This is a genomic window from Paenibacillus sp. Y301, from assembly GCF_059445505.1.
The window spans coordinates 634,386-682,608 of record NZ_JCAIUL010000001.1 but is presented as its reverse complement, the minus strand read 5'-3'; the positions used below and the strand labels follow the sequence as shown (position 1 = coordinate 682,608).

At 38.5% G+C, this 48,223-nt stretch carries 48 protein-coding genes and 1 pseudogene (1 of these 49 running past the window's edge); 13 read left to right on the top strand and 36 right to left on the bottom strand.

The genetic code is table 11. The features are described from left to right. From AC1D69_RS03330 to AC1D69_RS03315, 4 genes are all read right to left on the bottom strand, one after another. A partial coding sequence (locus AC1D69_RS03330) for a stalk domain-containing protein (RefSeq protein ID WP_495454710.1) occupies positions 1-196 on the bottom strand: 196 nt, incomplete at its 3' end. Positions 197-566: 370 nt separating this feature from the next. Next, positions 567-722, bottom strand: a complete 156-nt coding sequence (locus AC1D69_RS03325; RefSeq protein WP_495454709.1) for a hypothetical protein — start codon at positions 720-722, stop codon at positions 567-569. Further along, the gene (locus AC1D69_RS03320; protein WP_495454708.1) at positions 691-1,014 is read right to left on the bottom strand and encodes a DUF3139 domain-containing protein; all 324 of its coding nucleotides are present in this window, start codon (positions 1,012-1,014) and stop codon (positions 691-693) included. Before AC1D69_RS03320 ends, AC1D69_RS03325 begins: the two co-directional genes overlap by 32 nt. Positions 1,015-1,433: 419 nt before the next feature. After that, on the bottom strand, positions 1,434-1,715 hold the full coding sequence (locus AC1D69_RS03315; RefSeq protein ID WP_495454707.1) for a hypothetical protein: 282 nt from the start codon (positions 1,713-1,715) through the stop codon (positions 1,434-1,436). Between the two features lie 382 nt (positions 1,716-2,097). Between AC1D69_RS03315 and AC1D69_RS03310 the strand changes: the two genes are divergently transcribed. Continuing rightward, a complete protein-coding gene (locus AC1D69_RS03310) occupies positions 2,098-3,306 on the top strand; it encodes an IS110 family RNA-guided transposase (protein ID WP_495454706.1) in 1,209 nt (402 codons plus the stop codon). A 252-nt stretch (positions 3,307-3,558) separates the two neighbouring features. Here AC1D69_RS03310 and AC1D69_RS03305 read toward each other — a convergent pair whose 3' ends face one another. From AC1D69_RS03305 to AC1D69_RS03265, 9 genes and pseudogenes are all read right to left on the bottom strand, one after another. Continuing rightward, the gene (locus AC1D69_RS03305; RefSeq protein ID WP_495454705.1) at positions 3,559-4,416 is read right to left on the bottom strand and encodes a copper amine oxidase N-terminal domain-containing protein; all 858 of its coding nucleotides are present in this window, start codon (positions 4,414-4,416) and stop codon (positions 3,559-3,561) included. Positions 4,417-4,823: 407 nt separating this feature from the next. Beyond that, positions 4,824-5,639 (bottom strand): copper amine oxidase N-terminal domain-containing protein, encoded by an 816-nt coding sequence (locus AC1D69_RS03300; RefSeq protein ID WP_495454704.1) that lies wholly within the window; start codon positions 5,637-5,639, stop codon positions 4,824-4,826. 272 nt (positions 5,640-5,911) lie between these two features. Then, the gene (locus AC1D69_RS03295; RefSeq protein WP_495454703.1) at positions 5,912-6,754 is read right to left on the bottom strand and encodes a tyrosine-type recombinase/integrase; all 843 of its coding nucleotides are present in this window, start codon (positions 6,752-6,754) and stop codon (positions 5,912-5,914) included. A 104-nt stretch (positions 6,755-6,858) separates the two neighbouring features. Further along, positions 6,859-7,257: a DUF3888 domain-containing protein gene (locus tag AC1D69_RS03290; protein ID WP_495454702.1), complete on the bottom strand. Its 399-nt coding sequence runs from the start codon at positions 7,255-7,257 to the stop codon at positions 6,859-6,861. 288 nt (positions 7,258-7,545) lie between these two features. Next, positions 7,546-8,106: a DUF4367 domain-containing protein gene (locus tag AC1D69_RS03285; protein ID WP_495454701.1), complete on the bottom strand. Its 561-nt coding sequence runs from the start codon at positions 8,104-8,106 to the stop codon at positions 7,546-7,548. A 254-nt stretch (positions 8,107-8,360) separates the two neighbouring features. Next, on the bottom strand, positions 8,361-8,972 hold the full coding sequence (locus AC1D69_RS03280; protein WP_495454700.1) for a zf-HC2 domain-containing protein: 612 nt from the start codon (positions 8,970-8,972) through the stop codon (positions 8,361-8,363). Further along, positions 8,962-9,471, bottom strand: coding sequence for an RNA polymerase sigma factor (locus AC1D69_RS03275; protein WP_495454699.1), 510 nt, complete (start codon positions 9,469-9,471; stop codon positions 8,962-8,964). The genes AC1D69_RS03280 and AC1D69_RS03275 overlap by 11 nt, the downstream gene beginning before the upstream one ends. A gap of 306 nt (positions 9,472-9,777) precedes the next feature. Beyond that, positions 9,778-10,143: pseudogene (locus AC1D69_RS03270) on the bottom strand (hypothetical protein). Positions 10,144-10,162: 19 nt separating this feature from the next. After that, complete coding sequence (locus AC1D69_RS03265; RefSeq protein WP_495454698.1) at positions 10,163-11,371, bottom strand: aminopeptidase; 1,209 nt, start codon at positions 11,369-11,371, stop codon at positions 10,163-10,165. Between the two features lie 336 nt (positions 11,372-11,707). On the opposite strand from AC1D69_RS03265, the gene AC1D69_RS03260 reads away from it, so the two are divergent. Continuing rightward, positions 11,708-12,925 carry an IS110 family RNA-guided transposase gene (locus AC1D69_RS03260; RefSeq protein ID WP_495454697.1) on the top strand — a complete coding sequence of 406 codons (1,218 nt, stop codon included), beginning with the start codon at positions 11,708-11,710 and terminating at the stop codon, positions 12,923-12,925. Between the two features lie 135 nt (positions 12,926-13,060). Here the strand turns inward: AC1D69_RS03260 and AC1D69_RS03255 are convergent, their stop codons facing one another. The 10 genes from AC1D69_RS03255 to AC1D69_RS03210 form a co-directional block, all read right to left on the bottom strand. Continuing rightward, positions 13,061-13,447, bottom strand: coding sequence for a hypothetical protein (locus tag AC1D69_RS03255; RefSeq protein ID WP_495454696.1), 387 nt, complete (start codon positions 13,445-13,447; stop codon positions 13,061-13,063). Between the two features lie 205 nt (positions 13,448-13,652). Beyond that, the gene (locus AC1D69_RS03250) at positions 13,653-14,204 is read right to left on the bottom strand and encodes a hypothetical protein (protein ID WP_495454695.1); all 552 of its coding nucleotides are present in this window, start codon (positions 14,202-14,204) and stop codon (positions 13,653-13,655) included. Positions 14,205-14,689: 485 nt separating this feature from the next. Beyond that, complete coding sequence (locus tag AC1D69_RS03245) at positions 14,690-15,976, bottom strand: IS110 family RNA-guided transposase (RefSeq protein ID WP_495454694.1); 1,287 nt, start codon at positions 15,974-15,976, stop codon at positions 14,690-14,692. 229 nt (positions 15,977-16,205) lie between these two features. After that, on the bottom strand, positions 16,206-16,499 hold the full coding sequence (locus AC1D69_RS03240) for a hypothetical protein (RefSeq protein WP_495454693.1): 294 nt from the start codon (positions 16,497-16,499) through the stop codon (positions 16,206-16,208). A gap of 122 nt (positions 16,500-16,621) precedes the next feature. Beyond that, complete coding sequence (locus AC1D69_RS03235; protein ID WP_495454692.1) at positions 16,622-17,146, bottom strand: P-loop nucleotide/nucleoside kinase family protein; 525 nt, start codon at positions 17,144-17,146, stop codon at positions 16,622-16,624. A 282-nt stretch (positions 17,147-17,428) separates the two neighbouring features. Beyond that, positions 17,429-18,190, bottom strand: a complete 762-nt coding sequence (locus AC1D69_RS03230) for a hypothetical protein (RefSeq protein WP_495454691.1) — start codon at positions 18,188-18,190, stop codon at positions 17,429-17,431. Positions 18,191-18,407: 217 nt separating this feature from the next. After that, entirely contained in the window at positions 18,408-18,704 is a 297-nt protein-coding gene (locus AC1D69_RS03225; RefSeq protein WP_495454690.1) for a hypothetical protein, read from the bottom strand. 33 nt (positions 18,705-18,737) lie between these two features. After that, a complete protein-coding gene (locus AC1D69_RS03220) occupies positions 18,738-19,028 on the bottom strand; it encodes a hypothetical protein (RefSeq protein WP_495454689.1) in 291 nt (96 codons plus the stop codon). A 441-nt stretch (positions 19,029-19,469) separates the two neighbouring features. After that, positions 19,470-20,756: an IS110 family RNA-guided transposase gene (locus tag AC1D69_RS03215; protein WP_495454688.1), complete on the bottom strand. Its 1,287-nt coding sequence runs from the start codon at positions 20,754-20,756 to the stop codon at positions 19,470-19,472. 226 nt (positions 20,757-20,982) lie between these two features. Further along, positions 20,983-21,507 (bottom strand): hypothetical protein, encoded by a 525-nt coding sequence (locus AC1D69_RS03210; RefSeq protein ID WP_495454687.1) that lies wholly within the window; start codon positions 21,505-21,507, stop codon positions 20,983-20,985. A gap of 204 nt (positions 21,508-21,711) precedes the next feature. On the opposite strand from AC1D69_RS03210, the gene AC1D69_RS03205 reads away from it, so the two are divergent. Then, positions 21,712-21,999, top strand: a complete 288-nt coding sequence (locus tag AC1D69_RS03205) for a hypothetical protein (RefSeq protein ID WP_495454686.1) — start codon at positions 21,712-21,714, stop codon at positions 21,997-21,999. A gap of 156 nt (positions 22,000-22,155) precedes the next feature. Here the strand turns inward: AC1D69_RS03205 and AC1D69_RS03200 are convergent, their stop codons facing one another. Together AC1D69_RS03200 and AC1D69_RS03195 are read right to left on the bottom strand one after the other, a co-directional pair. Then, the gene (locus AC1D69_RS03200; protein WP_495454685.1) at positions 22,156-23,316 is read right to left on the bottom strand and encodes an FtsW/RodA/SpoVE family cell cycle protein; all 1,161 of its coding nucleotides are present in this window, start codon (positions 23,314-23,316) and stop codon (positions 22,156-22,158) included. A 336-nt stretch (positions 23,317-23,652) separates the two neighbouring features. Then, a protein-coding gene (locus AC1D69_RS03195) for an IS3 family transposase (protein WP_495454684.1) occupies positions 23,653-25,000 on the bottom strand; the annotation gives its coding sequence in 2 pieces (ribosomal slippage) (positions 23,653-24,595 and positions 24,594-25,000; 1,350 coding nt in all). Between the two features lie 533 nt (positions 25,001-25,533). Between AC1D69_RS03195 and AC1D69_RS03190 the strand changes: the two genes are divergently transcribed. From AC1D69_RS03190 to AC1D69_RS03175, 4 genes are all read left to right on the top strand, one after another. Continuing rightward, complete coding sequence (locus tag AC1D69_RS03190) at positions 25,534-26,046, top strand: hypothetical protein (protein ID WP_495454683.1); 513 nt, start codon at positions 25,534-25,536, stop codon at positions 26,044-26,046. A gap of 192 nt (positions 26,047-26,238) precedes the next feature. Then, positions 26,239-26,421 carry a hypothetical protein gene (locus tag AC1D69_RS03185; protein WP_495454682.1) on the top strand — a complete coding sequence of 61 codons (183 nt, stop codon included), beginning with the start codon at positions 26,239-26,241 and terminating at the stop codon, positions 26,419-26,421. Between the two features lie 729 nt (positions 26,422-27,150). Further along, positions 27,151-27,579 (top strand): VOC family protein, encoded by a 429-nt coding sequence (locus AC1D69_RS03180; protein WP_495454681.1) that lies wholly within the window; start codon positions 27,151-27,153, stop codon positions 27,577-27,579. Positions 27,580-27,835: 256 nt separating this feature from the next. Next, positions 27,836-29,701 (top strand): LTA synthase family protein, encoded by a 1,866-nt coding sequence (locus AC1D69_RS03175; protein ID WP_495454680.1) that lies wholly within the window; start codon positions 27,836-27,838, stop codon positions 29,699-29,701. A 127-nt stretch (positions 29,702-29,828) separates the two neighbouring features. On the opposite strand, the gene fabF is transcribed toward AC1D69_RS03175, so the two are convergent. The 6 genes from fabF to AC1D69_RS03145 all read right to left on the bottom strand — a co-directional run bounded on the left by fabF (position 29,829) and on the right by AC1D69_RS03145 (position 36,190). Next, entirely contained in the window at positions 29,829-31,064 is a 1,236-nt protein-coding gene (gene fabF, locus AC1D69_RS03170) for a beta-ketoacyl-ACP synthase II (protein ID WP_495454679.1), read from the bottom strand. Between the two features lie 26 nt (positions 31,065-31,090). Next, entirely contained in the window at positions 31,091-32,110 is a 1,020-nt protein-coding gene (locus tag AC1D69_RS03165) for a ketoacyl-ACP synthase III (protein ID WP_495454678.1), read from the bottom strand. Between the two features lie 215 nt (positions 32,111-32,325). Continuing rightward, complete coding sequence (locus AC1D69_RS03160; protein WP_495454677.1) at positions 32,326-33,312, bottom strand: phosphotransferase enzyme family protein; 987 nt, start codon at positions 33,310-33,312, stop codon at positions 32,326-32,328. A 211-nt stretch (positions 33,313-33,523) separates the two neighbouring features. Then, complete coding sequence (locus AC1D69_RS03155; RefSeq protein ID WP_495454676.1) at positions 33,524-34,273, bottom strand: formylglycine-generating enzyme family protein; 750 nt, start codon at positions 34,271-34,273, stop codon at positions 33,524-33,526. A gap of 112 nt (positions 34,274-34,385) precedes the next feature. Beyond that, positions 34,386-35,276, bottom strand: coding sequence for a TauD/TfdA dioxygenase family protein (locus tag AC1D69_RS03150; RefSeq protein ID WP_495454675.1), 891 nt, complete (start codon positions 35,274-35,276; stop codon positions 34,386-34,388). Between the two features lie 29 nt (positions 35,277-35,305). Continuing rightward, positions 35,306-36,190, bottom strand: coding sequence for a TauD/TfdA dioxygenase family protein (locus tag AC1D69_RS03145; RefSeq protein ID WP_495454674.1), 885 nt, complete (start codon positions 36,188-36,190; stop codon positions 35,306-35,308). A gap of 424 nt (positions 36,191-36,614) precedes the next feature. Here AC1D69_RS03145 and AC1D69_RS03140 point away from each other — a divergent pair, with 424 nt between their 5' ends. Then, on the top strand, positions 36,615-37,328 hold the full coding sequence (locus AC1D69_RS03140) for an ABC transporter ATP-binding protein (protein WP_495454673.1): 714 nt from the start codon (positions 36,615-36,617) through the stop codon (positions 37,326-37,328). Between the two features lie 92 nt (positions 37,329-37,420). Beyond that, positions 37,421-38,245, top strand: a complete 825-nt coding sequence (locus AC1D69_RS03135) for an ABC transporter permease (protein ID WP_495454672.1) — start codon at positions 37,421-37,423, stop codon at positions 38,243-38,245. Between the two features lie 322 nt (positions 38,246-38,567). Here AC1D69_RS03135 and AC1D69_RS03130 read toward each other — a convergent pair whose 3' ends face one another. The 4 genes from AC1D69_RS03130 to AC1D69_RS03115 form a co-directional block, all read right to left on the bottom strand. After that, positions 38,568-40,229: a M56 family metallopeptidase gene (locus tag AC1D69_RS03130; protein ID WP_495454671.1), complete on the bottom strand. Its 1,662-nt coding sequence runs from the start codon at positions 40,227-40,229 to the stop codon at positions 38,568-38,570. Then, a complete protein-coding gene (locus AC1D69_RS03125; protein WP_495454670.1) occupies positions 40,226-40,585 on the bottom strand; it encodes a BlaI/MecI/CopY family transcriptional regulator in 360 nt (119 codons plus the stop codon). The genes AC1D69_RS03130 and AC1D69_RS03125 overlap by 4 nt, the downstream gene beginning before the upstream one ends. A 1,865-nt stretch (positions 40,586-42,450) precedes the next feature. Next, entirely contained in the window at positions 42,451-43,185 is a 735-nt protein-coding gene (locus AC1D69_RS03120) for an AAA family ATPase (RefSeq protein ID WP_495454669.1), read from the bottom strand. Positions 43,186-43,460: 275 nt separating this feature from the next. Then, the gene (locus AC1D69_RS03115) at positions 43,461-44,177 is read right to left on the bottom strand and encodes a stalk domain-containing protein (protein WP_495454668.1); all 717 of its coding nucleotides are present in this window, start codon (positions 44,175-44,177) and stop codon (positions 43,461-43,463) included. A 152-nt stretch (positions 44,178-44,329) separates the two neighbouring features. Between AC1D69_RS03115 and AC1D69_RS03110 the strand changes: the two genes are divergently transcribed. Continuing rightward, entirely contained in the window at positions 44,330-44,824 is a 495-nt protein-coding gene (locus AC1D69_RS03110) for a hypothetical protein (protein WP_495454667.1), read from the top strand. 454 nt (positions 44,825-45,278) lie between these two features. Here AC1D69_RS03110 and AC1D69_RS03105 read toward each other — a convergent pair whose 3' ends face one another. After that, on the bottom strand, positions 45,279-46,769 hold the full coding sequence (locus AC1D69_RS03105; RefSeq protein ID WP_495454666.1) for a transposase: 1,491 nt from the start codon (positions 46,767-46,769) through the stop codon (positions 45,279-45,281). Positions 46,770-47,083: 314 nt separating this feature from the next. Between AC1D69_RS03105 and AC1D69_RS03100 the strand changes: the two genes are divergently transcribed. The 3 genes from AC1D69_RS03100 to AC1D69_RS03090 all read left to right on the top strand — a co-directional run. Beyond that, positions 47,084-47,476 carry a hypothetical protein gene (locus AC1D69_RS03100; RefSeq protein WP_495454665.1) on the top strand — a complete coding sequence of 131 codons (393 nt, stop codon included), beginning with the start codon at positions 47,084-47,086 and terminating at the stop codon, positions 47,474-47,476. An 80-nt stretch (positions 47,477-47,556) separates the two neighbouring features. Beyond that, entirely contained in the window at positions 47,557-47,715 is a 159-nt protein-coding gene (locus tag AC1D69_RS03095) for a hypothetical protein (RefSeq protein WP_495454664.1), read from the top strand. A gap of 2 nt (positions 47,716-47,717) precedes the next feature. Beyond that, a protein-coding gene (locus tag AC1D69_RS03090) for a hypothetical protein (RefSeq protein WP_495454663.1) crosses the window boundary here: on the top strand, positions 47,718-48,223 show its 5' portion. Its footprint extends 142 nt past the window's final position; only the first 506 of its 648 coding nucleotides appear in the window; its start codon is at positions 47,718-47,720; the stop codon falls past the right edge of the window.

The following is a 48,223-nucleotide window of genomic DNA, read 5'->3' as shown; positions in this document are numbered from 1 at the left end:
CGACATTGGCTCCTAAGTTTTCACTGATAACACGTAAAGGCACCATTATACGACTGTTCCTAATTACGGGTTCCACCTCGGATGGAATAACAACACCGTCAATCTTGATTTGAATGTTAGATGCAACTGCATAAGTAGGTAAAGAAGTAACTACTAGTAGAAATATAAGGAAAATCCCTGAAAATATTCGTTTCATTTTTTAACTGCTCCTTAATTTTATTATTAAATTGTCCTTTCACCTGGTCCACAACATTGGACTATTTAACATCGTACCGTCAAGGTCCAATGAAACTAATTTGTATCGAATATGCCTCCTTTAATTTGTTAATTATGACCATATATAGAATAACATAATTATAACTGTCCTGCCCGTTAACTTAATAAATAAAAGGAGCAGCTGCCGTAGCAAACTACTCCTTTGTTGTTCCACTATCGTGTCCCGTTAGCGTAACAACAAATTAATGAATAAAACTAAGGAAGTAAATATATAGAATTTAACAGCTAAAGACTTCTTGTAAAATTACCAAACGTTTTAATTATCCCAACTGTTTAAAAAAGTTCTTTGTCTATTTCTCAATTGTTTCTTGAGTGCCATCTTTTTTCACTATCTTTACTTCTACATCTTTAACATGACTGATAGCATACCAAATCCTTTTATCTCCATCAACCTCAATAATTTTTGCTAATTCTTCATTTATGTTTGTAGTGATACCGTCCATCATCTACACCATGCAATGGAGCTGCACTATATTGGAGTATACCTCCATTTTCTTCCCGATAAAAATATCTGGAATCTCTTTCGTCATTAAAAATAACGGTAGTGCTAACCAAAGGCGCCTTGCCGATATGTGTAGAAATTTTATAAATCTCATTCTCTTCATATCCTATGTCGTTGATAAGATAAGACATTATTTCATCATTAATTGTATTCTTATAATTCTGAACTAAAAACAGACCTGTTACTACAGTTAGAATAATAATAGAGAACATGGTGAATGCCTTCTTATTTTTCAATAAAAAATCCTCCTAAAAATTTATAGAGGTGTAGACCACACGGCAGCCCCTTTCGTTATTGTACTATAGTGTCCCGTTAGTTTAACCTTTTAGTCCTTCTTATAGATAACGTTAGGAAGGTAATTATAAAAATAATAATTATCGAGGTTATTAAGACTCCTAATCCCATCCAAAATCCTTTTTCAAAAATACTTATAACAAATTTAGGTGAAGTAATAAATTTAACTATGATTAATACAAAAAAGATAACTAAAGAGTAGATAGATGCCAACTTCAAGGTTTTCATCATGTAAGACCCCATTCTTTTATCATAGATACTTGTTCATGTTAATACTTGTAAATACTGCCCGTTAGCTTAACCCAAAAAAGAACAGCAACGTTGCAAACTCCTTAGCTATCTTACTTCGTTAGCAAAATCATTACTTTATAAAATTATCCATTTGTGATTGCGTTCTATGATAGCCATCTTTATCATGTGTAATAACTGTTATGTAGTTACTGTTGTTTGCATCAATCATCCATACAGTATCTTTATCAATTTGTATCGTGGAAATTTGCTGAGGTTCTGATTGAACAGGTATACCTTGAACATTAACTGAACGTTGATTGTTAAGTGAAGTTGTTAAATTGTTTACTGCCCAAACTGTTAGGATTGTAACCCAAATCATTATAACCAGAACAAAAGTATTATTTCGTGACATAAAAGTCGTCCCTTCTAGTGACTATTTTTATCGGTTTTAATCTAATCCTCCGTTCCAGCAAATTTGGTATTATCTTATTAAACGTATTTCTGATAAAAAAGTTACAGGGCATTGGTTCCACTAACCTGCCCGTTCGTATTATGAGATCAACCAGTTCTTTCTGGTTGATCCTTTTTTCATTTGCATAGAGGATTAAGGTAGCCTGGTCGAACGTACCTGCCCGTGGGACTTGATCCCGAGCGCTATAATGTTCACCCCTACTTGTCATGACCATGATTGAGGCTGGTTGGGACGTAAGATCCCGTATAACAAGCGATGCTATGGAGCGACAAGAGGAAAACGTAGGGGCTGCCAGTAAATCTAACATACAGGGAGAGATGAAATGAATCCAGTTATCGGTCTAGATATTTCTAAAGAAGAAAGCCATGGACAAGCCTTTTTAGAGCGCGGAAACCCATTCAGAGGGACGTTCCATTTCCAACACACTCGTGATGGTCTAGTGAATCTCCATCAAGTTTTAAAGGACGTTGAGTCTGTATCCAAACAACGTCCTTTACTTATTCTAGAAGCAACCGGACATTACCAAAGCCCCGTTGTTCAGTTCCTAGAGGAGCATCAATATATTTACATTGTCATTAATCCACTCATCTCAAATCGGCTTAGGAAGTCTCAGCTTCGTAAAGTAAAGACGGATGCTGCTAACGCTTATCTCTTGGGAGAGTTGTACTACAAAGAAGAGTTTGAACCATTTAAGAAAAGGGGTGTGCAACTGCTCAATCTACGCTATCTTACAAGGCAATATGAATCTCTTTCAAAGATGTGTGTACAGACTAAACTGCAATTCCAAGCTGTTCTAGATCAGGTTTTCCCTGCTTACAAAGGTGTCTTTGGATCTATGTATTCAGGTATATCACTACGGTTTTTAAGTGAATTCCCAACCTCATATTCGGTATTACAGACGGATGAAGATTCACTCAAAGCTAAAATGAAAGAACTTCTCACTTCGAAACGAGGACGTTCAGAGGACTGGATTAACCAACGCGTTCAACGGCTGCTAGATGCGGCAAAACAAAACCCATTTCAGCAAACCATGTACGCAAGCCACTTAATTAATTTGAAAGTCCTTATTACCCTTATTCTTCAGTACCAAGAGCATCTTACAGGATTGGAACAGAATATAGATGATCTGGCTGAAGAAATTGAAGAATTTGAATTAATTCAGTCGATTCCCGGTATTGGACATAAAATTGCGGCAACAATTTTATCTGAAATTGGAGAAGTCGACCGATTTGATCATCCCAAAAAGCTAGTCGCTTTTGCAGGCATTGACCCAAGTGTCTTTGCTTCGGGCAAGTTCACGGCAACTCGAAATCGGATCACAAAACGTGGTTCCAGACAGCTTCGATATGCACTGGTTTTGGCTGTCCAATGTGGCTTAATCCGGGCTCGCAATACACGAATCAAGGAGTTCTACGATCGTAAGAGAGCCGAAGGAAAACCACATAAAGTGGCTCTAGTCGCATGTGCCAATAAATTGGTTCATTGGCTATATGCCATCATGAAACACAAAAAGACATTTCGGTCTGCTTAATATGAAAGCAGTGGTATAACCTTCCAAATAAAATAAAATTGGAGGGTTATTTGGCTTGCTTACTTTTAAATATACCACATGAATAAGCTTCACTTTACTGGTAATCTTGACAAGCTATTAGCTGGTATAGCCTAATAATAAAGAGCAGGCTACGTAGCACCTGCTATCATTGTGTGTTATTCAATTCAACTATCGTGTCCCGGGAGTTCAATGACCGGAGCGATAACTGTACGCTTCCCCAGTCCGTATCATTTACATTTCAGTACTCTTCATCAAACCGTTTTGTTCAGCTGTTTTCATCAATTTAGCAATGGAATCCAGCGCAGTCTCGCTGAACTTATACCATTGCCCCTCCAAAGCGTCAAAAATCAGCGCTTTCGGATAATCTGCCAATTGTTCTTCCGTGAATCCGTTGAGCCCAGATGGATCACTCAGAATATAGGAATCAAAGCGTTGGACACTATTTCCTGCCGCGTCCAGAAAATCATATTGCCCGGTTTTCGTATACCACCCTAAAGTATCCAAATTGTAATACCACCCATAATTCGTCGGAGCATCCACCTTAGCACCTTTATTCGACTCAAATAGCGCATAAATCTCTTCGTTATAACGCTTGCCACTGAACTGCTGCCTGTAGCCGCCTATTATCATGTGGTATTCATATTGCAAAGTTGTCACTTTCACTCCATTGATCATCAAGGGCGCGGTAACGACCGTAACCGTACCGTTGCTGTAATTGACCGTACAGCCGAACGTTTCCGCTAGAAAGCGAAGCGGAACGAGGGTGCGATTATTTTGGATGTACGGCTGCACATCCAACTCCAGTGTCTTTCCATCTTTCACTGCGGTGCTGCTGTTTAGTTGCAAGGTTATTTTCATGTCATCTCTCGTAATCGTCACTTCCGAGCCCGACCAATCGACCACAGCTTCCAGATTTTCGCTGATCACTCGCAAAGGCACCATTGTACGACCGTTCTTCATCTCAGGCTGTACATCGGATGTGATCGCAACGCCATCCATGATAATCGGATGACTCTCTGCCGCATGAACAGGCACCGATGCAGCAATGAGGCTTAGAGCAAGTGCAGTGCTAAGAATAATTTTTTTCATTGTGTGAATTCTCCTCGTATATAGATTTTGCAACGTGCGATTAAAATCGCATGCTGATACTTTCTTACCGTTAATTACGAGACCACTCATCACGACAACTGCCATAATGAATAAAATGATAAGCTTCCTAACTGCTCCATTTTTCTATACTCCGCGCATAAAATCCCAAAAAATTCTCACACCCATATTTTTCCACAAAGACTAATACGCAAATATTGATGATTTTGTTGCGCAAACTGCCCGTTAGCCATACATGAAGCACAAGCGCCGCACCACAGATTATGGAAGTAAATGCGTTCTTCATGGAAGCTCAATGAAGGCTGCCTTTTCTACTTGTCGGCAGCCTGTGCGTTGTTACTGAACTATTCTATTGAAACTCGTTAGTCACAACAATAAAATTTATTGCCTTACGGAGCTGTATTGCTGATAACCGTCAGAAAACCATTCTTTGTTGCAGTATCAATGAACTGATACATAGATTTACTAGCTGCATCGTTAAACAAATACCATTGATTTTCTGTCGCATCATAAATGTGAAACTCAGGGGCGGCTTCTGGTGAACTTCGAGATAAAGAGTAGATATCAAATCGTTTGATGCTATTCCCTTCTTGATCCAAAAAATCATATTGTCCCGTCCCATACTGAACCGACCAAGTAGGATCAGAAGGAGCTTCGACTTTGCTTCCTTTGTTATCAACAAAATTATTATAAACGGCTTCGATATTGGCATTTCCTTTGATTTGATTGACTATGCTGCCCAGCGTCAATTTGTATTCTTGCTGCAATGCTGTCACTTTTACACCATCAATAACGAGCGGCTTGGTATCGACCGTTAAGGTATAGTTGCTGTAATCAACCTTACATCCAAACGTTTCTGCAATAAAGCGAAGTGGAACGATGATGCGATTATTTTTGATGTATGGTTTAACATCGAGCTGCACCGTTTTACCGTTTTTCACCGCTGTACTGCTATTCAGCTTTAAGAGTACTTTCATATTGCTTTTCGAGAGCGTAACTTCCGAACCCGACCAATGGACTTTAGCACCCAAATTTTCACTGATTACACGGAGTGGCAACATAGTTCGATGATTCTTCATTTCGGGTTTCACATCGGAGGCAATCGTAACGCCATCAACTTTGAGTTGCATATCTGCTGCATATGTAGGTGAAGCGGCCATGATTACAATCATTGCAAAGAAAATGACTGAGAAAACCTTTTTCATTATTTTCTTACTCCTTTATTTGAACATATTTTCGCCCTGTGTTATTCCCTGAAATTTCTTATAACGTTGCGCATTCCAGACGTCCGGACGCTTAAGGATTAGAGCTGTTTTTTATTTTTCAAAGCATTCTATATTCTTAACGCTTCGTTGATGATAAAGTTACATTTTATTCTGAGATATCATGCGCGCAATAAATGAACTGTGGTATTAAACTATTCTGCCCTTAGTTGAATAGCGGCAGATTTCTAAAAGGGATCTGCCGCTATTATATGCTAAAAAAATCGTCGATACATTTCTCTCCTGCGTTCGCCACGAAGTTGTGCGTATATTTGCGTGGTTGAGGCTTTCTCATGACCCAGCATCCCTTGGATGAAATCCAAGGGAGCACCGTTATCAAGGAGTTGACAAGCATAGGTATGTCGAAAGCGATGCGGATAAACATTCGTTTCAATCTCTCCTCGATCTGCAAGCCGTTTTAATGCCCACCTAATCGTAGGAATAGCCATGCGTTTAGTTGGGTTGGTATCCGTTACGAATAAGGCTTTACAGGTATCTCCACGACTGGTCAGGTACTTCCTTAACCATACTTTGCACTCTGTCGTAAAGTACACTTCTCTCTGCTTGGAGCCCTTACCGTTTACGACTATAGAGCAGTTTTCCCAGTTGAGATCCTCGATGTTTATCCTCTCTACTTCCCCAACTCGACAGCCAGTACAATAGAGAAGCTCAAGCAGCGCTCTTTCTCTTAATGATTGGCACGAGATCTTTAGATGAATAACATCTTCCTCCACTAAAAACTTAGGAATTCGCTTGTCCAATTTGGGTTCTCTTAGTTTTAAAGAAGGATTTGAAGTCAGGTAAGTCTCTTCATACGCATAGCGAAATAGGGATCGGACGAAACGAATTCGATGCCCTAGGCTGCTTGGCTTCAAACGTTCTGCTTGTTTCGCCAAATATTGTTTCAGCATTGGCAATGTAATCTCCGCTATCTCGGGATCACCTAGTTCCGTCATTAGCATTTTGTTCTGGAGGACGTAGGCGTTCAATGTTCTCGGACTATATCCTTGAATTCGTTTATCAACCTCATATAAATGCCACAACTGACTTAACTTCATAATAAAACCTCCCCTTAGAAGCTATTACATCTAGGTTTGCTTCTAAAGAGAGGTTTTAATCTTCTAACCTGCTTGGGCTATCGTGTCCCGTTAGCGTAATGTCATTACCTCTTTATTTGTATCCAATTAGGAGGAAGTTTGTAATCCGAGATATGTTCGTAACTTTCAACGATAATCTGCCCCGTATTATTTATTCGAAATTTTATTTTATCCTTACCTACAGCAATATGAGGACCCACATACGGGATTACTGTAACCACCACATCAATATGAGAATCAAAGTATTTGAACTTCAGAGTATTACCACCAAGGTATGGAGCAAATGTTGGTGGATAGATTAGCTTGTCTCTGTAATAGTCTTCTATTTGTACATTTATGTTTGGTGTTAGAACGGAAAGTATAAGTCTTTGACATGAATTACCTGTAGATGAGGCATTAGTCGGAGAATTAAACAGAATAGTACAGAGGAATAGAATCCCTAATAGTGTTTTTATTTTTATCATATTTTCACCTCAGTGATTACTTTCTACAGAACCACGAAGTAATATGCGTTGCTGTTACTCTAAACTGCCCGTTAGCCATGCATGCAGCGCAAGCACGGCACCACAGATGATGGAAGTGATTTCGTTCTTCCATGGGAGCTTAATAAAATGAGCAGGATACCGAAGCACCTGCTCATCAATGTGTGTATTATTTAACTATCGTGTCCCGTTAGCCATACATGCAGCGCAAGCGCCGCACCACAGATTACGGAAGTAATTTCGTTCTTCCATGGGAGTTCAACCACTGAATCATTTCATTGATTTTGCTAACGCGAACATTTCCTCTTTAGTCAAATCTCCGCTGTCGAATTGAATGAAAGTACCATCTTGTACCCAGCGTAGGTATCCTCCTGATATATGATTAGCCCATGGTTCAAATCGCCCTTCGATTCCATTTATGTTTATTTTCTCTCCACGTTCATTAAATTTAAAATCCTCGACTATAGTTCTTGTGGTACTTGTTTGATTACGAACATCGATGTTAGTGACAACCCGGTTTATTTTATAACCAACCGCCTTATGTTCTTCAATTCCAAACAAATATGTCTGTCCTGATTCATCAAAAAAATGAAGTCTAACTTTTGAAACTGATTGACTAAGAACAAGCGGATATGGTTCCTTAATTTCTAATTTATAGCTTTGAACCGAGTGAGACGGTACTAATAGTTTGAAATCCGCAACATTTTTTAGCTTGTCCAACTCTACATTTGAAAAAGCTAGTGTAGGTTTAGCTGATGCGATGAGTAGTTCATTGTTGATTACAACAGACAGCGTAAAGATAAAAATCAATGAAATAATCCATTTAAACAAGGGCACTTCCTCCATACTTTTAGGTAATATTATGTCCTTGATTAATTCAACTATCCTGTCCTTTAGCTTAAACAAACAAGGAGCAGATGCTTTTGCAAACTGCTCCTTGTTTGTTTAACTATAGTTTCCCGTTAGCCATACATGCAGCGAAAACGCCGCACCACAGATGATGGAAGTAATTCCGTTCTTCCATGGGAGTGCAATAAAAATAGCAACTCTTATACTCCAGACATCTATTTAAGTCTCTGTTTTTCTCATATTGCATTAATAAAAAATCTTCCTTGTGTTGCTTTAATTTCAAAGAAATATTTTTCATCATTCTTTAAGCCTTCTAATTTTACGCTTTTTCCAGGTGATACTTGAAATTCATCTACTACTACATTACCATTTACATCTTTTACCCTTAGAAGTATATCACTTTCATTATTTGCGTCATTTACGATAGACTTCTTCCAAAAAATTCTATCATATATCAGATAATCTTTATCGTTAAAGTTTATACTTTGCCACTCTTCCAAATCATCCACTACAACCACAACGGCGGACACCTTCGGAAAAAACATTTGATTCACAGGCTCTGTTTCTTGAATCACGAACGCACCTACAATCGTTATAATAAAGGTTATAACAATGGACGTAATGACTTGGATACGGCGCTTTTCATTAATTTTTTTAAACGGTGTAATAGCTTTTTCAATTTCCTTTGGCTTTTGTTGAACATAAGCCGTTTGCTGCTGCATCCTGTTTAAACACATCGTACACTCTTCGCAATGCTGTACATGTTCTTCAACTATTTTTGAAGTATCTTCACTACAAATTTCATCAATATAAGAAGGCAATAAATCTTTAATAATATTACAATTCATATGGATCAATCCTTTCCGCTAGTTTTAATTTGGCACGGTAATAGGTTACCCTCGCCCAGTTTTCACTTTTATCAAATATATCCCCAATCTCTTTAAAGCTGAGATGAATGGATGTTCTTAATAAAAACACTTCACGATAAGGCTCATTTAACAGATGTATTTCTTTATATATCGAAATAAGGGTATTGCGTTTAACAATCTCAACTTCTGGCTGCTCCTCACGAGATGTGATATCCACCCCCATTTGCATCATGTTTTCTACACTCACATAATTAGAATGCTTATCCTTTTTTATGTAATTGTAATATGTGTGTTTTGCTATCTGACATAACCAAACAGATATTTTACATTCACCGTTGTATCGATGAATAGACTTTACCGCCTGATAAAAGGTCTCTTGGGTTAGTTCTTCAGCTAAATCTATATTCGAAGTTAAACAAATAAGAAACCGTTTTACTTCATCTGCATAGGATTTGTAGATTTCACTTAAATCCTCCACCTTCCTTCCTCCTCCTTCTCACCAAGTTTTTTACCTGTGACACTTATATATATATTTAAAATGTTATTCGTTACAATAATTTTAATTTTTTATGTAAACTCTACAATTCGTAACACCGAAATCACCATAGTGGTTTTCCTAAGGTTAAGCTGGTGGAGTAGTATAGTTGTTCAATCACCCTACCCGTTAGTGAATAATGATAGGAATATTATAACATCTTTATATCTGACCAAAAGAAAAACCGCCCTATAATTAGGCGGTCAATTCTGAACTATCGTGTCCCGTTAGTTGAACCAGTTTTAATTATCAACTGACCTCTGTTCCATTAGGCAGCTCATAATCAGGCTTCAATAGAACCACATCGCCATCACCAGGCATTCCGCCTAGGACAAGTACTTCCGAATTAAACCCAGTTTCATCTTCTTGTGCAAAGTCAAAATTACATCCTATTGAATCTAAACCATTGGCTTTAGCCGCATGTATATCTGAGAGGCGATCTCCTACTACTACTCCATTGGTAATGCCATACTATTGGCAAAGGTACCCCATTATTTCACGGTATTTATCAATCGGAGTTTCTTTATCTCATTCATTTAGTGTCCTCAAATGATTAAAAGCATCTTCGAGTGATATTTCTAAAATCTTATCTGTTTGAAAAAGTGTTCCATCCATATCAAAGATGACTGAATACTTAGATTTTCCATTTACCCATCTCCATTATTAGAATTTCTTCCTGTTCTAATAATCCATAGACACTCATGGAGCTATCACCAATCATAATATCGTTATGAACGGCAGATTTATTCATACCTAGCTCATTTAGTTCTTCTTCAGTATTCAAAGACCCATCTAAAATATTATCAATGTAAGCTTGACCTAGTGCAATATGACAAGCTGCATTTTCATCGAATAGGGTGCTTTTGAAAGTGATCCCCGTTTTAGCAATACTCGAATTTGCGGAGACAAGTGCAACTTCGCCAAGCATTCCAGCCCCATCATCTGTTTGAAGAAAATCCAGAACAACTTGGTGTTTTGGTTCAATTTTAGTAACTTTCCCATTTTCAAAGAACAACTTTAAATTTTGAATCGTTTGTCCTGCTAGAATAAACGGTTTTGTGGTGGTAACATACCCATTCACATGATACTTATTTGGCATTGTCCAAACTTCTTCAACAGGAATATTAGACATGAATTCTTTTCCGTCTTTAGTCGTTTCTGATCCACCTACCCAAACATGATTTTTGACTAACGAAACAGTTAAGTCTGTTTTTTTACTAACAAATCGCAATGCAGAAAACTTATAATTGTTCAACTTTTTAGCTATGCTTTTCAAGATAACATCATGTTGTTTCCAAGCTAATACAGGATTAGGCTCATTCGATTTTGATGCGTCAAATATATGTTTCCATAAAAGTTCGATCGCTTCATTTTCAGGATGGTCTGGAAAAACTTGTAGTGCCCATTCCTTCGTTGGCGCATTGACGAGTACCCATTTATTATGATTTTCCATACCATAAGTTCGACGTGGACTCATAGCAATTGACTTTGCTTTATTGATTATCGAAGCTCTTCCGACCCATTCAGAATCCTCATCTGTAAACGTCGGTGCAATTATTGTAATTGTCGAATATCCCGACCTCGCATAGTTCAATTCATTTTCAACCACTGATTTTGGGAAAACTTCTAAAAATTCGTCTTCTAGATATCGCACTCGATCCTTTTCGATTTCAGAATCTCGTATATCAAGGGAGACAAATTGTGCCCCACTCTTATAGGCTTCTTTTGAGATTTCACGTACTAAAGGCAAATGTTCAGGAGAAAAATTGATCTTAATTAAATCTCCTTTTTCAACTGTAACCCCAATATTCACAATTATTTTTGCATAATTATTTAAAAACATAAACTGCTCACTGCTCCTTTAGTTTAATAGCACAGTTTCTTGTTTTTCTAGTGTGTTATTCAACTAGCGTGTCCCGTTAGTCATACATGCAGCGCACGCGCCGCACCACAGATGATGAAAATGGGACTGCAAATTTGTCTATACTGCTACTATGGCTGGGAGAGGAAGGTCGATGAACTATGGTGCCATAGAGCCCATCCGTTAGTCTGACTCCAACGATCACGGTGCATCACAGATTGTCGCTCCCTTTCGGGAAGCACTCATGGGAGATTAATCCTACTCTGATTGTTGCACCAGCCTCTACTTCGATTGAGCCATAGAGAGGATGTATTCAAGGTGGAAGTTATCATTGAACGAGCATGTGGTATGGATATTCATAAAGACAATATTACTGCATGCATCTTAACGTCGGAAGGAAAGGAGATTCAAACATTTTCAACTAAAACGGTCTTTCTATTACAATTAATAGACTGGATAAAACAACATAAATGCACTCACGTTGCGATGGAAAGCACAGGAGTATTTTGGAAGCCTATTGTTAATTTACTTGAAGCTGAAGGAATTGAATTCTTAGTGGTGAATGCTCAGCATATGAAAGCTTTGCCTGGACGTAAAACAGATGTCAAAGATTCAGAATGGATTGCCAAGCTTCTTCGTCATGGATTACTCAAAGCAAGTTTCATTCCAGATCGAAATCAGCGGCAGCTTCGGGAACTTGTTCGGTACCGCCGCACTATTATTGAAGAAAGAGCCAGACAACACAATCGAATTCAAAAAGTACTAGAAGGATCCAATATTAAGCTCGGCTCTGTTGTGTCAGATATTATGGGCGTTTCTTCTCGCGATATGCTGCGTGCTATTGCAGAGGGCGAAGATGATCCAAAAATACTAGCCAACTTTGCTAGGCGTACTATGAAGCGAAAAAAGGATGAGCTCGAACTTGCTCTTCAAGGCTATGTAAATCCTCACCAGCGATTAATGATCAAGACCATTTTAACTCACATTGATTTCTTAAGTAAGCAAATTGAAGTGCTTGATCAGGAAGTTGCGTTGAGGGTAACCCCATTTCATGAAGAAGTCGAACGTTTAGACTCTATTCCTGGCATAGCTACTCGAATGGCAGAACAGATTCTTGCGGAAATTGGGACGGATATTAAGAAGCAATTTCCGAGTGCAGCACATTTATGTTCATGGGCAGGACTGGTACCTGGACATAACGAAAGTGCAGGAAAAAGAACATCTTCCAAAGCCAAAAACGGAAATAAATATCTTAAGTCTGCTCTAGTTGAAGCAGCCCATTCCGTTGCAGCGTCAAAGAACTATCTCGGAGCCATGTATAGAAGAACATCGGCGCGAAAAGGAAGAAAACGAGCAGCGATCTCTATTGCGCATGCTATGTTGAGAATAACCTATTATCTATTAACACGGGAAGAAATGTATGTAGACCTAGGCGAAGATTATTTTGACAAACAGAAACAGCAATCTATTGTAAAGTACGCAGTGCGTCGGCTCGAAAACTTAGGTTATTCAGTGAAAATCTCTGAAGTTTCTTAATAAATCTGATCTCATCCATTAAAAAAGTTGAAGCGCACACCTTTTAAAAAAATGTATGTGGTGCGTCTTCTTTACTGTTGTCTTTTATTGTGACTGCAGAGTTAATTTTCATGGGAGTTGAATATATTTATTGAATTATTCATCCTTTTCTATGCGGAAAAAGGACTTTCTAACAAATAACGTATAAATTAATACGATTACTGACCAAATGAAATTCCCTATAAATGGTTGTTGATTGTGCGAGAATAAAAGATAATAACTTATTAAACCAAATCCAGATGAGTACATAATCATCAACCAAAATCCCCATTTTTTTAAACGCATATAACCATAGATGAGGATAAGGGAAGCAATAGCCAATAAAACCCTAAATAATTGTTCTGGAAAGTTTGGTAAACCAAACCTATCGGCTATGCCAAATTCATTTGATTCTGCATTAAAGAATATTGCTGTGAAAATCATTACAGCTGCACCAAAAATGTAAAAATAACTAATTAAAGTCACTCCTAAAGGTCTTTTCACTTCGATTATCACCTCATCCCAGTTCTATATTATCACAATTTACCTTTTATGGTTAAACTATGATGCTCGTTAGCGTAAAGAAGGGCTGCTGTTTAGCAGCCCTCATGTAATTGAACTATCGTGTCCCGTTAGCCACACATGAAGCGCAGCGCCACAGATTATGGAAGTAATTCCGTTCTTACATGGGAGTTCAATCGACTAGGCATTAATGAACGTATTTTATTCTCCTCTCGTCAAATGTCTTTTCGTCTGCTGTTCCATATCCATACCCCTCTCTGATAATTTGGTTAACGGGAACAAATGGGGTAAGGACAATTTTTCTTTTACCACCCTCTAATACGGTAACTATAAAGAAGTAATTTACTCCGTTTATGTGATATTTGTCCTCACTAAATACTTCATAGTAAACAGCCACATAAAAAATATGAGGCTCGATAAAAGGCTCGATATAACGAGTAGGTATATAAATTTTTCCGTATTCGTAGGGTATTTGCTTAGAAGCGACAATTTGGGCTTTATAGATATTGAGTAACCCAACCTTCTGGTCTTTATTTTGCTTGTTGTTAAAAAAATTAATAAGCGTGTCACGTTGACCCTTAACCCATAAATCAGGTATGTCAGACCATTTTTTTTCGTTTATTGAGTTTATATAAATTGTAATTAAGTTTTCATCTAATCCATCTCTTGCGAATGCTAAATTTACTGTTACCGTGTTCAGCCATAGTAAAAGTAATAACGAAATTTTTAGTTTTTGCACTTAGGTATCACCCCACATTTTCTCAGGGATTAGTATGCCCATGAATTCTAACAATGTGTACCAGGTGCTTTTCACTATTCTCCCTCTATGAAGAAAGTATTAGCTCTCATTTCCTCCTGTTTTCTTAAGTTCTCATAGCATCATTGGTATTTGAGCATTTGAATACTGGAATAGAGATGAATTAAAGGTTAATTTTGGATTTGCGGAGAAAAACGATCCTTATCTACTTAACCACTTGTATTCAAAAAAGTGGGAATATTTGTAGTTATGGTCGCACTGATGGATGTCCACATATCTCATGGAGGTCAACCCTCCCAAATCTCACAGAGTCTTCGCTCTAAAATTCCTTCGTCCAACCTTACCATGATGTGGATGTCAGTTATGCTGCCCGACAGGATCTTTGTCCGTATTATAGTTGTTTTACTGACTAATCCGTGCTTCAAATGTTATTACCTGCTACTTTACTTCAAGAATACAAAACAAACCTAAGCTACTTTCGTTAGTTCTGCCATATGGGGAATATCCCTTAACATATGCTCTTCACTGAATTTACATTGCTTCTTACCAATCGTAAACAGAATCCGTATAAGCTTATTACATATCGCGATCAGGGACTGCATTTTCTTCAAAGGATTATTTGACCTTATTGTAAAATATTGATGTGACGCCTTGAATGCACTATTCTTAGCGACTAAAGGCATGGCTACTCGAAAGAGAAGCGCTCTGAGTGCTTTTCTCCCTCTCTTTGTAATCTTTGTTTGTCCCTTATGCTTTCCAGACGTATTCTCCCTCAGACTCAGCCCAGCTAATTTTATGATCTGCTTAGGATGAGAGTAATAACTGAGGTCCCCTACCTCTGAAAAGAAGCCTGCAACCGTATCTCTACCAATACCCGTAATCTCCAACATTTGTTCAACACCTGGAATCTGTTCAAGTAAAACATCGATATTTGAATCCAGTTCTTCGAATCTATTATTTATGAGTTCATACTTATCTATTAACGTGCGTAGCTCTAATTTAGCCATCGTCGAACCCTCAAGAATGCCAATCGAATGACTTGCTGCTTCTTTGAGTTCAGATATTCTACTGAGTCCAACCGCACGGCTAACAGCTTTTCTGAGATGCGTTAAGATCTCATGATCGGAAATCTTGCTTAATTCATGTGGTAATACATTGAGCTTTAAAAGCTGTAATGCCGATTTTCCTTCCCAGTCTTTAAATACGGTAAGAAACTCAGGAAAGTAACGATCTAGCCAATTGTGGATTTGTCCTTGAACCGCTTGTAGGTCAACAGATAGAAGATCGCGTATCTTTTTTGCCACTCGAAGTTCTGCGTACACTCCCTGTGGAATATTGGGTACAGCATATCTCCCATCTTTGACTAACTGTGCAATTACCCTAGCATCTTTTACATCATTTTTTGTAGGTGAATTGTCGTCTAGCTCCTTGCTTTTCTTTACATGCATCGGGTTTACTACGACAAATTGAATACATTGATCTTTAAGAAAGTGAGCCAGATTGAGCCAGTAGTGACCTGTTGGTTCCATTCCTACAATCACTTTTTCCATCCCTTGATCTTTCATTAGTTGTTGAATCCAACCTAGAAAGTGATTGAAATCTGAGTTCGTATTTTCAAAATGGAAAGCCTTCTTGAACTCCTGCCCTCTAAAATCCTGCGCGTGTGCAACGTGCTTGTACTTAGCGATATCTACGCCAACTATTAGCGTTTGAGAAGTGATTTGAGCTATCTTCTCATTTTGGTTATAATTCATATTATCTGCCTCCTGATATTCGAATTCGTCCCTTTTGCTGGCCAGCTAAGGACAATTCTTATGATATCAAGAGGTCTTTTATTGTTCAAACGTCATTCTTACTCATTACAGGAATGCTGCCCGTTAGCTTTATAAAAAAAGGGAGCAGCTGCCGTAGCAAACTGCTCTTTTGTTGTTCCACTATCGTGTCCCGTTAGCTTAATCTTCGGATGATTGTTATTTTAGCTTATCAACGGTTCGTACTTCTGTATTTGTTCATTAGATTAAAAACTAAGTAAACAGCACTTGTACAGAGCAAGAAAATTCTATCAAGTTTGAGGTTCAGTGCGGTATTACTTCCACTGAAAATATATTCATTGTAAAAGAAATGATTTTCAAGAGTATAAGAACGTCCTGAAGCATCCATAACGATTTTACTGCCGATAACATCAGCCAACCAACACGCCAAGATATAATCGAGTAATAGAACCGATATTACTAATAATTTTTTATACATTCGTGTAAAATCACTACTTTTTTTCATTGTGGATCTCTCTCTCTCTCTTAAATATTAGATTAGTCTACAACTACTTACTCTCTCTCATTTTTCCATTTATATCCTATACGTAGAAACTCCAGTTTTGTTGCACTAAACTGCCCGTTAGTTCAGCGACTGGTATCAATGAACACATTAAATCCAGTGTCATCGATGACATCTTGTACTATCTCATTTGGTTGCTTTAGAGTAGTGTCATAAAAAAATTGTTTGTTTGATGGTGAAGTTTCCATTTTATTCAGTAAAAACAAAGAGCGTTCTAATGAATCGATATCCCCTCTGATATTTAGGCGTTCTATTAACTTATCTTTATCTGCTCGTAATATTATATATCTTGATTCTACATTCAAATCCGATACTTGTTTACAAAACCAATCAAGCTCATCTTCTACTACAAAATCAATAACTACATTTAAGTCATTAAGAATAAAATTCCTTGTTAAAGCAAGGATGTTTTTCCATGTTAAATTCAATCGTTCTTCCCATGAAGGTTGTGATTCTCCCTTAAACATATTAAGTAAATCATCACCTTCAATGAGTACACATTGCTTAATATTTCTTGCAAGTTCTTTTGATATCGTTGATTTCCCAACTCCTAGCGGACCCGAAATGAGATAAATTAGTTTGTCTTGCATATCAAGCACCTTCCCAAGAAAATTATTTCTTCTTGGTAAATATTATAGCAAATATCTTCAATATAATTGTACTTTTGTGTATCGGCATCGGTGTTGTCCGAACAGTATTGTTATTGCGTTAACCTGCCCGTTACTTCAATGAAAACAGCAGGCTACCGTAGCGCCTGCTCATTAATGTGTATCATTCAACTAAAGTGTCCCGTTAGCCATACGTGCAGCGCAAGCGCCGCACCACAGATTACGGAAGTAATTTCGTTCTTCCATGGGAGTTCAACAAGTTTTTTAGTTCTCCCGTCTACATTGTATACTGCTTTCTTTTCCAGAAATACCTTTTTGGACTGTAACTTTATTTATTTTCACACCATTTTCTGGAGTATCAGTTAACGTGATATGAATTCTTTCATAAGGAACGTCACCATGATGTGCACTATAATTTAACGCACTTGCATGTACGATATGTCTTCTTGTATCGCCATTTATTCTTTCGATTTTGTCTATTTTTGGACACATGATAAAGTCTGAGTATGTTTTGTCAAGGTAGGAAAAATATCTGGTATATAAGGTTTCTTCAAGTAGCTCTTCTTTGGGAGCTCCAATACTTTCATATTTCCACCCGACTAACAGCCAATCAAATAACTCAAGTGATTTCAATCGAACTTCTGTATTATTTTGGGTAAATAAAACCTCGCCATCTGCTATTGTGCATGACTTTTTTTGGTTCTCAAGTATACAATTATAGGCAGGTTCAATAACTGCAATATCCCCGTTTTTCATTCTTATTTCCAATTTAGAGATGGGGCATATATTTAGCTCAGTTTGTCCTTCGGAAGGATTTGATGTGTTTATCCATTTAACAACCTTATTGATGATTACTTCTTCATATCCGTCGCTTTCCTTAAATAATCTAGAATCACCAGACATACGTTTTGTTTGAATAGATAAAACATCCTCTGTTTTTAATTTTGGTTGAATACTTGCATTTGCAATTTGTATCGAGGAGAATAGTCCAGCAAACACCATACATATTTCAACCAACTTTTTCATGGGCTCACGCCACCTCTGGAAGTAGTTTTGCAGGTATTATCCCCTTTGAGTAAAGCTATATTCCAGAATGACATTTATTATCCAATGAGTATTTTCGCCATTTGACAGCCACTGTTTCAACTAACCTGCCCTTTAGCTTAATAAAAAAGGGAGTAGCTGCCGTAGTAAACTGCTCCTTTGTTGTTCCACTATCGTGTCCCGTTAGTTGAACAAGCTCTCATTTAAATACATCAAAAACTTTACTTTCACCATCTTCATACTTGCAAATAACAATTTGTAAGTTTTTTATATTCCAGTCTAAGGAACGTAAATATAAAAACGAATTATTGAACTCTACAATTTTGTCACTAGTAAGATATTGTGAATCGAAATATTTATCGTATTGTTCATTATAACCAGGTGTTTCAATAGTATTTGGCATAAACACACCAGAAGGCTGTTCCTTTGTTTCATTGATGACTCTAGAACTAATATCGTATTGATAGGTATATAGAATTTCGTTAGAAAAAGACATATCATCATTTCCAATATAGATTGTTGTTCCATCTTAAGATACAGATGCCGTCATCATGGAGATGTCAAATGATTTCATATGTTCATATGAAATCCGATTCGTAACAAGTGAATTTTGCATATTATATACAATGACTCCAAATGTACCCTGAATAACCGCTATATTGTCATCGGCATATAAAAGTCGGGGCATTTCGGCACCTATATTCATATGTGGAATGTCAGACAGGTCTACGGATAATTCTTCAGATGCGTTGTTTAAACATCCAGCTAAAATTAGAAGTGCCCAAATAATTACTGAAAAAAGCGCAAATTTGTACTTCATTTAATATCCCCCTTAGTTTCGCTTATTAAGCTCTTCTCCCTCTATGAAGAAAGCATTAGCTCTCATTTCCTCCTGTTTTCTTAAGTTTTCATAGCATCATTGGTATTTGAGCATTTAAATACTGGAATAGGGATGAATTAAAGGTTAATTCTGGATATATGGAGAAAAAACGATCCTTATCTACTTAACCACTCGTATCCAAAAAGTGGAAATAGTTGTAGTTATGGTCGCACTGATGGATGTCCACATATCTCATAGAGGTCAACCCTCCCAAATCTCACAGAGTCTTCGCTCTAAAATTCCTTCGTCCAACCTTACCATGATGTGGATGTCAGTTATGCTGCCCGACAGGGTCTTTGTCCGTATTATAGTTTTTTTACTGACTAATCCGTGCTTCAAATATAGTTACCTGCTACTTTACTTCAAGAATCCAAAAGAAACCTAAGCTACTCTCGTTAGTTCTGCCATATGGGGAATATCCCTTAGCATATGCTCTTCACTGAATTCACATTGCTTCTTACCAATCGTAAACTGAATCCGTATAAGCTTATTGCATATTGCGATCAGGGACTGCATTTTCTTCAAAGGATTATTTGACCGTGTTGTAAAATATTGATGTAAAGCCTTGAATGCACTATTCTTAGCGACTAAAGGCATGGCTACTCGAAAGAGAAGCGCCCTGAGTGCTTTTCTCCCTCTCTTCGTAATCTTTGTTTGGCCCTTATGCTTTCCAGACGTATTCTCCCTCAGACTCAGCCCAGCTAATTTTATGATCTGCTTAGGATGAGAGTAATAACTGAGGTCCCCTACCTCTGAAAAGAAGCCTGCAACCGTATCTCTACCAATACCCTTAATCTCCAACATTTGTTCAACACCTGGAATCTGTTCAAGTAAAACATCGATATTTGAATCCAGTTCTTCGAATCTATTTTTTATGAGTTCATACTTATCTATTAACGTGCGTAGCTCTAATTTAGCCATTGTTGAACCCTCAAGAATGCCTATCGAATGACTTGCTGCTTCTTTGAGTTCAGATATTCTACTGAGTCCAACCGCACGGCTAACAGCTTTTCTAAGATACGTTAAGATCTCATGATCGGAAATCTTACTTAATTCATGTGGTAATACATTGAGCTTTAAAAGCTGTAATGCCGATTTTCCTTCCCAGTCTTTAAATACGGTAAGAAACTCAGGAAAGTAACGATCTAACCAATTGTGGATTTGTCCTTGAACCGCTTGTAGGTCAACAGATAGAAGATCGCGTATCTTTTTTGCCACTCGAAGTTCTGCGTACACTCCCTGTGGAATATTGGGTACAGCATATCTCCCATCTTTGACTAACTGTGCAATTACCCTAGCATCTTTTACATCATTTTTTGTAGGTGAATTGTCGTCTAGCTCCTTGCTTTTCTTTACATGCATCGGGTTTACTACGACAAATTGAATACATTGATCTTTAAGAAAGTGAGCTAGATTGAGCCAGTAGTGACCTGTTGGTTCCATTCCTACAATCACTTTTTCCATCCCTTGATCTTTCATTAGTTGTTGAATCCAACTTAGAAAGTGATTGAAATCTGAGTTCATATTTTCAAAATGGAAAGCCTTCTTGAACTCCTGCCCTCTAAAATCCTGCGCACGTGCAACGTGCTTGTACTTAGCGATATCTACGCCAACTATTAGAGTTTGAGAAGTGATTTGAGCTATCTTCTCATTTTGGTTATAATTCATATTATCTGCCTCCTGATATTCGAATTCGTCCCTTTTGCTGGCCAGCTTAGGACAATTCTTATGATATCAAGAGGCCTTTTATTGTTCAAACGTCATTCTTACTCATTACAGGAATGCTGCCCGTTAGCGTAAAGAAGGGCTGCCGTTTGGCAGCCCTCATGAAATTGAACTATAGTGTCTCGTTAGCGCAACCATTGCAGTAGTAGTAGAAATTTAAATGATATTGTTACTTCTTAAAAAATAAAATGTTTGAAACCCTTTTGACTTCATCAAGGTTTTGTGCTGGTGCAATGTAATTATTCTTAAATGTAGAAGTATAAATATATTCAAAATCCTTGGATACATCAACCATTAATTCTATATACTGTCTTGGATTTCCGTAGATTATTTCTACATTTCTTCTATCTAAGCTGTACAGATTGCTATCTAATTCATCCTTAATAATCTTTAATATATTTCTTGAATCAGTTGTAGACACTTTTTCATCCCCATTCTTATTAAACACCAAGTGATTTGATATTTCCGTGCTCTTTCCGTCTATCCTTATAAATCCATCGATTTTTGTTTTGGAAATCAAGCTCTTCTTAACAGTCACGTCCAGTCGTATACTCACCGGTCTATGATAATTATCCCTATATTCTAAGCCATAATAAGTTTTACTTACATGTTTCGGTATGTGGTAATTAATTAGAAAGGTAACTATCCCCAAGATACCTAGGATAAAAATTATTTTAATAAGTTTTTTTTTCATTATTTCCACCAAGACCTTCCGATAACCTATTATTTGCGAACTTAGTACACAGGTATTAATTATTATAAATCAACAATGTTAACTCCTATTTATAATACCAAATTAGGTAGTCCAAGGCCTGACTATAGAACACTCTTTCATGCAAATATATTACGCATAACTGCCCGTTAGCGTAATGGAGCGTTACCAGGTAAGGACGATAAAGTGATTCGAGTATACTCTGATGGTCGTAAAATGGAAGTCATTAGAGACGGAAATGGAAACCAGAAAGAGATCAAATTGGATGACCCCGAAAAATTAAGTAAATCGAAGGAAAACCGAGTTTGGCTTATTGGCCAAAACTCGGTTTTTTTCATTGTTCCACGGAACGCTAATCGGCTGTCACGGTCGAATTCGGCTGAATTTGGAGATCCGGAAGCCAGACATATTCACAAAACTAGTAATTTTGGACATATGTCTTATGAAGCTTGCGATAAGTGGATATCTATGTAAGACAATTATAAGACCACAAAATGAGGTTCAATGAGGTAATTTATGTGATATCGGTGGTTGAGGAATTTAAGGTAATAAGATGGGGCATTAAGGACTGTTTTGAACTGTGTCCCGATGGATTTGGTGTTTTCATGCCTTATGATAAGAGGGAAGATCTTAAGAACTTACCTTATAATTTCGCAATTGAATGTTAATCACGAAACCTAAACTAACCATATTAATTAGTAAAGAGCTTCCTCCAAAACTAATAAAGGGTAATGTAATTCCGGTTAAGGGCATTAAACCTATAAACATACCTATATTTTCAAAAATTTGATAAAGAAACATAGAGATCATTCCAATTATTATTATTGATCCTTCACGTCTTTTGCACTCTAATGCAATGATGATCAATCGATAAATGAGGAAAAAATAGAGTAACAGAATTACCGATACGCCGATAAACCCAAATTCTTCTGCTGCTACAATAATGATAGAATCTGAATAGGTATACGGCACAAATCCAGATTGAACGGAAGTACCCTTCATGTACCCTTCCCCGAACATTCCCCCAGATGCAATTGCTATCTTAGCATTTTGGGTATGATAATTTGCATCTTTGCTAGCTTGATCAGGTAAAAGCCATGGATCTAATCGATTTAAATAGTGTTGTTTATTCGTACTACTTAGATATGATGAAATCTGATCGTGAAACGCAATGTATGATTTAATTCCTATAAAGAGACAGGCTGATATAAGAATCAATATAATGATGGTATGTGTGTATTTTATATTGCCTATCCACAGAACTCCTAGCAGTATGATCAAATAACAAAGGGCATTTCCCATATCGTTTTGCTTTATAACTATCCCAAAAGGTATGAATGTTAGTAATGAGAGAGGTATAATATTCTTCCAAAAGGAAAGTTCCATATTATCTTTCTGAGTTAGTAATGCAGAAAGAGAGATGATAAGAACAAGTTTAAATAATTCAGCTGGCTGAATATTAAGGCCAATTACCGGAATTTTAATCCATCCTTGTGCCCCATTCATTGAATCTCCAATAAATAAGGTTAAGACAAGAATTAATATACCTCCAGTGAATAGAAACCAATGGTACTTAAGAATGATTCGATAATTTATAAAAGATACTCCAAAGAAACATATAAATCCCAAAATATAATAAAATATCATTCGTTTATCTGATCCTTCAAATTTAGGCCATGCTGAGATTCCACTACGAATTAGGACTATACTAACCATCATAAATAACAATAAAATTACAACAATATACCAATCAGCATTTTTCCATTTACTAAATATCCAAATCTCCTCCAAAGTTACTATAAGAGAATTCAACTTTAAGTATTAATTACCTTTACATTTACTAGAGTTCACATCCTTCAGTTCACAATATTTAACGGTATCAGTATTAATAACGCTAAATATATAAAAAGGTTATAAATATTCTAGTTTTTCTCAATTTATACTCTTAAAAGTTGCAATGAATGGTCAGAGTACCTATCGACGCGAGCTTCTTACAAAGCAAACCCGATTTCGGGCAAATTTCGTCCCCAGCTCCGACTTCCTCTTTCGGATCGGACGCAAAAAAACGTCCTCTGTTCGCATACTGAACTGTGACCGTATTTGTGGAAAGTTTGAAAAAGAAGACCTTTAAGAGGCAGTTAATAGGTGACTCCTAAATTCATCGGGAGTCATTTTTTTTAATGCCCATTGATATCGTTCGGAGTTATAGTAGGCGATATAATCACCAACCCTTGTTCGCAACTCAATGAGGGTCATACATGACTTGTACTCCAAATCATCCTTCATATGGCCAAAAAAACTCTCCATGGAGGCATTATCCCAGCAGTTTCCTTTCCGTGACATGGACTGGATAAACCCAGTTTTGTGTACGAGAAGTCGGAATTTAGGATGAGTATAGTGCATTCCTTGATCCGAGTGCAAAAGCGCCTCTGGATGAATATTACCGTCCAGTCGCTCGAGTAGTTTCTCCAGTGTTCGTTTTACAATTGGCATTGCCAATGATGAAGAGAGGTGGTGGGCTAGAATTTGTCTCGTAGCTCCGTCTTTCACCACGGATAAATAAGCACATTGTCCATTTCCATAATGTAAATAGGTAATATCCGTCAGTAGGACTTTCTCAGGCTCTCCTTGGTCGAATTGACGCTTCAATAGGTTAGGACAGGTTAAATGTTCTTGTGTGGCTTTCGCCATCTTACGGTAGGGATTCGCTTGTCTAATCGTGGCAACAAGCCTATATTTCTGCATTAATCTTCGGATCTTTTTGTGGTTCATGATGATCCCATTATTTCGTTCAAGCCACATCTTAACGACCAACGCCCCAGCCTTACCATCTAAAGCGTCAAATTGTTTCTTAATAAGCCAAACGTCACGCTCATCTGCCTCCTCACGTAGTTGCCTGGATTCTTCAGCCGAAAGCCAGCGGTAATATCCACTTAAACTCACACGGGCTAACCTGCACAGGTAACGTGTCATTCGTTGTAGGCCATGCTTACGAAGGGTATGGTTGATGATTTGAAAGCGCTCGGAGGACGTTAACGTTTCCTCTGCATTTTTGCTTTTCGAGCGCCTCCAGCCTTTTTAAAAAGTCGTTCTCCATCTCTAGTGACTTGATTCGTGCTTCCGCACGTTTAAGCTTTTCCACCGTAGAAAGTTCTCCTGCCACTTTTCTGCCGGTAGATCCTTTTCCTCGTTGCTCCTCAAGTAATCCGGCTTCTCCATGGGTATTGTACGAATTACGCCAACGACTTAGACAATGCTTGGGCTTATTGCGGCCGATAACATCCAAGTCAAATCCCGCTTCAAGAAAAACTTCCATTGGGGTTTGACCTTCCTTGTAGGCTTTAAGCGCAGCTAGCTTAAATGTAGACGAATACGTAATACTCTTCTCCGTCACATTCTCCACATTTGGATTCATCTCTAGCTGTCTGATCTCATTTTCGTTGAATATCTTTGAAGTGCCTCGCGTTTTGTTCATAGCTTTTCCCCCGCTTTTTTATCCATTAGTTCGATTAAAACACAAATGACCCGCAAGAGGGTCACTTTTTTCAAAGTTTCCATCTTACGGGTCACAGTTCATACCTGAACAGAGGACGTTCTTCATTTATCGTAGAATTGCTTTAAATGACTATGGTGATTTGTGCTGAAGATGGTCAGACATGTTCACAAAACTAGTATTTTTTGTACATATGTCTAGTCTTTTTGGAAAAAAACTTGTTCCTAATAGTATGGGGTGGTTATTGTATTATCCGTATAGAAAGGTGGGACATAGAAATAACTTTTTTATGTACTCATCTCAGGCATTGGAATACAACCTCATCTGTCCACTCTCCTAAACCGTGAAATATTGTTCTCATATATCATCAATGATACTATAATATAAATTAGAAATATTATACATTTTATATAATGTTTTCTAAATATGACTTTTTCGAATCTTTTAACTTTTTAGAATGCGAGGATTGAAAGTAGGAAATAATTATTGGTATAGAAAAGAAAGGTGGAAAAAACATGTTTAAAAAACTAGTTTTAGCAACTTCTGCAATAATGTTGATTTCAGGAGTAACCCTAACTGCGAATTTATTAGCGGATCCTAGTAATAATGGTATTTCCTCGAGTTCAAAATTAAGTGCTCCAGTAGAGTCATTAGCGAGCCCTAATGGTACTGATATTCGCTTAGGTCCAGAATTAAGTGCCTCAGAAGAGTCAGAAGTAGATCCAGATCTGAATGTAGATCCCGAAACGGTTAGCATAGGATCGAAACCAAGTGTTACAGAAAAGGTAACAAATTCTACTGATAGTTTGGGTTCAGAACTAAGTACTGCTGAAGAGACTAGAGGTGTGCCTCTCTCAGATCTTAGAGACATAGATGAAATTGTTACGCACTATGGTAATTTTGTCCGAACAAACGAGCAAACTATCTTCGATGAATCTCAAATTGCACGAGAACATAAGAACATTGGTCCAGAGACAATGCAAATAATTCTTGATTACGGAATCTTTTTACGAAAAGAAGAATCTTAAATTTTATAAAGAAGGAGCAGTTGTCATCGACAACTGCTCCTTCTTTATTTTTTTAGTTACTCTACATATCCATTTCCAGATATAGGACCTGTACCGATATTGAACTTCGATGGCATAAGTACCCGCTGGGACCTGATTCCAAATTACTGTAGCATTAGCCCAATTTTATATTTCATTACTTCTTAAGTTCCTGTGGAATCAAAGGAACTCGATGCAGCAACGAAGGCTTCTAAAGAGGTTAAAGTAGCTGTTGAACAAGTGGCAACTGCTGCTTTGATGGAGGTTCCTAAAGACACGATCGATGTGCTTCCTCTAACAGCTATCATTATTCCTGAAGTGTTTTTAAATTCGGATCCAAACACTCTCAAAACATAAATCGTTATTGATTTGTAAAACAATACGGACAACTAGATGAGCCCATTTGGGTAAATAAAGAATCATTAGAGTTGATCGATGGATATAGAAGATATTTGGTTGCTAAGCAACTAGAAATGCCGAGTGTACCTTTTGCCTATCGCTAACTATGCTTCATTTTTAGTTTGGCTGAAAATAAAAGTTAGATTCTTTAAACCTACCGTCACTAACGTTCCGGTTCCGAGCAGCTCACAGACGAGAATGACCTCTTTCATCTCATCGATTTATTACTCTTCATAAAGGTTGTGGACAACTTAGGAGACGTGCCAAATGATCCACAAAAAGGGTACCTTGCTACGCAAGCTTTTAGATCGAAAGCAGTCTCCCCACGCCCCCCCACTTTAAGGTAAACTGGAATTTTGTGTTGACAACTACATCCCAGGATGGTAAAGCCTTGCGAGTTGGACACAGTTCACCTTATCCCGACCAGTGTATCAATTCTGGACTTTAGATGACACCGATTGATTGATTGGCTGCCATCTAATTGGGAAAAGGTGCGTATGGATATGATCCTGCCGTCATGCATCGGGGAACGGCTCCCGGTATTGTATCCTACAATACGCCTACTAAAAGTTAATTTATGTATTCAGAATCTATGGATATATTGGTTTTTCTACTAGTAAATGATATAATCACAAATGTAAAAACAGGAAAGTATTAACAGCAAAAATCAACCAAGGAGTGAAGGAAATGGCCATTGATGTGTACATTAATTTTAATGGGAATTGTCGTGAAGCCGTTACATTTTACGCAGAAGTATTTGGAGCAGAACAACCACATATCATGTCCTTTGGAGATACACCACCAGATCCAGCATTCCCTCTACCAGAAGAAGCCAAGGATTTAGTTATGCATGCAAGATTAATTATTAATGGAAGCACTGTTATGTTCTCAGATGTATTCCCTGGTATGCCTTTTATTGTAGGAAACAACATTAGTCTCTCTATTGTCAGTAAAGACATCGATGAGGTTAAATCTTTATTTGATAAACTACAAGAAGGCGGCAAGGTCGGGATGGAATTACAACAAACATTCTGGAGCCAATGTTACGGTAGTGTCATCGATCAATTTGGGATTGAATGGCAATTCAACTACGACAGTGGAGAAACAGTTATGTAAATAATGAATAATAACTTTCCAACAATACACAAAGGATATGGAACTCCCCTATGGGATATAATTCCATGTCCTTTCGTTTAATAATTCCCGCATCTATTTAATTAATCCATCTGAGATATCGCGAACATTACCAATCTTTTCTATATCCCCATTACATAATTCCAGAATTCTATCATTTCACATGACAGTCTAGTTGATTTCCATTGCTTCTAGTAATAGAATGAAATAATCTTAATGAAAAGGATGCGCGAAAGCAATGTCGTTTACTGTCCCACGCAAGCTTAGTATAAGGTCATTACTCTTTTTCACTATAATCATGCTAGCAAAAACTTATTTTGCCTGGTATTTTCTATTTGAAGATGGCCCCTCTTGGAATACATGTCTTAAAGAAGTCCCCTTTATTCTGCTCGTATTTTGTTTAATCGAATGGTTTGCTACGAAACGAAAACTCGCTGTTTATATGACGGTTAATCTACTGATTACCATTTTGTTCTTTTCTTTAATTATATATCATAGTCATTTTGGTATTATTGCTACCTTCCAAGTGTTTGAACAAGTCAAACAAGTTGGAGCAGTTAAGAAGAGCATTTTTTCAGTTATTCATCCACAATATATACTTATCTTTTTGGATATTATTATTATTGGTTATGTCATGTTCAGACGTCAAAAAGCACTTGTATGGAAGAAAGCTATGTCACATCAAGCGAACCATAAAGTGCTTGTCTCGTTATTCTGTATTTCCATTGTATTATGTTCATGGAGTATTTTCCCTAACCGTGCAAGTATGAACGAAACGGTAAAAGCTGAACAAATGGGTCTTCTTAATTATGAAGCCTACTCTCTGCTGGCTCACCAAGAAGAAGAACCGATTGTTTCTTCTAACATTACACAACATGTAATTAATGAGACCAAAGGAATTACAGCCTCCGTTAAACCTGTCTTATTTGGAGCTGCCAAAGGAAAAAATCTTATTATTATTCAAATGGAGTCTTTTCAGAACTTCTTAATAAACCTATCCATTGATGGACAAGAAATAACACCTAACATGAATAAGCTCGCGGGAAGCAGTTACTATTTCCCACGTTTCTACCAGCAAGTTGGACAAGGGAACACTTCTGATGCCGAATTTATCGTGAACACTTCGTTTTATGTTCCACCAGATGGTCCTGCAACACAGCGATACGTAGATCGGGAGCTTCCAAGTTTACCGAAACTACTTCAAGAGCATGGTTATGACACTGCTACGTTCCATACAAATGATGTTGAATTTTGGAACCGTGGTGAGCTTTACAGTGCATTAGGATTTAATCGTTACTATGACAAGAGCTTCTTCGGTGAAGAGGATTCGGTATTCTATGGATCTTCTGATGAAACGCTATATGAGAAGACGGCTGCCCAGCTAGCCATCATGGATCAGAAAAACCAACCTTTCTATTCACACGTGATCTCTATGTCATCACATAATCCATTCTCGATTCCAGAAGAGAAATATAAAATGACTCTCCCAGAGCGATTCGAAGGTTCTTTTTTTGGTGATTATATCCGTGCTGAGAATTATGCTGATTATGCACTTGGTCTTTTCATTGATCAGCTCAAGGAAAACGGAGTTTGGGATAATAGTGTAATCGTCGTATACGGAGATCATCGTGGTCTTCCTATCTTCTCTCTAAAAGACGAAGATACAACGTTATTACAGGAAATCCTTGGTCATGAATATTCTGAACGTGAATTGATCAATATTCCATTGATTATTTCATCTACTGGCATTACAAAACCGAGTGTTATGGAACAGTTAGGCGGTCAAGTTGATATATTGCCAACGGTTTCGAATTTGTTAGGCATATCCCTTGATGATCATATACATTTCGGACAAGATATCCTGAATCAAACAAGTTATAACCTTCTACCTCAACGCTATTATTTACCTACTGGCTCATTTGTAAACAATGAAGAACTATTCTTATCAGGTAGCGGATTTGAGGACGGACAGCATTATACATTAGCAGGTGATGGTGTTAAATCGCTTAAAGCAACTGAAAGTGAATTTGAACGTGCTCTTGATCTCCTTCACTTGTCAGATAGCTACGTGACACAATTGCCTGAAAGAGATGTAGAGAAATAACGTCTATTATCCACATATCAAACATCAAACAAATCCCCTATAAGGTCTCTCTTTACGACTTGAGAAACCTTATAGGGGATTTTTATATTGAAATTCTGCAAAATAGCGTACTGCAATATGTCCTCACTTATACTTTTCGAAATACAACAACCGCATTGTTCCCACCGAACCCGAATCCATTGGATAACACGGTCTGAATCTTACACTCTCTTACCTCATTCGGTACATAATCCAAGTCGCATTCTGGATCGGGCGTCTCATAATTAATGGTTGGTGGAAGAACTCCCTCCATTAAGGCTTTGACGGATATCACAGCTTCCAATCCTCCGGCTGCACCAAATAGATGACCCGTAGATGCTTTGGTTGCACTTACCTTCAACTTATACGCATGACTGCCAAATACTTTCTTGATCGCCTGTGTCTCTGCCTTATCTCCGAGTGGTGTTCCTGTTGCATGGGCATTTATATAGTCCACTTCTTCTGGTAATATTCCGGCATCCTGTAATGCAGCATTCATGGCTCGAACAGCTCCCATTCCGTTGGGGTCTGGAGCTGTTATATGATAAGCATCTGCCGACTGACCGTATCCAATCACCTCAGCTAATATAGTGGCACCTCTACGCTGTGCATGTTCCCATTCCTCCAGGACCAATACCCCTGCACCCTCCGACATGACAAATCCATCCCGATTCATCTCAAATGGACGACTGGCTTGTTGTGGATGATCGTTAAACGTAGACATCGCCTTCATGTTGCAGAATCCTCCGAAAGCTAGCTCATTAATCGGAGCTTCCGCTCCTCCAGTAATCATCACGTCAGCCATCCCATTCCTAATCAGATGGAAAGAGTCTCCGATCGCATTATTCCCCGAAGCACAAGCATTAACAGGTGTGTTGTTCGGTCCTTTTGCTCCTAAATGAATAGATAACTGAGCGGAGCCCATATTGGCAATCATCATTGGAATCAGAAATGGACTGATGCGTTTCGGACTTTTTTCGAGCATTGTTTGATGATTATCCAATGTCGTCTGAATGCCACCTATCCCTGTCCCAATACTAACGCCGACACGATGTGCATTGGATTCGGTTATCGTTAAATTTGCATAATCTACAGCCATTTTACCTGCAGCGACAGCAAATTGAACGAAACGATCCATATGCCGTAATTCCCTTTTATCAAAAAATGATTCAGGATTAAAATCAGCTGCCATCCCAGCGACCTGAGTAGTGAAACCTGATGGATCAAAGCTTTCTATGCGTGATATCCCCGACTCCCCTCGAATAAGTCGATCCCAAAAGGGGTCAATCTGTGATCCAAGTGGCGAAATGACACTGATTCCGGTAACTGCCACACGTTTTTGCATATATGAACACTCTCCTTTAATTTCAATTATAAATCGGTCTCTGGTTCATGAACCTGTGGGTGTAGATACCAGTTAAGCAATAAACCTGCTTGTGTAAGTCCTGCGCCAAATCCGTAGATTAGGATACGGTCCCCATCTTGGATCTTACCTTCACGAATACCCAAATCTATAGCCAGTGGAATGGTAGCCGCTGATGTATTACCGAAATTCACTAAACTGTAAATCGTTCGTTCAAGCGGAATCTCCGTCCGCTCGCAGATCGGTTCAATAATACGTAAATTGGCACTGTGAGGAATAAACCAATCCACATCATTTATGGTTAGAGCGCTTTTCTCTAGAAGAGCTTTGATCCCCTCAGATACATTTCTAACAGCCCAACGAAATACTTCCTTCCCGTTCTGTACAAGTGCTCCAGTATTACTAAGATCCACTCCATTCAACTTCTCAGCTGTACCATTTAAATATACATGAGCACCACCGATCCCTTCGGTCTCATGATGGTACGCGACAAAACTTGTATGTTCAGGGTCAGCTTCCACAAGTACAACGCCAGCACCGTCACCGAATAAGATACAGGTTGAACGATCCGTATAATCGGTAATTTTGGACATGGCATCCGCACCAAACACGAGAACTTTACGATGTAATCCGGATGCCACCATGCCGTCAGCTACGTGAAGTGCATATGCAAATCCTGCGCAAGCGGCACTGAGATCAATAGCTCCAACAGAACGAGAAATTCCAAGTTTGTCTTGAAGCAAAGCTGCTACGCTGGGAAAAACAAAATCTGGTGTAGAAGTCGCTACAAGAATGAGATCTACATCTTTCAGGGATTTATCGTATCTTCGCATTAAGTCTTGCGCAGCAGATACGCACAAATCACTTGTATATTGATCTGGTTCACTGATGCGGCGCTCTCGAATGCCCGTACGTTGTACAATCCATTCATCATTTGTATCTACTAACTTTTCTAAATCGAAATTGGTCATTCTTTTGACGGGTACATAGGAACCAATGGCAGTGATACGTGCTTTCGATTGCTCCATTATCTCACGCTCCTAGTTGTTATCTGGTATTAGTACCTGATACTATTTTTATAATAACACATAATCATCCATTTTAATACTGTTTCCAATCGGGATAGATACTACTATCGAAACTAATGGACATAAGCAAAAAACTCAGCATGTGAGGTGCTGAGTTTTCGACGAGATGTTTATTTTTTACAAACATACCGTTCAATTTTCATGTATATTCGGAATTACCAAGGCTCCCGAAAGCCCTGTCTCCTGTTCTCAATTACGCTATTGAATTTAATCTTTAGACCCTCATACCAAGATGGAGCATCCTCAATTACGGTATCGCTATTCTCTAAGGACCATAACAATCTCGAGAACCCATACAGATTAGCGAACCTTTTAAATTTAGGCAAAAGGCTTAACTCTTCGTCATCTACCGCCATGATTGAACGATATCCTTTTAAGAAATCCTGTATACATTGTGCCGAATGTGAATCATGATTGTCATACAGATCAGCGAGCGTTGTGATAATATCCATGGCATACCAGTGGTACATCGCATCATCGAAATCTATGACTTCGAACCCTTGTTTACTCTCATCAAAGAATACGTTGTCCAATTGAAAATCATAGTGAATTAATCCAAAGCTTTCTTCCGATGTGGGTAACGATTGGAGCCATTGTGTCAATCTCATTAGTTCATCCCTAGCGTCATGCTCTTGTGGATGTTTACGCAACACATTCTCAATATCTTGTAATATATCCTGCCAACTCTTTCTTCTGACATGTGCCGGTTTATATAATTTAGATAGAGTATGAAGGGTTCCTAGAGATCTCCCCCAATTTTCACTTTGTATTCCCGTTAAGTTATCATCCAAGGGTATTCCTTTAGCTGCGCTAAAAACAACGGCATAATACGACCCTTCCGCAGTTGTTACTGTCTCAATCATCTTATCCGCTTTGGAAGCAATAGGAGATACACAGGGGAACTCATGACTTCGTAAGAATTCCATGAAATCAAGCTCTGCTATGATATTCTCTACGTTGTTCTCCTGCTCATACGAGAACCGCAAGAAATATGTATCATGGTTATGTTCAAAACTATACACAAAATTACTACTCGCCCGCCAAAATTGTAATGTTCCTTCCTCATGTTCCCACAACTGAATCAGACGTTGGGCAACGGTGTCCGAAGATAGGCCTGTCACCATATTTCTCAGGTTCATCATTTTTCTTATTTCCTCCCGCTACTTTCGAGAGGGACTAACTTATTCAACAACTAGCCCTCTCCCCAGTATGTAATGTTGATTATTTTCACTTTTCAACACACCTCACCCCTTCCAGAATGTTCGAATGATAACAAGCTACTTACAATACATATATTACCTTCGCTATTGTTCAATAGCTGTATAAAGAATTGTTTTATTTAAAAAATCCGCGTTATCGTAAAACATCAGCCACACATCTAAATCCCATATGTCCCGTGGAGCTATCGATCGTATTGAATGTGCGTGCTGCTATCCGATATCGGTTACAGTACGAACGATGGCACAGATAGGAGCCCCCTTTGATTAACTTAATCGAAGGGTCTAGCAAGATATTGGTCGCATCAGACGGTTGATTCGAAAAAGATTCCTCACTCCATTCCCACACATTCCCTGACATATTATACAGTCCAAATGCGTTGGCATCATAACTGTCTACTGGAGCAGTACCTACGAATCCATCCTCGCCACTATTCGTATGTGGGAATTCCCCTTGCCATATGTTACAGTGATGTTCGCCATCTTCATGGAGTTCATTTCCCCATGGGTATTTCCTGTCTATTACGCCACTAGAGGCAGCATATTCCCATTCAGCTTCCGTAGGTAGCCGTTTACCAGCCCAAGTAACATAGGCTATCGCATCATTCCATGATACGTGAACAACAGGGTGTGTAAGTCGGTGATCAATCGAAGAATGCCGTCCTTCAGGAAATTTCCAACTTGCTCCGTTTACCCCGATCCACCACGGCGTATCCTTCGGTGAACCTAGTATGTCTTGTTCCAATTCATCATTCACAAACAAATGAAAGACGAAAGACCACCCATATTTCTCAGCATCTGTCTCATAGCCTGTCTCCTCAATGAAACGTGCAAATTGTTCGTTCGTTACAGCATATGTATCCATATAAAAGGAAGGAATGTACACTTCTCTTCGAATTTGGTTTCGAGACTTGCATCATGATCACACTCCATAATTAAAAATGAAAACTGCCGATTGTTATTCGGCAGTCCGTTATAATATGTTGTATTAATACTATTTACTTCTGTTTACTTACCAATTTACTTGCTTCATTATGTTGGTTTACAGGGATGTTCTTCCCTACCGTCACACGACGTACAACACGGCGTTCTTCATAATCTGCAATCGCATAATGTTGTGTAGCTAAGTTATCCCAGATGACGACATCCCCTTCTGTCCATTGCCAACGAACTGTATTTTCTAGACGCTCAACGTATGAGTTGAATATGCTAAGCAGTTGCTCGGATTCACTCGATGTATAACCTTCTAATTTACTGACAAACCCACCTAATAGTAGATGCTTTTTTCCTGTTTCCGCATGAAAATGTACAACAGGATGTCTTGTTTTAAACACAGTGGATTCAAAACTTGCCCGGTATTTCTGAATATTCTCGTCATCACCCAACTTACTTGGGCTAAAAGGAGCATAGTCGTACTCATTCGTGTGAATTGCCCATAAATCATCTGCTAAAATTCTTAGTTCTTCAGGCCGATCTTCATAAGCTGTGTTTGTGTTCGCCCAGACCGTATCTCCTCCTACGGATGGAATCGTTACACCTCTTAAAATAGAGTATTTTGGCACTTCCGGTACGAACGTTACATCCGTATGCCAATGGTTAGCTTTAGCACCATGAATAGAATCCAACTCGAATATCGCACTCGTATTATCTTTTACAGGTACTGTTGGATGAGCATATAATTCACCTAATCGTTTGGAAAATTCCTCTTGGCTTGCGTCATCTAAATGATTCTGTCCTTTGAAGAACACAACTTTGTGTTCCTGGATCGCTTGCTGAATTTCACTAAACACTTCTGGATCTAACTCCCCGCTTAATTGAACCCCTTGAATTTCGGCTCCAATACGCCCTGCTACAGGTACCACTTTTAATTGCTGTTGTTGTGTTGTCATTTCATGATTCCTCCTCATTTTTATTTGGATTATTTTTTCAAAAGAAGTGCACTTGACTCATTATGTTGATTCTTCGGTACGTTCTTACCTACGGTCACACGACGCACGATACGTCGTTCTTCATAATCAGCAATCGCATAATGTTGTGTAGCTAAGTTATCCCAGATCGCCACATCGCCTTCAGTCCATTGCCAACGTACTGTATTCTCAAGACGTGTCACGTAAGATTGATAAATGCTGATTAAGCTTTCAGATTCACTACTTGAATATCCCACAAGCTTCCTAGCAAAATTCCCTAAAAGTAGATGTTTCTTGCCGCTCTCCGCATGAATATGTACAACAGGATGTTTGATATTGAACACCGTTGATGCAAAAGAATTCCGGTATTTCTCCTCCGCTTCCTCATCTGTTGCTTGGCTAATCGTCAATTTGGCATAATCAAATTCATTGGAATGAATTCCCCATAGCTCATCCGCTAGTTTTTTCAAACCTTCAGGTAGATCTTCATAAGCTGTATTCGTATTGGCCCAGACCGTATCACCACCCACGGAAGGAATGGTTACACCTCTTAGAACGGAGTACTTCGGCACTTCAGGTACAAATGTAACGTCTGTATGCCATTGATTGGCTCTTGCGCCAGAATGTGAATCAATCTCTAAGATCGAACTTGTATTATCTCTAACGGGTACGGTCGGATGAGCGTATAGCTCGCCTAGTAATGTCGAGAACGCCTCTTGACTCGCATCATCTAAGTGATTCTGTCCTTTGAAGAATACTACTTTGTGCTCCTTTATTGCCTCTTTGATCTCATTGAACACCGCGGGATCTAACTCTCCACTTAATTGAACCCCTTGAATTTCAGCTCCGATACGGCCCGCTACGGGTACTACTTTGATTTGTTGTTGTGTTGTCATTGTTTTTCCCTCCAGAATATTATTTTTTGGTTCATCTCACATATCACATCTAGATAGCTAATTTCGAAAGAAAAAAAGAGATTCAGCAAAAGGGAATGAAGCCCTTTTACCGAATCTCTGACCGAACAGTCGATTCTTTTCTTTGGTTTAATAAACTACTTGAACATGATGTAGTGTGGGTGTGATGTTGAATTGAACGTATCATAACAAGGTCAGAAATAGTCTGTCAACCACCAAATTTATTATTCCCATTAATTTAGTTGGTATTAAGTATTGATAATGATTTAAATTCATGGCTAAATTATAGCCAGTTCCATAAATCACGTGAATCCACTAGCCAACTAGAGATTCAGTAGAATGATGTTTCTGTCATTTTGCTGGATCTCTTTTTAATTATATATCTCTGGAAGGGTGAGAAAGATCCATGGTATCCACATTAGAAATTGCACAAGTCAGCAAATCTTTTAAGAATGATAATGGGAGTGTTCATATCCTCGATCAATTAGATCTTTCGGTGAAAGACGGGGAATTCGTAACCATCATCGGTCCAAGTGGCTGTGGTAAGAGTACACTACTCAAGCTCATAGCAGGTCTAGATTTAGACTTTCAAGGTCACATTGAGGTGGGGTCTCAAGAAGTTCACGGTCCCTCCAAGGACAGAGGTTTTATTTCTCAAGAACATCGCTTATTTCCTTGGCTAACGACGGAGAAGAATATTGCGAGCAACCTATCTTTGAAAGATCCGAATGTTCGCCAAAGAGTGAACGATCTCATTGCTCTCGTGAATTTAAAAGGATTTGAAAAAGCATACCCACGCCAATTATCCGGTGGGATGTCCCAGCGCGTAGCGATTGCTAGAGCTTTACTTCGAAATCCCAAGATTCTCTTGTTAGATGAACCTTTTGGTGCATTGGATGCTTTCACACGTTCTCATTTGCAGGAAGCCTTACATGACATTTGGGAAAGTAATAAAACAACGATGGTACTTGTCACGCATGATATTGATGAATCTGTCTTCTTATCATCTAGAGTTGTCGTAATGGATGCGAAACCAGGTCGTATTAAAGCCATTGTGCCGATCGATCTAACATATCCTAGAACAAGAGCCAGCAAGGCTTTCCAAGAATACAGACCGTAATTCTAGAACATCTCGATCACAAGATCGATGAGAAGGAAGATTTCAGTATATAAAATCCAAAATATATTTATATAAAAGAAAGGAACATGTTCATGAGCACAGTAGTACTTACGCAAAACAAAGAAAAATCGGTTAAGAAAAGAAAGCTGACGACGACCCGAGGAATCATTGTATTCCGTGCGTTATTTCTACCCATCTTGGTGCTGATCGTCTGGGAAATATTAACCCGAATAGACGTGTTGCCGTCCCTATTATTCTCATCTCCCTTCTTGATCGTTACACGAGGCTTTGAATTAGCTGCTTCAGGGAAACTGTGGGATCATATGGAGATCAGTCTAATCCGTGCTTTACTAGGCTTCTTATTAGGAGGTTTACTCGGATTACTATTCGGAATTCTGGTAGGGATGAACAGCCGATCTGAACACTATCTAAACCCTACTCTGCAAATGGTTCGTACCGTTCCTTTACTAGCGATCACCCCCCTATTTATCCTGTGGTTCGGGTTTGGTGAGCTATCCAAAGTCCTATTAATATCCCTAGGCTCATTCTTCCCATTGTACATGCAAGCCTTTCTCGGCATAAGAAATATCGATAACAAACTGTTTGAAGTGGCCAAAGTCATGGAATATAATCGTTTCCAACAAATCACGAAACTGATGTTACCCTCCGCACTGCCCAATATTCTATTAGGTGTCCGATTGTCATTAAGCGTCGCATGGATGTGCTTAGTCGCAGCTGAACTATTAGGTGCAGACCGAGGGATCGGCTTCATGATCCAAGATGCCCGATCCTTCATGCAGACAGATACCGTCTTTGTCGGCATTATCATCTTCGCCCTTGCAGGTAAACTCTCGGATTCATTTGTTCGTTTCTTGGAGCAGCGATTATTGAAGTGGCAGGATAATTTCAAGGCTTGAGTTGTGGGGATGTTGGATGGGTTTATAGGAGGGGAGTAAAAGACAGCTCCTTTTCTATATTATTATACGAATATTCTTGTTCTATATGGATTTTCGTTGTTAATCGAACGTTTGTTTTGGTTTCTTTATGATGCTTGGTGATGGGTTTCGTCATGGGATTTTCCGTTGACGTGAGGAAGGCGGTCGTGCTGATTATCACGAATGTTTCACTGTCATACGCCGCCGTCCTTAATCCAAGTTACGAACGCTTTACAAGCAATAGTCCATCGATCAAACCAGAAGCCTGTATCCGCGCCTTAAATTTAGAGATCAGTAATTCCCTTTATTTCGTTACCGTAAAGATCGTATCATTTTCTTTAAGATACTTTATTCTTTCCAAATAATCTTGTTCTGCTTGAGTTTCTGTTAGTATATCATTGGAAACTAACAAGTCATAAAATGATTTCAACATCTGTGCTGATATAGGCATGGGATGTCTCTCGGAAGTAATCATCATTCTTTGACCGTCAATCAGGACAGAAGCTATTCTTTCAGCCTGAACAAGCTCAATCTGTACGCCGTTCCTGTCCATTACAAAATACATTTCCTTTCCGTTTGCAAGCACTAACTGTTGTACTTCTGTCCCGTTTGCCAAGCGACTCTGCATTTCTTTTATTGAGTAGCCCGGATTCGGATCATTTATCAAAAGCCAGTTAGCAAAATCTGTTGCGTCGACACCTTTAGTTTCATATTTTTCCCAAACCATCCCCTTGTCCTTGCTAATCATTATGGAGTTATCATTCGTTACATACAGATACATCTCGTCGTCAATATATACTGCCTTATAATTTGAAGCGATAAGGTTGTCGATCAACTTCGGCACATCCAATTTAGTAAATGTTAAATCAAGCGGCATTGAGGCAGTCTTGGATTCGCCTTGGCTTAAAGCAGGTGTACGTTCTACCATAGATTCGACTACTGGGTTGACGAAACCCGGGGCCGCTTCCGTTTTGTCCAGTGCAGAAGTAGCAAAGATCGTAACGATACCGGATATAATCACAATAGCGAGCAGCATCGTTGTGATCGAGGCTTTCTTGGTTTTCATAATCGATATAATCCTCTCTTCGGTTGGATTTTTGGAAAAATTACTAATCATTGGGGACAACCCACTTTTCTTTTCTTCCAAACGTACAAGTGCCATGGCATAAGCAGGCTTCATGCTTTCTCCAAATGTCCATATGACCGTTTCATCACAGGATAGCTCGATGTCACGGTTGGCAAAGATGTACATGACCCACACGAAAGGGTTGAACCAATGGACACACACGCCAACAGTAAGCAACCATTTTTTAAGTGTGTCAAATCGCTTGATGTGAGTAAATTCGTGGGTAAGAATAAGCGTAAGTTGTTTTTCATCATTATAATCTAAATTTTTCGGCAAGAGTACAATAGGCTGAAAAATACCATAGGTAAGCGGAGTCAAAATTTTATCTAATTTCCGAATTTTTATCTTTCGCCATAAAGAGTTTGAATTCTGCCAGTTACTGATAAAGTCACTTTTAATAGGTAACGACATTTTGTAATTATTGCGACACCTTAGATGTGGGATGATGAAATACAAAGCGCATAACGTAAAACCAATAAGCCAAGCCAATATAATAAGTGATATTTGTGAAGTTATCTGCAGTGGTACGGTTGGTATAGTCAAATTGTCTGTTATGAGTGGCATGACAACCGTACCACCTTCTAAAAAGGATGAACTTTCCGTTATGGGAGTTACCTCTTGTACTGTAAATGTCCTCCTTAAATAGTTAACCACCGTAAAAATGCTAAACTGCGAATGAACAGAAACAGGTACTATCAGTTGGAATAACGCAACACCCCAAAGGAATATAAAAGTTATTTTGGGCAACTTGTGAATGAGCACGGAACGACAGAACATAACCGCAAGAATAAAGATTGAAGTCGAAAAACTTAATTCAAGTAACGACATCCCCCACTTCATTTCAAGCTCTCAATAAGTTGTTTTAAGTGATTAATTTCCTCAGTTGACAGCCGTCTCTGTTCCAAAAGTGAAGCAATCAACCTGTCGGGGGCACCATTATACATCTTGTTTATAAGTTCTGTTGTTTCGTGTTCTTGCGCCTGCTCTCTTGTAACAAGCGCACGGCATACGAAATTTGGCTCTTGCCGCTCAATCACCCCTTTATCAATGCATCTTTTGATGATGGTATAGGTCGTTGTCTTGCTCCAACCGACTTTTTCCTTTGTAATTTCTGCAATTCTCTTTGCGACGGTATCGCCATCTCTCCATAAGATTTCCATAATATTAAGCTCGCTGTCGAAAAGCTTCATAACCATATGAAAGCACCTCATTCATTATTATTCTATTGTAGTAGAACCACGTATTCACATTCTACTACAGTAGAATATTTTTATCTAGAGCGTTCTACCATTACTACATCATCTCACCTTTAAGGGCAATCGAAATTCAGGATAAATTGCACTAATGTCCGTTTGTGCATACATTCCGATTAAATAGACATGTCGAAACTCTAATAACAGCGAGGGTTTACATATGTTTTGCGCAAAAAAAACGATAATTTCAAAAATGGGATAATTAAATCATAGAAAAACCGCCTTACATTGAAGACGGTCAATTCTGAACTACCGTTACCTGTTAGATGAAGAAGAAAATTGAAGCGTATTCCACAAGATACTTATAATTAGAGTATTATTGCCACTAAAGCAGAAAATACAACTACAAAGATCGGAATAATATATAAACATTGCCTTTTTCTTTTAGGAACAAGAAATAAAATAATAATTATCATTAAAGCATATAATATTTCAGTGCCAAGCATATAAACATAGTTCCCCTTACTTATAAGAACATTTTCGTATTGCATGAATTTTTCATAATAGTTTACTGTAGAAAGATAGACTTTATATCCTTCAAATGCTATCGCTGAAATTGGAAACGCTGTAATAATACTGGAAATTAAGTGATTAGCATGAGAATACCAAATTATATAGGCTGGGATCGTTGATAGTAATGCAAGGATGCACCAAAAAATTATATATTTTAATGGAAAAGGTTCAAGTACTAACATTGTATATATGTAGTACGAAAGTAACATTGAAATAAGGAATATAAAAACACGTGTTGCCGCTAATTTAGGCGTGTAAGAATATACAGCTATCAAAGTGGAAATAAATATCCATATTCCCCAATTGCCTTCCGATGTATCCTAAAATTGAAATTTCATTAGGCATTATGGGTGAATCGAGTATTTTAGCAACGAAACCCAATGTAATTCCTAAAATGGATGAAAATAAAACTGAATATGCTATTTTCTTTTTGCCTACTCTAATATTAGTACGACGTATTCTATTAAATATTAAAAACACACTCATAAACAACCATCCTTCGGAAGTTCGAAACATATTGTTACATCTGACAAAGATGGTATTTCCACTTGCTATTTTTCAACAACCCATAGCCCGTTTGAAATACTATAACATACTTAACATTACCGGTTTTACCAATGGTTAGATTCTATACAATGGCGACCAATTCGAGGTTAAAGGCGCTAGCGAATTTCAGCGTATCCCATACTAAGTGGGAACGGTGTAGATCCAATGTAACACAATAACCGCTATAATTACAGTTATTAACAATACGTATATAAACGTCCCTATTTTAGCGATGCATTGATAGACCGAAAAAGACGCCTTCAAACCCTTCCAATGTACGATTAAGGGCATTTTATCCAATCCCATATCTAGGTAATCTTGTGTATCGACGTGAGGAAACGACAGGAACTCTTACAGAGTCAGAACTATAAAAATTCGCAGAAAAGCACAAGCAGATAATCAAACTTGTTACCTTAAATGCTCATCCTGCATTAGTGTCTGACGAAGATTTCGAAGCGATTCAAATACTCATGCGTAAGAAGGGGACGCATAAAAGTAACGGTAAAGAAAGCCTACTTTTCCTATATCGTTGTTTGCCCCCACCACCCAACCTCTCGGCTAGGAAATTGACGATCTTTGGGCATCTGTCTATAGATTTGACATAAACAAAGAAACCTGTCATATCTCAACTATTGTGATTCAGAACCATCATTGTTCAGTACACTACATGACTTGTCTGCCTGTCCTTATACTTTCTTAAGCAAATGTGTAAATCCAAAAATAGAGACTCAGTCATTTGATGGTATTAGTTAATCATCTTCACCTTCAGGATCTGAATCCGTGAATATCTCATCTAGTACTTTCTCCCTATTCTCGAGAAAACGTCTTGTGATGATATAGTGCAACGTATCTTCGTATCGAATTTCTGCAACAGGATGATCATCGAAGTTTAATATCTGTGCATCAGGGTAACCGAGAAGAATCGGAGAGTGTGTCGCTATGATAAACTGGGCGTCATTCCCCAAATCCTTAATGATACGTAATAATGCCAATTGCCGTGCTGGTGAAAGAGCTGCCTCTGGCTCGTCGAGTAAATAGATTGCCTTTTTCCCGAAACGATTGTTAAAAAGGGACAGAAAAGCCTCCCCATGCGATTGCTGATGTAAGGATCGCCCCCCATAATTCCCCAAACTCTCTGGCATTGTATCCAGATGTGAAGCAAAGTGATAAAAGGTTTCAGCCCTAAGAAAAAATCCATTTGTAATCTTTGGCATCCATGACAAACGAATATGATCACCCAATCCAGATTGGGAAGCGTCTACCTCATAGGTATTATTCTTACTACCACCTGCCGTATTAAAGCCACATTGATAGGCTATTGCCTCCAAGATCGTTGATTTCCCCGAACCATTTTCTCCAACGAAAAACGTGACATTCGACTTGAATTCAAGCGTGTTCAGATTCTTTATAGCTAAAATAGAAAATGGATATTCGTTATAGTTAACCTCATTTTTTCTCATCATCTCAAGACTTCGTAAGAACAAAATACCCTCTCCTAACCATTCTTCTACAATTCAGAAAGTACAATAATTGTAACATATTGACCTTCTTTTGTTGTAGCAATTAGGAATAGTCGTCAAATCCAGCGTTTCAGACGGGATAATCGCTCTAAAGTTGCGTTGACCATACAAACTCAAAAAACAGACATTTGCCATTTGCTTTCTATGGCGCCTGTCTGTTTCTTATATATTGGATAAACTGATCCTTAATTTTGAATAAGATCATTCAGATTACGGAAAGATACTCTTCTATCACTTATCTAATCATTAATTGGTATATCTGAACTCGTTCCGTCATTCTTCACAAGATATAAGTAAACTTTATTATCTTTAGGATTAACATAGGATATCGAATACATATACAATTCATTATTTTTCCATTCAATATATAAAAAAGCTCCAAGTTTTTTATTAATCAGACCGTCGTGATCAATAGCCTGATCATCATTAACAGGAAAATAATCTTTACGATTATAATCAGGCGTTTTGAAATATTCATATTTCCAATAGGAGTCACTACCATTTTCTGAATCGCTATTATGTGCTATCTCAAATTTTTCACTAAATAATGCTTGTACCTCTTCTTTTGTTAATCCCAATTTTAGTTTCTTTTTGATTTCCTTCATTTTCTCAATTACTTTTTGATCTTTTTCTTGAACTTCTCCAGCAATAGGAACGGTTGCCTTAGTTTCAGTAACTGTTGTTATTGCAATGGTTTTTGTATCCTCATTCCACTGAACTTGTCCACCCATTTTCTCCACAATTGCTTTTGCAGGCAGATAAGAAGTGTCATTGAAAAAAATCGGATCCAGTGCAGTACCGTTATTGTCTTTAGGTATCCAAGTTTTACTGTTTATTGTAAACTTGATACCGTGATCTAAGTAAGCTTGGATATTTTCCACACTTCCGGCTGCAAATCCAGTAGCACCAAATACCAAGCTGCAAGCAGCTATGACCGTAATTTGTTTCCATTTCAATTTTATTCACCTTCCTCTTATAAAAATTTTCATCAAGTATTTCGTTGAGGTTTTAAGGATATAATCAATATTACCATATAATTACAAATAAAAAAACGAATAATGCTGATTAAAGTCCACATTCTTCCTCTATTTAATTCAAAAATATCGAAATGGAGATGATTAGAACGAAAAACATCATATTATACTTGATATTAATAGTGTTTGTTTCTTCTTGTTCTACTGAGGCTAGTCTGAATGGAATTGAAAATAAGGAAACCTCAGATTTAAGTCTTATTAATATTTCACTATATCGTGCTGATTCTCATAGAGTTCAACCCGAACTTATCATCGCTGAAAGTGATCCAACAAAAATAAATTCAGCATTAAAATGGGCACAAACTGGAAATTATATAAATATACCATCTGTAAAAGATATTAATAGGATTTATATCCTTCAATTTCAATATAGTACCGATACTAGCACTGAGAACATGTATTATATGTATGTTACAGATAAAAATAAAAATCAATTTCTCAAACAAATTAACAGTAACCAAATTACTGATCTTGATGTATACAATCCAACGGTAAATGATCTAATTTTAAAAAAGGTAGGATTGGATGAGTGGCTATACGTTTCCCCGTCTACTTTATTGTTAGGGTAAAATGTAACATATTCTTACCCTATGTCGATTAGCATTAGATATTATTGTCTTCCGACAGATTCCGTGTTGTGCAGTACAATTGATACGAACCTACTTGGGACGCTAATAAGCGGTGTTTAATGAGATATGATTGTTGTCATTCGAAATTTGTAAACGTCCCGGACTTGACTCCGCGGCTAACGGTACAAGTTCTTGTCCATTGTCGGCTATTAAAAAAACCGCGCCCAGCGCGGATTCCATTAGGTATATGTTCCTGTCCTCTCAGCTACCAAGCTTTTGAGATAGAGTAGATTTGCCCGATCCCCCTGATCCAATAACTAATATTCGGTTCATATTTCCTCCTTTTTATCTCGTCAAGCATAAACGGCTTCGCCGTCCTTTAGAGGCGATGAAACGTTTAGCGTTGAAATATAATTCTATTTATAAGTACTGGACAGTAAAAAGTTCTACAGCGCTAAGAAACCAGCAAATCGCGCTCCACATCAACATTTTCCTGCTTGGATTTAATTATTTTCGTTATGGATAAATGCGGGTTTTGAGCAAACAAGCGAAAAATAGACTTGCGTAAATAAGCGGCAACGCTGGCCTCTGAGACTACGGCATGGGAGGGCGTTCGCAGATAGCGGAAAAACACCCCTGACGCCCGGCCTGAAAAACGCAAGGCAACCAGTTGCAGGAGTCCCATCGCAATGCACTGGCACATCACGAATCCCTCAATCGCCTGAATCGTTTTTTGGATGCGTTGCCGGTCTTGTTCGTTCGTGACTGCTTCCAGCGGATGAGCTTCCTCTTTTTTCAAAAAACGGTTCAGCTTCGGCATGGACTTGCTCCAAAAGCGGTAGCCGAAGACGCCGATCACCTGCTTCATTTCCCGAATCGTGCACTCGATCTTGAAGCGATAACCGTACAAGCGGATGATATCTACGGCTGCTAAAGTCAGATCGGTACTGACCAAAATGGAGCAGCGGCCCTGATGAACCACCAGCACAAAGCGCAATTCCTGATACAAGCCCTGGGCCCAAAGCAGATCCTGGCACAGAAATTGAACCGTCTCTTCTTTGCCGTACAGCGGAACGGTCGCGGTTTGAAAATCGGCAGTACGAGTTGTGAACAACGCCTTGAGTTTGACCGATTTTCCTTTTTTCGGCGGTCGGCCACGTCCCGGCTTCTTCGCAGGGGGGCGTTCGTAGGCAACCACGTTCGATTTGGCTTTCGTCACCAGATGCATGCGGGTTTCCGAAGCAAGATGGCACGCGTTCAGTCGCTCCAAGGCCGGAACCGATAAGAAGTACCGATCCAAGAGCAGCAAGGCTTGACCGAAGCCTTTTGCAGCCTCGAAGCCTTGTTCAATCATCTGAACGACATGGGAAGGCGACTCTGGTTCGCTCTCTGTTTTCTTCCATTTCAGAATGGTTTTGACGCCGTCTTGCAGATTCATAAACAAGGGCAAGCAGAACCATTTCCGGGAATCGCCGACCAGAATGCCGATGGCTCCGAACAAATGACCAAAGATATAGTCACCCTTAGAGACATTTTCGGATTCCTGATGGAGTTTCTTGACCCCTGGCATCCGGCGGCCTTCCTTGGCCTGCTTCATGCCGTCGCCGACGAGCACCACGCGATTCTGAATCACCAGCAACGGCGCAGACTGACGAACGACCTGAAGCCAAATCCGCCGCAACGCTTGCGGCGACCAGGCAGACGAACGGAAGAAGTGGATCAGCGTCTCGTAGCAGCGGCCATTCAGCGAGAGATCTCGAATCACGGAAATCACACCCAGATGGTCGGAGCGCAGCATAAAGCCGATGACTAGAACGACGAACCATTCGAACGTGGCTTGTCTGGAAAAGCAGGAACGGAAAGGTTGTAAAAGGGTATTCAAGTATTTGAGCATATAGGTATAGTCAATCGCTCGGAAATGGGGTAAACTGCTTTTGTAACCCATTTGGCAATTATTCCTTTCGTGTGAGAACTAAAGGATACCATAATTCGCTCGATTGGGTTATTTTTCTACGCGACGATTTTTCGACAAGAACTTTTGACTGTCCAGTAATTTATAAGGGATGCAAAAAAGACCTCCACAATGGGAGCGCTGTCGTCAACGAAAAAGCCGCTATATGATATCTTCAAGGACGGAAAATCTCAATTATTATGAGTGTTCGTAAAGGTATACCTTTACAAAGAAATAAAGTCACCAGAGAAAAATGAGAAATATGTATAAGATATGGAAACATTTTACTTGTTCGAACCGTCTATATAGTGAAAGTTGAATTATATTATCATCCCAAAAGAGGAAAATCATTGAAAAATTCTAAATGGGGGAAAAAATTAATTGTCACATCAATGACAGTTGTTTTCTCTTTAATGGCAGCAACGGCAAGCGCTGATACTGGAACCACGCACATTAAAACAGGTTCAATATCAGGTGGTGCAAGCAGTATTACCTATTGGTACGATACATCTGTTTCATCATACGGTCAAAATGGCGCTGTAGATAACGCGAGAAGTAAGTGGGATGAAGCATCATCCGGAATTGCCTTTAGTTCTGGAAGTTCCTCAACTGCAAAATTAAAAGTTTATGCCGGTGAATACTCACTTCCGGGAGGTACTTACGGAGAAACCTCTTACTGGCTTTTTAACGGAACGCTATAACAAATGGGTCAAACTATGAGGTAGCTGTCGTTGTTATAGATGCTAGTTGGACAAGCAGTTGGACACCGCAAGAAAGATTTATGAATGCTGGACATGAAATTGGTCATGTACTCGGCTTAAATCATTTTGAAAACGCACCGGCACACTCAGGAGATCATTGGATGAAATCGGGTAAGTATGCCCTGACTTCACCTACAGCTATTGATTTGGCTCATGTAAGAACAAAATGGGGGTGGTAAGCATGAAGAAAATTATAGTATTGACAACCGTTGCTTCTTTAGCAATTGGGCTAGGGATATTTTCATATTCAAATAGCTCTACTGTAGATAGCAAGAACGATATTGCTACAATAAGTAAGAATGCTCAAAATAAAGTTGATTCAATCGCGAAGAAATCTGCACCATCTGTATTACGTACAGATAAAATCGAAGCCAACCATGCAATTTTCACAAACGCAGATGATGCAGAATCTCAATCAGATGCTGTAGTTAAAGTCATTGCAACTGGTGAAAGCAAAAACATCATTGAAAATTTTGATTGGGGGCCTTCGGGCAGAACAGAAACTAAGGTGAAAGTAACCCAAGTATATAAGGATTCTACAAAACAGGAAATCGGTTCTGAGCTTGTAACATTCGAACCTTCCTATGTGATCGAAGACAACGAGGGTAGCGTTAGAATGAATTATGAAGATTACACACCAATACAAGAAGGTAAGGAATATATTTTATTTCTAGTGTGGAGCGAAAA

Excerpts from the sequence above, each read along its gene's own strand:
- AC1D69_RS03265 (WP_495454698.1), bottom strand. The coding sequence starts at position 11,371 with ATGTTTTTAAATAATTATGCAAAAATAATTGTGAATATTGGGGTTACA.
- AC1D69_RS03095 (WP_495454664.1), top strand. The coding sequence starts at position 47,557 with ATGAATGCTGGACATGAAATTGGTCATGTACTCGGCTTAAATCATTTT.
- AC1D69_RS03245 (WP_495454694.1), bottom strand. The coding sequence starts at position 15,976 with ATGAATTATAACCAAAATGAGAAGATAGCTCAAATCACTTCTCAAACG.
- AC1D69_RS03290 (WP_495454702.1), bottom strand. The coding sequence starts at position 7,257 with ATGATAAAAATAAAAACACTATTAGGGATTCTATTCCTCTGTACTATT.
- AC1D69_RS03325 (WP_495454709.1), bottom strand. The coding sequence starts at position 722 with ATGATGGACGGTATCACTACAAACATAAATGAAGAATTAGCAAAAATT.
- AC1D69_RS03305 (WP_495454705.1), bottom strand. The coding sequence starts at position 4,416 with ATGAAAAAAATTATTCTTAGCACTGCACTTGCTCTAAGCCTCATTGCT.
- AC1D69_RS03180 (WP_495454681.1), top strand. The coding sequence starts at position 27,151 with ATGGCCATTGATGTGTACATTAATTTTAATGGGAATTGTCGTGAAGCC.
- AC1D69_RS03160 (WP_495454677.1), bottom strand. The coding sequence starts at position 33,312 with ATGATGAACCTGAGAAATATGGTGACAGGCCTATCTTCGGACACCGTT.
- AC1D69_RS03110 (WP_495454667.1), top strand. The coding sequence starts at position 44,330 with ATGGAGATGATTAGAACGAAAAACATCATATTATACTTGATATTAATA.
- AC1D69_RS03150 (WP_495454675.1), bottom strand. The coding sequence starts at position 35,276 with ATGACAACACAACAACAGCAATTAAAAGTGGTACCTGTAGCAGGGCGT.
- AC1D69_RS03130 (WP_495454671.1), bottom strand. The coding sequence starts at position 40,229 with ATGAAGTGGGGGATGTCGTTACTTGAATTAAGTTTTTCGACTTCAATC.
- AC1D69_RS03175 (WP_495454680.1), top strand. The coding sequence starts at position 27,836 with ATGTCGTTTACTGTCCCACGCAAGCTTAGTATAAGGTCATTACTCTTT.
- AC1D69_RS03125 (WP_495454670.1), bottom strand. The coding sequence starts at position 40,585 with ATGGTTATGAAGCTTTTCGACAGCGAGCTTAATATTATGGAAATCTTA.
- AC1D69_RS03280 (WP_495454700.1), bottom strand. The coding sequence starts at position 8,972 with ATGAATTGTAATATTATTAAAGATTTATTGCCTTCTTATATTGATGAA.
- AC1D69_RS03235 (WP_495454692.1), bottom strand. The coding sequence starts at position 17,146 with ATGCAAGACAAACTAATTTATCTCATTTCGGGTCCGCTAGGAGTTGGG.
- AC1D69_RS03165 (WP_495454678.1), bottom strand. The coding sequence starts at position 32,110 with ATGGAGCAATCGAAAGCACGTATCACTGCCATTGGTTCCTATGTACCC.
- AC1D69_RS03210 (WP_495454687.1), bottom strand. The coding sequence starts at position 21,507 with ATGAAAAAAAAACTTATTAAAATAATTTTTATCCTAGGTATCTTGGGG.
- AC1D69_RS03145 (WP_495454674.1), bottom strand. The coding sequence starts at position 36,190 with ATGACAACACAACAACAAATCAAAGTAGTACCCGTAGCGGGCCGTATC.
- AC1D69_RS03240 (WP_495454693.1), bottom strand. The coding sequence starts at position 16,499 with ATGAAAAAAAGTAGTGATTTTACACGAATGTATAAAAAATTATTAGTA.
- AC1D69_RS03300 (WP_495454704.1), bottom strand. The coding sequence starts at position 5,639 with ATGAAAAAGGTTTTCTCAGTCATTTTCTTTGCAATGATTGTAATCATG.
- AC1D69_RS03135 (WP_495454672.1), top strand. The coding sequence starts at position 37,421 with ATGAGCACAGTAGTACTTACGCAAAACAAAGAAAAATCGGTTAAGAAA.
- AC1D69_RS03225 (WP_495454690.1), bottom strand. The coding sequence starts at position 18,704 with ATGTCTTTTTCTAACGAAATTCTATATACCTATCAATACGATATTAGT.
- AC1D69_RS03190 (WP_495454683.1), top strand. The coding sequence starts at position 25,534 with ATGTTTAAAAAACTAGTTTTAGCAACTTCTGCAATAATGTTGATTTCA.
- AC1D69_RS03105 (WP_495454666.1), bottom strand. The coding sequence starts at position 46,769 with ATGGGTTACAAAAGCAGTTTACCCCATTTCCGAGCGATTGACTATACC.
- AC1D69_RS03140 (WP_495454673.1), top strand. The coding sequence starts at position 36,615 with ATGGTATCCACATTAGAAATTGCACAAGTCAGCAAATCTTTTAAGAAT.
- AC1D69_RS03295 (WP_495454703.1), bottom strand. The coding sequence starts at position 6,754 with ATGAAGTTAAGTCAGTTGTGGCATTTATATGAGGTTGATAAACGAATT.
- AC1D69_RS03315 (WP_495454707.1), bottom strand. The coding sequence starts at position 1,715 with ATGTCACGAAATAATACTTTTGTTCTGGTTATAATGATTTGGGTTACA.
- AC1D69_RS03230 (WP_495454691.1), bottom strand. The coding sequence starts at position 18,190 with ATGAAAAAGTTGGTTGAAATATGTATGGTGTTTGCTGGACTATTCTCC.
- fabF (WP_495454679.1), bottom strand. The coding sequence starts at position 31,064 with ATGCAAAAACGTGTGGCAGTTACCGGAATCAGTGTCATTTCGCCACTT.
- AC1D69_RS03215 (WP_495454688.1), bottom strand. The coding sequence starts at position 20,756 with ATGAATTATAACCAAAATGAGAAGATAGCTCAAATCACTTCTCAAACT.
- AC1D69_RS03310 (WP_495454706.1), top strand. The coding sequence starts at position 2,098 with ATGAATCCAGTTATCGGTCTAGATATTTCTAAAGAAGAAAGCCATGGA.
- AC1D69_RS03220 (WP_495454689.1), bottom strand. The coding sequence starts at position 19,028 with ATGAAGTACAAATTTGCGCTTTTTTCAGTAATTATTTGGGCACTTCTA.